General features: G+C 70.2%; 46 protein-coding genes and 2 pseudogenes (1 of these 48 running past the window's edge). 27 read left to right on the top strand and 21 right to left on the bottom strand.

The genetic code is table 11. The features are described from left to right. Both ABZ910_RS22625 and ABZ910_RS22620 read left to right on the top strand, forming a co-directional pair. Nucleotides 1–619 carry the 3' portion of a GntR family transcriptional regulator gene (locus ABZ910_RS22625; RefSeq protein ID WP_361367897.1) on the top strand. 128 nt of this gene lie to the left of the window's left edge, so the window shows 619 of its 747 coding nt (coding positions 129–747); its start codon lies beyond the left edge, outside the window; it ends in the stop codon at nucleotides 617–619. A 63-nt stretch (nucleotides 620–682) separates the two neighbouring features. Then, entirely contained in the window at nucleotides 683–1492 is an 810-nt protein-coding gene (locus tag ABZ910_RS22620; protein ID WP_361367894.1) for a hypothetical protein, read from the top strand. Between the two features lie 17 nt (nucleotides 1493–1509). On the opposite strand, the gene ABZ910_RS22615 is transcribed toward ABZ910_RS22620, so the two are convergent. Then, nucleotides 1510–2187, bottom strand: a complete 678-nt coding sequence (locus tag ABZ910_RS22615) for a hypothetical protein (protein WP_361367892.1) — start codon at nucleotides 2185–2187, stop codon at nucleotides 1510–1512. Between the two features lie 231 nt (nucleotides 2188–2418). Between ABZ910_RS22615 and ABZ910_RS22610 the strand changes: the two genes are divergently transcribed. From ABZ910_RS22610 to ABZ910_RS22600, 3 genes are all read left to right on the top strand, one after another. Then, nucleotides 2419–3078: a helix-turn-helix transcriptional regulator gene (locus tag ABZ910_RS22610; protein WP_361367889.1), complete on the top strand. Its 660-nt coding sequence runs from the start codon at nucleotides 2419–2421 to the stop codon at nucleotides 3076–3078. A 32-nt stretch (nucleotides 3079–3110) separates the two neighbouring features. Then, nucleotides 3111–3659, top strand: a complete 549-nt coding sequence (locus tag ABZ910_RS22605) for a toxin-antitoxin system, toxin component (protein WP_361368124.1) — start codon at nucleotides 3111–3113, stop codon at nucleotides 3657–3659. 216 nt (nucleotides 3660–3875) lie between these two features. Beyond that, nucleotides 3876–4103, top strand: coding sequence for a hypothetical protein (locus ABZ910_RS22600; RefSeq protein WP_361367886.1), 228 nt, complete (start codon nucleotides 3876–3878; stop codon nucleotides 4101–4103). 34 nt (nucleotides 4104–4137) lie between these two features. Here the strand turns inward: ABZ910_RS22600 and ABZ910_RS22595 are convergent, their stop codons facing one another. Beyond that, a complete protein-coding gene (locus ABZ910_RS22595) occupies nucleotides 4138–4836 on the bottom strand; it encodes a 4'-phosphopantetheinyl transferase superfamily protein (RefSeq protein WP_361367883.1) in 699 nt (232 codons plus the stop codon). Between the two features lie 380 nt (nucleotides 4837–5216). On the opposite strand from ABZ910_RS22595, the gene ABZ910_RS22590 reads away from it, so the two are divergent. After that, the gene (locus ABZ910_RS22590; RefSeq protein WP_361367880.1) at nucleotides 5217–6362 is read left to right on the top strand and encodes an ATP-grasp domain-containing protein; all 1146 of its coding nucleotides are present in this window, start codon (nucleotides 5217–5219) and stop codon (nucleotides 6360–6362) included. 141 nt (nucleotides 6363–6503) lie between these two features. Continuing rightward, nucleotides 6504–8189 carry a carbohydrate binding domain-containing protein gene (locus ABZ910_RS22585; protein WP_361367877.1) on the top strand — a complete coding sequence of 562 codons (1686 nt, stop codon included), beginning with the start codon at nucleotides 6504–6506 and terminating at the stop codon, nucleotides 8187–8189. Between the two features lie 81 nt (nucleotides 8190–8270). Here ABZ910_RS22585 and ABZ910_RS22580 read toward each other — a convergent pair whose 3' ends face one another. Continuing rightward, nucleotides 8271–9608: a 6-phospho-beta-glucosidase gene (locus tag ABZ910_RS22580; RefSeq protein ID WP_361367874.1), complete on the bottom strand. Its 1338-nt coding sequence runs from the start codon at nucleotides 9606–9608 to the stop codon at nucleotides 8271–8273. A 101-nt stretch (nucleotides 9609–9709) separates the two neighbouring features. Then, entirely contained in the window at nucleotides 9710–11020 is a 1311-nt protein-coding gene (locus ABZ910_RS22575) for a lipase family protein (protein ID WP_361367871.1), read from the bottom strand. A gap of 236 nt (nucleotides 11021–11256) precedes the next feature. Between ABZ910_RS22575 and ABZ910_RS22570 the strand changes: the two genes are divergently transcribed. Next, entirely contained in the window at nucleotides 11257–12870 is a 1614-nt protein-coding gene (locus ABZ910_RS22570; protein ID WP_361367868.1) for a phosphodiester glycosidase family protein, read from the top strand. An 87-nt stretch (nucleotides 12871–12957) separates the two neighbouring features. Here ABZ910_RS22570 and ABZ910_RS22565 read toward each other — a convergent pair whose 3' ends face one another. After that, a complete protein-coding gene (locus ABZ910_RS22565; RefSeq protein ID WP_361367865.1) occupies nucleotides 12958–14442 on the bottom strand; it encodes an FG-GAP-like repeat-containing protein in 1485 nt (494 codons plus the stop codon). Nucleotides 14443–15123: 681 nt separating this feature from the next. Here ABZ910_RS22565 and ABZ910_RS22560 point away from each other — a divergent pair. Beyond that, nucleotides 15124–16329: a DNRLRE domain-containing protein gene (locus tag ABZ910_RS22560; protein ID WP_361367862.1), complete on the top strand. Its 1206-nt coding sequence runs from the start codon at nucleotides 15124–15126 to the stop codon at nucleotides 16327–16329. A gap of 459 nt (nucleotides 16330–16788) precedes the next feature. On the opposite strand, the gene ABZ910_RS22555 is transcribed toward ABZ910_RS22560, so the two are convergent. After that, entirely contained in the window at nucleotides 16789–18576 is a 1788-nt protein-coding gene (locus tag ABZ910_RS22555) for an Ig-like domain-containing protein (RefSeq protein WP_361367859.1), read from the bottom strand. Between the two features lie 361 nt (nucleotides 18577–18937). Between ABZ910_RS22555 and ABZ910_RS22550 the strand changes: the two genes are divergently transcribed. After that, nucleotides 18938–19737, top strand: a protein-coding gene (locus tag ABZ910_RS22550; protein WP_361368121.1) for an IS5 family transposase whose coding sequence is annotated in 2 segments (ribosomal slippage) — nucleotides 18938–19273 and nucleotides 19276–19737 — 798 coding nt in all. Because the reading frame shifts where the segments join, the coding sequence is not laid out codon by codon here. Between the two features lie 187 nt (nucleotides 19738–19924). Here the strand turns inward: ABZ910_RS22550 and ABZ910_RS22545 are convergent. After that, the gene (locus tag ABZ910_RS22545) at nucleotides 19925–21142 is read right to left on the bottom strand and encodes an IS701 family transposase (RefSeq protein ID WP_361368118.1); all 1218 of its coding nucleotides are present in this window, start codon (nucleotides 21140–21142) and stop codon (nucleotides 19925–19927) included. 295 nt (nucleotides 21143–21437) lie between these two features. Here ABZ910_RS22545 and ABZ910_RS22540 point away from each other — a divergent pair, with 295 nt between their 5' ends. From ABZ910_RS22540 to ABZ910_RS22525, 4 genes are all read left to right on the top strand, one after another. Beyond that, nucleotides 21438–21803, top strand: a complete 366-nt coding sequence (locus ABZ910_RS22540) for a hypothetical protein (RefSeq protein WP_361367857.1) — start codon at nucleotides 21438–21440, stop codon at nucleotides 21801–21803. A gap of 33 nt (nucleotides 21804–21836) precedes the next feature. After that, nucleotides 21837–22124, top strand: coding sequence for a hypothetical protein (locus ABZ910_RS22535; RefSeq protein WP_361367854.1), 288 nt, complete (start codon nucleotides 21837–21839; stop codon nucleotides 22122–22124). Nucleotides 22125–22441: 317 nt separating this feature from the next. Then, on the top strand, nucleotides 22442–23239 hold the full coding sequence (locus ABZ910_RS22530; protein ID WP_361368115.1) for an oxygenase MpaB family protein: 798 nt from the start codon (nucleotides 22442–22444) through the stop codon (nucleotides 23237–23239). Nucleotides 23240–23410: 171 nt separating this feature from the next. Then, nucleotides 23411–24841: a glycoside hydrolase family 16 protein gene (locus ABZ910_RS22525; RefSeq protein WP_361367851.1), complete on the top strand. Its 1431-nt coding sequence runs from the start codon at nucleotides 23411–23413 to the stop codon at nucleotides 24839–24841. A 20-nt stretch (nucleotides 24842–24861) separates the two neighbouring features. On the opposite strand, the gene ABZ910_RS22520 is transcribed toward ABZ910_RS22525, so the two are convergent. After that, nucleotides 24862–25776, bottom strand: a complete 915-nt coding sequence (locus ABZ910_RS22520; RefSeq protein WP_361367848.1) for an AraC family transcriptional regulator — start codon at nucleotides 25774–25776, stop codon at nucleotides 24862–24864. Between the two features lie 216 nt (nucleotides 25777–25992). On the opposite strand from ABZ910_RS22520, the gene tkt reads away from it, so the two are divergent. Genes tkt through ABZ910_RS22485 form a run of 7 tightly spaced genes read left to right on the top strand, consistent with a single transcriptional unit; the run spans nucleotide 25993 to nucleotide 35004 of the window. Beyond that, nucleotides 25993–28068 (top strand): transketolase, encoded by a 2076-nt coding sequence (gene tkt, locus ABZ910_RS22515; protein ID WP_361367845.1) that lies wholly within the window; start codon nucleotides 25993–25995, stop codon nucleotides 28066–28068. A gap of 19 nt (nucleotides 28069–28087) precedes the next feature. Next, nucleotides 28088–29236, top strand: coding sequence for a transaldolase (gene tal / locus ABZ910_RS22510; RefSeq protein WP_361367842.1), 1149 nt, complete (start codon nucleotides 28088–28090; stop codon nucleotides 29234–29236). Next, nucleotides 29233–30918: a glucose-6-phosphate dehydrogenase gene (zwf, locus tag ABZ910_RS22505; RefSeq protein WP_361367839.1), complete on the top strand. Its 1686-nt coding sequence runs from the start codon at nucleotides 29233–29235 to the stop codon at nucleotides 30916–30918. Before tal ends, zwf begins: the two co-directional genes overlap by 4 nt. Continuing rightward, a complete protein-coding gene (gene opcA, locus ABZ910_RS22500) occupies nucleotides 30915–31850 on the top strand; it encodes a glucose-6-phosphate dehydrogenase assembly protein OpcA (protein ID WP_361367836.1) in 936 nt (311 codons plus the stop codon). The genes zwf and opcA overlap by 4 nt, the downstream gene beginning before the upstream one ends. Then, on the top strand, nucleotides 31843–33498 hold the full coding sequence (pgi, locus tag ABZ910_RS22495) for a glucose-6-phosphate isomerase (protein WP_361367833.1): 1656 nt from the start codon (nucleotides 31843–31845) through the stop codon (nucleotides 33496–33498). The genes opcA and pgi overlap by 8 nt, the downstream gene beginning before the upstream one ends. Nucleotides 33499–33535: 37 nt before the next feature. Further along, nucleotides 33536–34414 carry a phosphogluconate dehydrogenase (NAD(+)-dependent, decarboxylating) gene (gene gnd, locus ABZ910_RS22490; protein WP_361367830.1) on the top strand — a complete coding sequence of 293 codons (879 nt, stop codon included), beginning with the start codon at nucleotides 33536–33538 and terminating at the stop codon, nucleotides 34412–34414. 2 nt (nucleotides 34415–34416) lie between these two features. Beyond that, the gene (locus ABZ910_RS22485) at nucleotides 34417–35004 is read left to right on the top strand and encodes a histidine phosphatase family protein (RefSeq protein WP_361367827.1); all 588 of its coding nucleotides are present in this window, start codon (nucleotides 34417–34419) and stop codon (nucleotides 35002–35004) included. Nucleotides 35005–35011: 7 nt separating this feature from the next. On the opposite strand, the gene ABZ910_RS22480 is transcribed toward ABZ910_RS22485, so the two are convergent. After that, on the bottom strand, nucleotides 35012–35482 hold the full coding sequence (locus tag ABZ910_RS22480) for a PPOX class F420-dependent oxidoreductase (RefSeq protein WP_361367823.1): 471 nt from the start codon (nucleotides 35480–35482) through the stop codon (nucleotides 35012–35014). A 98-nt stretch (nucleotides 35483–35580) separates the two neighbouring features. Here ABZ910_RS22480 and ABZ910_RS22475 point away from each other — a divergent pair, with 98 nt between their 5' ends. Next, complete coding sequence (locus ABZ910_RS22475; RefSeq protein ID WP_361367820.1) at nucleotides 35581–36804, top strand: serine hydrolase domain-containing protein; 1224 nt, start codon at nucleotides 35581–35583, stop codon at nucleotides 36802–36804. A gap of 69 nt (nucleotides 36805–36873) precedes the next feature. On the opposite strand, the gene ribA is transcribed toward ABZ910_RS22475, so the two are convergent. After that, nucleotides 36874–37533, bottom strand: coding sequence for a GTP cyclohydrolase II (ribA, locus tag ABZ910_RS22470; RefSeq protein ID WP_361367817.1), 660 nt, complete (start codon nucleotides 37531–37533; stop codon nucleotides 36874–36876). 38 nt (nucleotides 37534–37571) lie between these two features. On the opposite strand from ribA, the gene ABZ910_RS22465 reads away from it, so the two are divergent. Then, nucleotides 37572–38420, top strand: a complete 849-nt coding sequence (locus tag ABZ910_RS22465) for a creatininase family protein (RefSeq protein ID WP_361367814.1) — start codon at nucleotides 37572–37574, stop codon at nucleotides 38418–38420. 224 nt (nucleotides 38421–38644) lie between these two features. On the opposite strand, the pseudogene ABZ910_RS22460 reads toward ABZ910_RS22465, so the two are convergent. The 5 genes and pseudogenes from ABZ910_RS22460 to ABZ910_RS22440 form a co-directional block, all read right to left on the bottom strand. Beyond that, nucleotides 38645–39487 (bottom strand): annotated as a pseudogene (locus ABZ910_RS22460) (lysylphosphatidylglycerol synthase transmembrane domain-containing protein); the annotation flags it as partial. A gap of 50 nt (nucleotides 39488–39537) precedes the next feature. Further along, nucleotides 39538–40467, bottom strand: coding sequence for a class I SAM-dependent methyltransferase (locus ABZ910_RS22455; RefSeq protein WP_361368112.1), 930 nt, complete (start codon nucleotides 40465–40467; stop codon nucleotides 39538–39540). Between the two features lie 74 nt (nucleotides 40468–40541). Then, nucleotides 40542–41693 (bottom strand): glycosyltransferase family 4 protein, encoded by a 1152-nt coding sequence (locus tag ABZ910_RS22450; RefSeq protein WP_361368109.1) that lies wholly within the window; start codon nucleotides 41691–41693, stop codon nucleotides 40542–40544. 74 nt (nucleotides 41694–41767) lie between these two features. Further along, complete coding sequence (locus ABZ910_RS22445; protein WP_361367811.1) at nucleotides 41768–42166, bottom strand: 6-carboxytetrahydropterin synthase; 399 nt, start codon at nucleotides 42164–42166, stop codon at nucleotides 41768–41770. A 115-nt stretch (nucleotides 42167–42281) separates the two neighbouring features. Beyond that, nucleotides 42282–43268: a dehydrogenase gene (locus ABZ910_RS22440; RefSeq protein ID WP_361367808.1), complete on the bottom strand. Its 987-nt coding sequence runs from the start codon at nucleotides 43266–43268 to the stop codon at nucleotides 42282–42284. 107 nt (nucleotides 43269–43375) lie between these two features. Here ABZ910_RS22440 and ABZ910_RS22435 point away from each other — a divergent pair, with 107 nt between their 5' ends. Then, nucleotides 43376–44179 carry a CDP-alcohol phosphatidyltransferase family protein gene (locus tag ABZ910_RS22435; RefSeq protein ID WP_361367805.1) on the top strand — a complete coding sequence of 268 codons (804 nt, stop codon included), beginning with the start codon at nucleotides 43376–43378 and terminating at the stop codon, nucleotides 44177–44179. 240 nt (nucleotides 44180–44419) lie between these two features. Here the strand turns inward: ABZ910_RS22435 and ABZ910_RS22430 are convergent, their stop codons facing one another. Next, on the bottom strand, nucleotides 44420–45022 hold the full coding sequence (locus tag ABZ910_RS22430) for a chaplin (protein WP_361368106.1): 603 nt from the start codon (nucleotides 45020–45022) through the stop codon (nucleotides 44420–44422). A gap of 941 nt (nucleotides 45023–45963) precedes the next feature. On the opposite strand from ABZ910_RS22430, the gene ABZ910_RS22425 reads away from it, so the two are divergent. Beyond that, on the top strand, nucleotides 45964–46107 hold the full coding sequence (locus ABZ910_RS22425; RefSeq protein WP_361367802.1) for a hypothetical protein: 144 nt from the start codon (nucleotides 45964–45966) through the stop codon (nucleotides 46105–46107). A 421-nt stretch (nucleotides 46108–46528) separates the two neighbouring features. Here the strand turns inward: ABZ910_RS22425 and ABZ910_RS22420 are convergent, their stop codons facing one another. Then, a complete protein-coding gene (locus ABZ910_RS22420) occupies nucleotides 46529–47503 on the bottom strand; it encodes an XRE family transcriptional regulator (RefSeq protein WP_361367799.1) in 975 nt (324 codons plus the stop codon). 71 nt (nucleotides 47504–47574) lie between these two features. On the opposite strand from ABZ910_RS22420, the pseudogene ABZ910_RS22415 reads away from it, so the two are divergent. Both ABZ910_RS22415 and ABZ910_RS22410 read left to right on the top strand, forming a co-directional pair. Beyond that, nucleotides 47575–47790, top strand: a pseudogene (locus ABZ910_RS22415) (hypothetical protein); the annotation flags it as partial. A gap of 238 nt (nucleotides 47791–48028) precedes the next feature. After that, nucleotides 48029–49321, top strand: coding sequence for an MFS transporter (locus tag ABZ910_RS22410; RefSeq protein WP_361367796.1), 1293 nt, complete (start codon nucleotides 48029–48031; stop codon nucleotides 49319–49321). Between the two features lie 38 nt (nucleotides 49322–49359). Here ABZ910_RS22410 and ABZ910_RS22405 read toward each other — a convergent pair whose 3' ends face one another. From ABZ910_RS22405 to ABZ910_RS22390, 4 genes are all read right to left on the bottom strand, one after another. Then, complete coding sequence (locus ABZ910_RS22405; protein ID WP_361367794.1) at nucleotides 49360–50004, bottom strand: maleylpyruvate isomerase N-terminal domain-containing protein; 645 nt, start codon at nucleotides 50002–50004, stop codon at nucleotides 49360–49362. Next, nucleotides 49988–51187, bottom strand: coding sequence for a glutamate-cysteine ligase family protein (locus ABZ910_RS22400; RefSeq protein ID WP_361367791.1), 1200 nt, complete (start codon nucleotides 51185–51187; stop codon nucleotides 49988–49990). The genes ABZ910_RS22405 and ABZ910_RS22400 overlap by 17 nt, the downstream gene beginning before the upstream one ends. Nucleotides 51188–51583: 396 nt before the next feature. Then, complete coding sequence (locus tag ABZ910_RS22395; RefSeq protein ID WP_361367788.1) at nucleotides 51584–54343, bottom strand: NB-ARC domain-containing protein; 2760 nt, start codon at nucleotides 54341–54343, stop codon at nucleotides 51584–51586. Nucleotides 54344–54656: 313 nt separating this feature from the next. Further along, nucleotides 54657–57083, bottom strand: coding sequence for a SpoIIE family protein phosphatase (locus ABZ910_RS22390; RefSeq protein WP_361367785.1), 2427 nt, complete (start codon nucleotides 57081–57083; stop codon nucleotides 54657–54659). Nucleotides 57084–57671 lie beyond the last annotated feature (588 nt).

Raw genomic sequence — 57671 nt, 5'->3', positions numbered from 1 at the left:
CGACAAGGAACAGCTGCCCGGCGAGAGCGAACTGGCCGCGCAGCTCGGCGTGTCCACGGTGACCCTGCGCGAGGCGCTGATGGCCCTGCGCCAGCAGGGGCTGGTGACCACCCGCCGGGGCCGGGGCGGCGGGAGCTTCGTCTCGCAGCCCCAAGTCCCTTGCGAGGAACGACTGCGGACCCGGCTGCGTGGCTGGAGCACGGAGGAGCTGCGCGACCTCGGCGACCACTGGGCCGCACTGTCGGGCGCCGCCGCCCGGCTCGCCGCACAGCGCACCGAGCCGGAAGACCTCTTCCAACTGCAGCGTACAGCTGAGGAGTTGACGACAGCCGCGAACGCGGCGGCGCGCAGCCGGGTGTACGGCCGCTTCCACGTGGAGCTGGCCGCGGCGGCGCAGTCGGCCCGGCTCACCCGTGAACAGGTCGCCCTGCAGGCCGAGGTGGGGGCGCTGCTCTGCCTCGTCCTGAAGGAGGACGAATATCGTGAAGAGGCCGCAGGCCGTCACCGCTCCGTGATCTCCGCCGTGCAAGATGGGGCCCACGTCACGGCCAGCACGCTGGCCGAGCGGTGCGTGCGGGAGTCGACGGCCCGGCTCATCGCGAACCGCCTCACGCTGTAGACCCCGTTCACCGGCTTCGGCCCTCACCCCCGGGTCACCGGTCCTCGTCCGCTGGAGAGCTCCATGCGCAGTAGCCGCCGTCTCGTCGACGCGGCGGCCCCGACGCCGGAGGCCTCCGCCGAGGAGCGGGTGGCGGCCCGGGTGGGCGAGACGCTGGAGGCGGTCTTCGACGTCGTCGCCGAGACATGCGCCGACGCGGCCGCGCTGCTGAGCCGCGTGGACGCGCGGGGCAGGCGCCCCGTCTCCCCCGACCTGGCGGCCCTGCGTCCGGGACTCCATCTGCGGCTGGAGCGGCAGGAGTTGGTCTCGGGCGTCGGTTTCGTCGCCGCGCCGGGACTGCTGGCCGACGTACCGGCGTGGCTGGAGTGGTGGCAGACCGGCGCCGACGGGGGCGTACGGCCGCTGCTGCCCGACCTCGATCCGGAGCGGTCGGCGTACTCGGACTACACGCACTGGGACTGGTTCGCGCTGCCCCGCGACACCGGGCGGCGGGCCGTGGCCGGGCCCTACGTCGACTACCTCTGCTCTGACGAGTACAGCCTCACGCTGTCCGCGCCGGTGCGGGTGGCGGGGCGGTTCGCGGGTGTGGCCGCGGCCGATGTGTACCTCCGGCACTTCGAGGCGGCCGCTCTGCCGCTGCTGCGTGAACTGCCCGGCCCCGCCCGCCTGGTGAACGCCCGCGGCCGGGTCGCCGCCTCCGCGGACCCGGCTCATCTCGCAGGCTCCCTCACGAAGGGGCCGGACTTCGCGGCCGTACTGGAGCGGGCCCGGGCGGAGTCCTTCGAGGGGACGCGGCTGGTGCCGTGCCGGGGCGTGCCCCTCGTGCTGGTGGCGTCGTGCCCAGGATCCCGCCCGGCGCCGTCGGCGACCTGAACGCCGGCGGTGTCGGGTCAGGACTCTGGAGTCGGCACGACGGTGAGGTGCGTAACGGCGCCACGGGGACGGCGGGGCCGGGGCCGGCGGGCCGCAGCGGCCGGTCGGCGGGGGTCGCGCAGGACCAGCGTGAGGCGCGTGTAGCCCATGGCATGCAGCGCCCTGGGGGTCTCGTCGACCAGGCGGCAGTCGGTGGCGCCCCAGCGCGGGTCGGGGTGCAGCAGCGGACGGACGGCGCCGTCGTGCTCCGCGGCCGCCTCGCCCATCGCGCGGATCCAGTGCGGCAGGCCCTGCCGGTAGGCGGCCTCCATGATCGGGTCCTGGGCGATGTCCCGCCGGATCGCCTGCAGTCCGGCATCGTGGGCGTACCGCTCGACGGCCGCCTTGAAGTGGGCCAGCATCGGCAGGCACCAGCGCGGCTCGTGCTCGGCGAGGACCGTGCCCGCGTCGGGGTGGAACAGGACGAAGCGCAGGAAGTTGTCGGCGGGCATGGCCGTGGGATGGGGGCCGACACCGCGGAAGAGTGACCGGAACGCGCCGTTGGCGAGCACCACGTCCCAGCGGTGGTCGACGACGAGAGAAGGAAAGGGAACGGCTTCCAGAAGCGTGGCGTAGTCCTGGAGGTATGCCTGGGCCTCGCGCCCCTCGGGGACGGGCCGTGGCGCCGGCCACTGCCCACCTGCCTGATATGCCATCGGGAGGTCACCCCTCTTGCCTCTGCGGCCTTCACGCGGCCATGTGATCCTGCTGGCCCGACAGCCGTCATGTCAACTATCGTGGCATTTCATGCCTGTTGACGGCTGAAATTGGCCACAGTTGTGGCGAGACCTGGATGTGAGTTCGAACTGGCCGGTAGTCTCCCGGAAGTTCAGGACGTCTGATCGCGAAATGCCCTGACATCTCTGAGAGACGTAGGAGTTCTGGCGGTGACGGATGGCTACGAGGATCCGGGCGCCCTGGTGACCGCCCAGCTGCCGGCCGTCGCCGCCCGCGTCACCGCGCTCGCCGACCGGCTCGGCGTCCCGCACTCCGACGTCTTCGACGTGGCACGGCTCTCCGTCGCCTGTGGCGTCCCGGAACCCGTCGTCCGCGCCCTGCTCTGCGGGCGGCCCGCGGGCGAGCCCGATGTGCAGGCCCGGTTCCTGCAGCGCCTGGACCTGCTGCGCCGCACCCGGCTGAAGCCCAACGGGCGCAGACACACCCAGCAGGAGATAGCCGACGGCGCGGGGATGTCCCGGCAGCAGGCCGGCGCCCTCATCAACGGCGACCGGCGGCCCACCATGGAGCACTGCGACGCCCTGCAGCGCTTCTTCCGGGTGCACGCCGGCTTCCTCACCGCGGAGGATCCCGAGGCACTCGCGGGCGCGCTGCAGCACGTCGAGCAGGAGCTCCTGCAGAAGCTCGCCGACCGCGAGCGGGCCGCGGCCTCGGTGGCCGCCGAGGATCCGCTGGAGCGGCTACTGCAGGACCACGGCGTCCGCGGGATCGCCTGGCGCGCGGCCCAACTGCCCACCGACCAGCACCGGGACAAGGTCGCGGAGTGGCTGGACATGCTCCTGGAGAGCGTCACACGACCCGAGTCGTGAGGGGAAGGAGGACTGTGGGCATCCGCAAGGACATGCGACGGCTCAGCGGCGAGTTGGCCGGAGAGCTGAGACTCCCCGCACCGGCCGCGCCGCGCGAACTGTACGCCGCGCTGTGCGAGGCGATGAGCAGACGTCGCGGCCGCCCCGTCCTCTTCCGGGAGGCGGTCTTCCCGCCGGGTACCGCCAGCGGACTGTGGCTCGATCTGACCGACCGTGATCTCGTCGTCGTCGAGGAACGCACCACTCCCGAGCACCAGTTGGTGATCCTCGGCCATGAGCTGTGGCACATGAAGGCCGACCACGGCGGCCACCTCGTGGACGGTGTCGCCGTCGCCGCCAGGCTGCTGGGCGACGACACGGACCGGGCGGCCCTCCAGGCGACCGTGCACAAGATCGCCGCCCGCACCGGTCTCGGTCCGCACGACGAGGGGGCGGAGCGGGAGGCCGAGGCCTTCGGCCTGCTGCTGGCCAGCAAGTGCCGTACCTGGCTGGCGGGTTCGTCCCTGCGTGGCCCGGTGCGGCGCAACCACCTGGCGGGCCGCATCGAGGCGGCCCTCGGCTATCCGGGCCCGCAGGGCTGAGGCTCGACCGAGCGGGCGAACCGGAGCGAGCGGGTCCTTGAAAGGAGTCTCGGGGTCCTCCGCTCGGGCGAACGCGGGAGCCGCGGTGGAGGGGCACTGCCGGGGTGAGCGGGCATTGTCAGTGGCGGGCGGCAAGCTGGAGTCACGCCGCTTCCGTGTGCGGCGTACGCGTCGTAGGGACGCCTGACCGCGACACCGACCGGGGAGAGCCGACCGATGCCCACCGCCGTAATGACCGACCGCGAGCGCACCGCCGTGCAGGCCTACCTCCGGCTGCTGCACACGGTGCGCGCGACCTTCGACGGTCCGCCCGGCGCCGGGCGACCAGCACTCGTGCCGCCCGGCGTGCTCGCCGAGGCGGAGCAGGCACTGGCGGAGGCGGGACTCGCGGGCAACGAGCAGGCGTTCTTCCGTCTGCTGCGCAGCTGGTGTCCCGAGCCCTGAGCACGGCGGCGGTGCCGGCCGCCGTGCCGGGCCGTCAGGAGTGCGGCACGACGACGGTCGTGGCCACGACGCCGTCCCGAACCGTCCACCGTCCCTCGAACCACTGCACCCGGCGCTCCCCCACCCAGGGGCCGGGCACGAGGAGCCGCGCCCGCAGACCGCCGTGGCCGCGCCCGCCGGGAACGAGGTCGCGGTCGGCGTCGGCGTAGACCTCGATGTCGGCCTCCGCGAAGTCCAGCCACTTCCCGGTGAGCGGGAACCACGCCTTGTAGACCGACTCCTTGGCGCTGAACAGGAGCCGGTCCCAGTGGACCGCGGGGTGTTCCTCGGCGAGCCGGCGCAGGCGCGCGCTCTCGGTGGGCAGGAAGACGTAGGAGCCGACGTCGGGCGGGAGCGGGCCGTCCGGTTCGGCGTCGATGCCGAGGGAGGCGAGGTCGGTGGCGCGGGCCAGGGCTGCGGCGCAGTAGCCGTCGCAATGGGTCATGCTGCCGACCAGGCCGGCGGGCCAGCGCGGGGCGCCGCTCTCGCCGGGCACGATGGGCTGCGGGGCCACGCCGAGCTTCTCCATGGCGCGCCGGGCACAGGCGCGCACGGCGGAGAACTCGCGGCGGCGCTTGGGCACCGCCCGGGCCATGAGCGCCTCTTCCTCGGGGTAGAGCGGGGCGTCCCGGAGGCCGTCCTCACCGTGCGTGTCCACGGCCACGACCGAGTCCGGGAGCAGCTCCTCGATCACCGATTCCGACCTCCGTTCCGATCCCGCCCACGGCCACACCCGTAGCCCCACGACAACACATGCACCGCCTCGGACGACGAGAAACCCGACGCCGGCGCGACGACCTCGGGACGGCAGGAGAGGGCTGAGCGAGCGCCGGGCCACGGGCCCACGAGGGGCACGAGGGGCACGAGGGGCACGAGGGGCACGCGCAAGCGTCGGACACCGTCGGGGAATCCGTAACCCGGGCGTTGCACGACCACACCCTTGAAAGCCGTATGATCGGCCCAACACCACCGCCCCCGAACTCCCCTTCGCACAGGGCGGTTTGGCGTACCTGAATCCCCACTCCCGGGCTCATGGCGCTCAGCCCTGCCCGAAAGCCCCGAAAGGCGGCCTGCATGATCTCTCGCGTACGCGTCTGGCTCAACCGCACGTACGCGGAGAACGTGTTCTTCATGGATCAGCTGCGGAGAAATCCCAGCGACCGGGCGGTCGAGATCCATGCGACGCACGGTGACGCCGACTCCCCCGTGCTGGCCGCCGCCGACACCGCCGAGCTGGAGCCGGAGGGCCTGTCCCCGGCCGGGTACGTCGAGTACGCCCTGGCCCAGTGCGCGCGGCGCGGCATCGACGTGTTCGTGCCGCGGCTGCACCAGGCGGCGATCGTGGCGCACCGCGCCGAGTTCGAGGCCGCCGGTACGGCGCTGCTGGCGCCGACGCCCGAGGCGGTGGCCGTTTTCGAGGACAAGGCGACGGCGTACGAGGCGGTCCAGTCGGTCGGCGTCCCGGTGCCGCCGTGGTGGCGGGTGCGCACCGCCGAGGAACTCGTCGCGGCCGTCGAGGAGTTGGAGGAGCTCGGCGACACGGCGTGCTTCAAGCCGGCGGCCGGGGCGGGAGGTGTGGGCTTCCGGGTCATCACCCGCACCCCCTTCTCGCTCGTTCACCTGAACGGCTTCCCGAGCCCGCACGTACCGCTGGACCTGGTCGTCGAGGCGATCGAGCGGGCCGACGGACCGGTGGACTGGCTGGTCATGCCGCGACTGAAGGAGCCGGAGGTGTCGGTGGACTGCCTCACCGGACCGGACAACCGGGTCCGGATGGCCGTGGGCCGCACCAAGAACGGCCGCCGCCGCGGCTTCACGCTCCACGAGCAGTGGCTGGAGCCCGCCCGGCTGATCGCGGGGGGCTTCGGGCTGCACTACCTGTCCAACATCCAGTTCCGGATGTACGGCGACCGGCCGGTGCTGATGGACGTCAACACGCGCCCCGCCGGGGGCCTGCACCAGCTGTCCCAGTGCGGGGTCAACGCCCCTTGGGCCGCCGTGAAGTTGGCGCTCGGCGAGGACCCGGGCGAGGTCCAGCCGCCGTTCCTGGGGCAGGACTACGCCGTGGTGTCGGGCCCGCGTCCGGTACGGCCGGTGTCGCTGCCGCGGCAGCGGACGGCGGAGGCCGAGCCCCTGCTGCCGGCCGTACCCGCACCGGCGGCCGAGGCGGACGCGTCCGCGGACATCGCCGACGGCGCCGCGGCCACCGCACGGGCCTGACCCAAGCCCCGATCTCCCTCCGGTATGGACCAATCATGGTGCACTCTCTTGACACCCTGATTGGTCCATACCAGCTTGGTGTGCGCACCCCTCTGCACAGCCGTGCACTCCCGAACACCCCCATTCCTTCAGGGAGATCGCGTGCGCAACCTACTCGGACGTTCCAGACGTCGCCTTCTCGCCCTCCTCGGCTCCGCGGCCCTCGCGCTCGCCGGAGCCGTCGCCCTGCCGGGCACGGCCCACGCGGCCAACGTGCTCACCAACGCCGGCTTCGAGTCGGGCAGCCTCTCGCCCTGGTCCTGCACCGGCAACCTCGGCTCGATCGTCTCCTCCCCCGTGCACGGCGGCTCCAAGGCCCTGGCCGGTGCGCCCAGTTCGAGCGACAACGCCCAGTGCACCCAGACCGTCGCGGTCCAGCCGAACACCGCGTACTCACTCACCGGCTGGGTGCGCGGCTCCTACGTCTACCTCGGCGTGAACGGCGGCCCCTCGACGTGGACGACCTCCCCGTCGGCGTACAGCCGGCTGACCGTGCCGTTCACGACCGGCGCCACCCAGACCAGCGTCACCGTGTACGTCCACGGCTGGTACGCGCAGGGCACCTACTACGCCGACGACATCAGCCTGGACGGTCCCGGCGGTGGCGGCGGCTCGGACACCCAGGCGCCGAGCGCGCCGACCGGCCTGGCCTCCACGGGGAAGACCTCCACGAGCGTGTCGCTGTCGTGGAACGCCTCGTCGGACAACGTGGGTGTGACGGCGTACGACGTCTACAGCGGGTCCAACCAGGTCCTGACCGTCTCCGGTACGAGCGCCACGGTCGGCGGCCTGTCGCCGAGCACGGCTTACACGTTCAGCGTGAAGGCGCGGGACGCGGCCGGGAACGTCTCGGGGGCCTCGGGCTCCGTGAGCGTCACGACGAACGCGGGCACCGGCGGCGGGGGCGCCTTCAAACAGGCCGCGCCCTACCTGTACCTCGGCTGGGGCGATCCGCCGAGCGCGACCTCGGTGATGAGCGCGACCGGCGTCAAGTGGTACACGATGGCGTTCATGCTGGACTCCGGCGGCTGCAACCCCGCCTGGGACAGCAACCGTCCGCTGACCGGCGGCACCGACCAGAGTGTCATCAACCAGATCCGTTCCGCGGGCGGTGACGTCGTCCCGTCGTTCGGCGGCTGGCAGGGCAGCAAGCTCGGCGCCAACTGCTCCTCCGCGAGCGCGCTCGCCGGTGCCCTGCAGAAGGTGATCGACGCCTACTCCCTGAAGGCGATCGACATGGACATCGAGAACTCCGACGAGTTCGAGAACGAGGCCGTCCAGGCGAAGATCCTGACCGCGCTGAAGACGGTGAAGGCCAGCAATCCGGGCCTGAAGACCATCGTCACCTTCGGCACCACGACCACCGGCCCGACGTACTACGGCAACCGGCTCATCGAGCAGGCACAGCAACTCGGCGCCGGCATAGACGTGTTCACCATCATGCCGTTCGACTTCGGCGGCGGATCGGACATGTACGGCAACACGGTGAACGCGGCCGAAGGCCTCAAGGCCAAGCTCAAGTCCACGTTCGGCTGGGACGACGCGACGGCCTACTCCCACATCGGCGTATCCGGCATGAACGGCCTGTCCGACCAGCAGGAGACCACCACCCCGGCGATCTGGACCCAGATCCGCGACTGGGCCAACACCCACCACATCGCCCGGCTCGCCTTCTGGTCGGTCAACCGCGACCGACCGTGTCCCGGCGGCGGCGTGGTGAGCAACTGCTCCGGCATCAGCCAGAACACCTGGCAGTTCACCTCGATCACGGCGGGGTTCACGGGCTGAGGTCCGCGCCTTCCCGAGGGGCCTGGTGCGAGCCAGGCCCCTTGCGGACCTGTTTCGGAACGGCCATGGTTCAGAGCGGTCCTACTTCAGGTACGCCAGCCCCGGATGGACCTCGGTGTAGCGCTCGACCAGTCTGCGGGCCACGTCGACCGAGTCCACCAGCGGGTGCAGGGCGAAGGCCTTCGCGGCGGCCGTACGGGATCCGGACTCGGCCGCGGACAGCACCTCGCGTTCGACCGCCTTGACCGCGCAGACCAGCCCCGTGGCGTGGCCGGGCAGCGGGTCGACGGCGACCGGGTGGGCCCCGTTGGCATCGACCAGGCACGGGACCTCGATGACCGCCTCAGGGTCGAGGGCGGAAAGCGTGCCGCGGTTGCGGACGTTGAGGATCAGGGTCGTACGCTCGTCGCGCGCGATGGCCCGCATCAGGGCCAGGGCCACCTTCTCGTAGCCGCCGGAGAGATCGTCGTCCTCGCGTTCGCCGGCGCCCGCCGCCTGGCGGTTCTCGGCCATGTACGTCGCCTCGCGCTCGGCACGGGTACGGTCCCAGGTGAGCAGCGCCGGGGCGGCCCGGTTCCTCATCTCCTCGTAGAAGTGGGCCTGTTGGTCACGCAGGAAGGCACCGCGGGTCTTCTCGGCCTGCTGGTAGGCCCGTACGGCTTCACGGTTGAAGTAGTAGTAGTGCAGGTACTCGTTGGGGATCGCGCCCAGCGACCGGAGCCAGTCGGCGCCGAAGAGCCGCCCTTCCTCGAACGATCCGAGCAGGGCGGGATCGGCGAGCAGGCGCGGGAGTTCGTCGCGGCCGGCGACGCGCAGTCCGCGCACCCAGCCGAGGTGGTTGAGGCCGACATAGTCGATCCAGGCCTCGCCGGGCCGTGCACCCAGCACGCGGGCGATGCGCCGGCCGAGACCGACCGGCGAGTCGCAGATGCCGATGACGCGGTCGCCGAGGTGACGGGACATGGCCTCGGTGACGAGCCCGGCCGGGTTGGTGAAGTTGATGACCCAGGCGTCCGGCGCCAGCCGGGCCACGCGCCGGGCGATGTCCACGGCGACCGGCACGGTCCGCAGCCCGTACGCGATGCCGCCCGCGCCGACCGTCTCCTGCCCGAGCACGCCCTCCGCCAGGGCCACCCGCTCGTCCTCGGCGCGCCCCTCGAGGCCGCCGACGCGGATGGCGGAGAAGACGAAATCGGCGCCGCGCAGCGCCTCGTCGAGGTCGGTGGTGGCCGTGACCTCGGGCGCGTCGGGGACGCCCGCGGCCTGCTCGGCCAGGACCCGCGTCACGGCGGACAGCCGCTCCGCGTCCAGATCGTGCAGGACGACCCGCGTGACGCGCCCCTCGCCCCGGTCCGTCAGCAGCGCTCCGTACACGAGCGGCACCCGGAATCCGCCGCCGCCCAGAATCGTCAGTCTCACGCTCGTACCCTACTGATCGCGAGTCCCCGTGCCGTGGGGCTCCGGCACGGGGACGGTCACGGGTCTCGGGTCACGAGGACCGTGGGGTCAGCAGGGTGGGATCAGCAGTTGCCCTTCGTCTCCTTGCCCTCGAAGCGGTCCCCCAGCCACGCCACCGTGTCGCCGACGGCCTGGAAGTCGCCGGTGAGGTGGTCGCCGACGTACGGCTTCCACTGGGTGGTGATCCCGGCGGCGCAGTACGCCTGGCGCACGCCGTCGGCGGTCTTCGCGGGGATCACCTCGTCGAGCACGCCGCGGTACTGCAGCACCGGGAAGCCGACCTCGTAGCGGGCTCCCGAGCCGGGGGTGCCGAGGCCGACGCCGAGCTTGTTGCCGGCGGCCACGTCGCTCCAGGTGGTGCCATCGGGCCCGTGCAGGGCGTACATCTGGTCGAGCGTCAGATGATCCTTGGTGTACTGCTCGATCCGGGCGCCCGCGAACCGCGTGACGGTGCCGATCGCGCACAGCGACTCGGCGTCCTTGACGGCCTTGTGGCCGCCGTCGTCGAGGAGGTCCTGGAACGGCATGTCGGGATGCGTGACGGACAGCCCGATGACGGCGTCGATCAGGAACCCGGCGAAGAACCCGCCGTCGAGACCGTGCGACACCTCCTTGAGGTCGGCGGGGATGCCGCCGGAGGCCACGCCGACGACGTGCAGTTCGGGGGCGTACGACCGCGCGACCTGGGCCGCCCACAGGCTCCCGGAGCCGCCCTCCGAGTAGCCCCAGAACCCGACCGGGGCGCCGGCGGCGACCCCGCTGCCGGGCATCCGCAAGGCGGCGCGGGCCATGTCGAGGGCTGCGTGACCGGCCTCGACGCCGTTGACGTACGGGTGGACCTGGCCGTCCATGTACCCGGCGCCGTCGGTCGCGGCGACGGCGTAACCGGCCTTGAGCAGCGCCGAGATGTTCGGCCCTTCGTAGGCGTCCTGGTACTGCCCCGCGAGCTGTTTGGAGAACGCGCACTGCGGACCGATGCCGAGGGTGCCGGGCACGAAGCCGACCAGCGGCCGCTCGCCCGCCCCCTTCCACGGCTCCTTCGGCACGACGACGGTGCCGACGACGCTGACGGGCCGGCTCCGCCCGTCGGTGGAGCCGTACTGCACCTTCCACGCGTCGAACGGCGTGCCGTTGCCCACCATGGGCAGCGCGTCGACACGACGGCAGGCGACGACGGCGCCCGGCGTGGCGGTCGCCCGGTCCGGAGGCCGGTAGATGTCGGCGTCCGCCGCCGAACACGCCTCCGGCGTACCGGCCATGGCGGTCACCGCCGCGGGTACGGCGAGCAGCCCTCCGAGCAGGACCGCGACGACGAACAGGGCGACTCTCTTCGGCAGCCGCTTCCTCGACCTGTCCCTCTTCCTGTCTTTCATCACCTCAGAACGTCCCTTCCGTGGGGTGACAGACGTAGTGAAGCTGAGTAGGCCGTGAGGTTACGGATGCGTAGGTAAGCGCTGATAGTTAAAGGATGACGAACCGGCGCGGCGCGACTGTGTGCCGATGACTTGTGCCCGGACGAATCACGGTGTCGGGTGAGTCCGATTGGTTGAGGGAGTTCCGTCCGTACGGGCCGTACCGGCCCTACTGGCTGTGGGAATGAGGGGGAGCCATGGATCACAAGAACACCCGGTCCGGCGCGCGAGCGCGCATGCTGCTGAGTGCCGCGACCGTGTGTGCGGTCGTCGCCGCCTCGGGCACGCTTACGGGGACGGCGCAGGGAGCGGAGCCCGGCGCGGACACGGAGGGCGTCGTATGGACGACTCAGGCAGTCGCCCCGGGCGTACAGGTGCGCAGCGCCACGATCGAGAACGCCGACTCCCGGCCTGTCTGGACGGTCACCGTCCAGGCCCCGACCACCGCTCGCCTCAGCGGCACCCCGACCTGGGCGGCGGTCGGGCCGCGGTCCTGGGCCGACGACACCGCGCAGCGGTTGCGCGACCACGGCTTCGATCCGCGGGTGGAGACGGTGCGCTGGCCCGGTTACGCCGACACCCCGCAGGGTGACATGGGTCAGCGGGTACGCGTCGGCTCGTACGCCACCCAGGCGGACGCCCAGAGCGCCGCTCAGCAGATCACCGCGGCGGGCTTCCACCCCGCCGTCACCTGGACCGGCTACGACACCGAACAGCCCGCCGACCGGGAGAACGTGCACGTCGCGGTCATCGACCCGCACACCTTCACCGGCACCGTCGAGGGCACCCATGACGGCAACGTCGCGCAGCGTGAGACCACCTCGTCGGTCGCCGCGAAGCTGGGCTCCCTCGTGGGCGTCAACGCGAGCTTCTTCGTCACCTCGGACGCCGACGGCGTCCAGGGAACACAGTCGGGTCTCAGCGCGGACCACGGCGAGCTGGAGTCCATGGCCGCCGGCTCGCGGGCCTCGCTGATCATCGGGGACGGCGGCCGGAACGTACGGGTGGCGGACCTGACGACGACCGTCACGGTGCACGCGGGCGCGGACAAGTACCAGGCCCAGGGCATCAACCGGGTGCCCGGGCTCGTACGGGACTGCGGCCGTCCGGGAGTGACCCCGAGCGAGCTGCCCTGGCAGGACGTCACGTGCCATGCGGCCGATGATCTGGTGCAGTTCACGGGTGAGTGGCGCGCGCCGCTGCCCGCCGGGACCGGCACGCAGGTCGTCCTGGACGCCAACGGCCGCGTGGTGTCGGTGGGTTCGCGCGGAGGCTCCGCCCCGGCCCACGGCTCGGTGCTCCAGGGCATCGGCTCGGCCGCCGACTGGCTGACCGCGCACGCCCGCACGGGGCATCGGATCGGTGTGGAGGACGTCATCCGCGACACGGACGGCAAGGAGGTGGAGCTCGACCGTGACGACAGCATCGTGAGTGCTGCCCCCACCCTCGTGACCGACGGCCGTAACAACATCGACGCGGCGACGGAGGGCGTCCTCGACCCGAAGGACCTTTCCTTCGGCTACGCCTGGGCGAACGTCCGCCAGCCGCGCACCATGGCCGGTGTCGACGCCAAGGGCCGGCTGATCCTCGCCACGGTGGACGGCCGCCAGACCGACGGCAGCGAGGGCTTCACCCTTGAGGAGGCCGCCGACTTCATGCGCTCGCTGGGTGCCGTGGACGCCCTCAACCTCGACGGCGGCGGCTCCACCGCCATGGCCGTGAAGGGTGCCCTCGTCACTCACCCGTCGGACGCGGCGGGCGAGCGCGCGGTGGGCGGCACGGTCCAGGTGCTGCCCGACCGCGCCGGCTGACGCGGCACGGCCGGACGTTGAAGGACTCGGCATCGCTGGGGCGGGGTGAGCCCCTGCGGTGTCGTGGTCACGGGGCTGGGCGGGCGGTCAGGGCGCCAGGACGTCGCCGATGTGGGATCCGGCGGGAACACCGAACGTGCCGACGCCGGGGCCCTGACTGGACGAGGCGGTGAAACCGGTGGCGCCAGAGTTGGCCATCATGACGATGCCGTCACCGTTGTTCTCACCGCTGGAGCCCGCGGCCATGTCGGCGTAGCCGTCGCCGGTGGCGTCCAGCAGGACGGTGGCGGTACCGAGGCGGTCCCCGGTCTCGGGGTCGCCCGTGAAGTCACCGGTGGCGTCGATGGTGGCGGAGTTGATGGAGACGGATCCGGTTCCGGTCAGGCCGGTTGCGGAGCCCTTGAGGACGATGGTGCTTCCGGCGTCGGCTTGGTTGACGGCGTTGAAGGTGAGGTCCTCGCCGGGGAGCCCGGTGAGGACGTCGGCGTAGCCGTCCTTGTTCATGTCGCCGACGGCGACGGACGCGCCCATGTCGTCGCCGGCCTCGCCGGCACCCGGTACACCGCTTGACTCCTGGTCCAGGGTCGTCTTCGAGGTGTCGGACACGCTGGCTGCAGACCCGTAGTAGGCGGTGACCCGGCCTCCGGTGACCGCGACCGGCTGCCCGACGACGACGTCCGGGTAGGTGTCCTTGTTGATGTCGCCGACGGCGACGTCGACACCGCCGTCGCCCTCCAAGTCGGTGGCCGTGTCGGTGTGCAGTCCGGTGGCGGAGCCGGGCAGGACGTACAGGGGGCTCGTCCCGTCCCACTGGGTGAAGGTCACCACGGCGTCCGGGTAGCCGTCCTTGTTGATGTCCCCGGAGGCGGCGTCGGAGTTGGCGGCCGAGGTCAGCGACATGGCGGAAGCACCCGCGGCAAGCGGATCGGGTGCGGTGTCCTGGACGGTCCGGGTGGCGCCGTCGAGGACCCACATCGCGTAGCTGCCGGGGCAGAAGGCCAGCACGTCGGCCTTGCCGTCGGCGTTGAAGTCGCCGATGGTCATGGCTTCGCCGCAGCGGTCGCCGCCGACACGGGCGGAGGAGGGGGCGAAGTACATGTTCGGGTCCGCGGTCAGGCCCGTTGCCGATCCGTACAGCAGGGTGATGCCGCCGGCGTCGGTGTGCCCGGAGGTGTCGTCCTCACCGGGAGCGGCGACGGCCAGATCGGCGTAGCCGTCCCCGTTGATGTCGCCCCAGGCGGTCGTGGCGCCGAAATTGTCGTCGGTCTCGGAGCTGCCGGGCAGGGCGACGCCGCCCGCCACGCTGTTCTGGGTGAGCGTGATCTTGGCCGCGCCGTTGGAGCCGGTGGCGGAGCCCGGCGCGACGGAGACGGCGCCGGCGCCGGTGATGGTGGTGTCGGCGGCCTGGGGGATACCGACGGCGAGATCGGCCTTGCCGTCCTTGTTGAAGTCGGCGGTCGCGGGTGCGGCAACGGCGTAGGCGGTATGCGGCAGCGCGAACACAACCGCACCTGCGGCTGCGGCGACACCGACGGCTATACGTGAAAACGGGCGGGCGGGCACAAGCGCCATAACAGGCTCCTCAAGGAGATGAACAGGCGTGGAAATGCCGCCGTGGGCGGTGGGGATAGACCGGTACGACACACCCGGCCCGCACACGAGCCCGGCGGTTATACCCCACGACACGACTCCGCTGCCAACGGCCGGATAGACCGGGCCAATTCACCCAGACCCTCATCAGGCCTGCATGCCTGTCGGCCACCCATGAACATTCCCCTTGAATCAGCCGATCAGAACCGGCCACTTGGAAATCAGCCGCTCGGAATTCGCATGCGTGCGCCGGGATTTCCGGAGCCGGGTTCTTATACAGGACGGACGGGGTGCGCTACTGCCGGGACAAACCGGGCGCCGTTTTCGGGTGATGAATGAACTGTCGTGATCTGTGTGGTCACTTGACGGGCCGACAGCGGGGTGATTAGAACCGCGGCGCCGTTCCGTGTGCCCTGCTTTTCGTGGGGGCGGGTGAGCGGTTTTGGGTCGATGTTTATGACGGCAGAGCCGAGGAAAGGGTTGCAGTGAAACCCAGATTGGGCAGGCTTATTGCGTGCCTTGTGGTGTCCGCGGTCGCGAGTACCGCGTTGCCACAGGCCGCTTATGCGATACCCGCATCCGGTGACCATGGCGGTTCCGGTGGCGGCAAGGGGATTGTCGACACCGTCAAGGGCTGGTTCGGCGACGGCGCGGTTCTGGCAGATGTCGGACGGCCGGGTGCAGGCGGAGTTGTCGGCGGTGCCGACCTCCTACCGGGACGCCGGGTCGAAGGCGTGGAAGCCGATCGACACGGCTGTGCGGGCGTCGGATGCGAAGGGTTTCGACTTCGCCAACACGACGAACGAGGGCCGGAGTTGGTTCGGCTCGGACGCCGGCCATCTGGTGCGTTTCCGGTCACCGGACGGGCGGTCGGTCACGCTCGGTCTTCAGGGTGCGGACGGCAGGCTGAAGCCGGCGGTGAAGGGTTCGACGGTCACGTACCGGGATGCGGTGCATGGCGCGGATCTGGAGTACGGGGTCGGCCGGGGGCGGGTGAAGGAGAACGTCACCCTGGCGAAACGGCCCACCAGTCCCTTGAAGTTCGTGTTCACGTTGGACACGGCCGGCCTGACGCCGAAGGCGCGCAAGGACGGCTCGATCGCCCTGTACGGCGAGCTGCCGCATACGCCGGTGATGGTGATTCCGGCGCCGTTCATGACGGACGCGAAGAAGGCGTCCCGGTCGGTCTTCGGTGAGACCTACAGTACGAAGGTCCGCCAGACGCTGACCCGCGACGGTAAGTCGTGGAAGCTGACGGTGACGCCGGATGCGGGATGGCTGGCGTCGAAGGACCGCCAGTACCCGGTGGTGATCGACCCGACGATCACGATCGCGCCGTCGCCGACGGATTCGCAGGACACGATGGTCCTGTCGGATCAGGCGTCGACGAACTTCAACACGACGTGGAAGCTGTCGGCGGGCAAGACGGACACGGGCACCGCCCGTTCGCTGATCAAGTTCCCGCTGAGTGAGATCCCGTCGGGCACGAAGGTCGACTCGGCGCGGCTGGAGATGTACTTCGACCAGGCGCACACCACCAACGCCAACGACGTGACAATCGGCGCCTACCGGGCGACCGGGGCGTGGGACGAGGCGACGGCGACCTGGTCCAACACCAGTGGCCTGGTGGGCGAGTTGTCCGGCACCACGATGCAGGTGGACGACGGTGACGCGGGTACCGCTGCGGTGGGTGACTGGCCGCGGGTGGACACCATCGGCAGTGTCAACATCGGCAACGACTACACCTACAACAAGAACAGCCTGACGGGTGAGTCCTACACCTGGCAGCCGACCGTCAAGGACACCGGCACCTACACCGTCGAGGCGCACTTCGCGCCCCTGTCGGACGCCACGGCGCACGCGCACTGAGATGGTCACACTGGCGCAGACGACGCCAAGCCGTCGCCCGCCATTGCCACTATCAGCGTCGGCTGCACACGATCGAGGGGCGGGCCGGGAAAGAGAACACGGGCCGGCAATCAGCCCACTACACTCACCCAAACCGCCCCTGAACAGGGAAAACGTCAAAGTGATGCTGGAGTATTAGGCACGCCGCGATGAAGGCGCCGTTAGTGAGGTAGCCACCGAGCTCACCCTGCGTGTCTTCAACGATGTGTTTCAACCCGTAACTCGTCATAGCTGACTGGGACACCTTTGAGGTCCAGGCGATGGCTGTTGCGCGTCCTCGACACGAGCGGCACCCGCCTACGGATCAGAAGTTTGCAGATTCAATCCTGCCGAGTGCACAGTGCGGAGCCCCTCTGGGATCATCCCGAGGGGCTCCGGAGGGCACCTATGCTGGTCAGGATCCGTTCGAAAGAACCGACCTTACTTCTTCCGGCAGGAGCCACCAGAACCGGCACCCCGTGAGTGGTGCTTGGGGCACTCCACGACCTGAGTAAGGCGCTCCAGGGGTCCGGCGAGGTAATCACCGTCACCGGAGTAGTAAGCGGTGATGCTGTGCTGTCCTGGTTTCAGTTTCGATGTGGTGATCCTTGTCTGGCTGCAGTGTGTGCCTTTCCCAGGTGACAGCGTCCCCGCCCCGAGCACCCTGCTGTCGTCGCTGAACGTCACCGTTCCGGTGGGTGTCGTGGTGCCGGCCCGCGACCTGGCCGGACAGACAGTGTCGGTGAAGGTCACCGGGCGCTCGTAGGTGGAGGGGTTAGCCGAGGAGGAAAGTCGCGTCTCGGTAGGGCTCTTGTTGGCGGCTCTAAAGTAGATCGCGTGAATGGGCGGATTGGTGATGGAGACACCGCTCAGGTTGCCGGCGAAGACGCCGTGGAACGTGTTGCCCAGCGCCTTGAGTTGCTGATAGTCACCCAGCACACGCTGCCTCGGGTCTCCGTTGTTCGGAGGCGTCTGGAAGGTCTGGAGCACGGTGTCGCTGAACGTCGCACCATGGTCGGTGCTACGTGCGAGATGCGCCGAGACGATGGGGAAGCCGGCAGTCGTCGTTCCGTCGAAGGTGTCGTAAAGAACGCCGACGGTTCCGTCGGATAGCACCGCGACTGAGGGAAGCGCGGCGTTGGTCGAGGTCGACACGTTGGATGCCGGCCCGACGCTGAGGCCGCCTGAGCCATTCGGCGTGAGGCGCCGGATCTTGATCCGGTTGTTGCCTCCCGCGTCCTCACCGTAGACGACGTAGACGTCGCCGTTCGTCGGGTCGACGGCGGCGTGGTCGATGCCGCCGAGCAGCGCGTTGTTTCCGGCGAACTTGTACCCGGGGGCCTGGTCACTGGGGACGGTGTCGACAGTGAGGCCGTCGGCACTGTCGTTGAGTGACCAGGTGGCCCCGCCGTCGGTCGATCGGTTGAGCTTGTACGTGATGGTCTTGGGCTGAAGCAGGATGTTCCCTGCCGACTGCTCGTACAGAGCGTAGACCGTGCCGATGCGATGATCGGCCGCCAGTCGTAGGCCGGGGTTGGTCACTACTGGATTCGAGTAGCCGCCCGCCTTGTTGTCGGCGGTGATGTTGACCGGGTCAGCACCGTAGGAGACAGCGACGCGGGCCTCCGGGGTTGGAGTGCTGTTTCCTACGTCATAGGCGGCATACACGTTGTCCTGACGCCGGTTGCTCGGGGCACGGTTCACCACCAGCCAAGGCTGGTCGACATTGGTACGGTTCCCGCTGGTGAGTTGGGCGGGGTTGCCGTTCCAATGCCAGGCGGAAGCCTGAGTCGGGTCGTTGGTCGAACCCGTCACCACATGTGTTGCTGTGATACCAGCGGTCAGGAACGTTCCGTAGAGCCTGCCGTCGCGGCCGTAGTCGATGGTCTGGTCGCACGGGCATCCTGCGGTGCCTTGGACACCAGGTGGTGGCGGGATACTTGCCTCGTCTGTCCAGTTCTGCCCGCCGTTCGTCGAGTAGAGCACGCTCGCGTTGTTGTTCCAGCTACTGCCACCGAATCTGGTGATCGCGACCTGATTGGGATTGGCAGGGTTGACGGCGATGCTGGGCTCACCACCGCCGGTGCTGCTGGCCGACGAGGTTGCGTCGGCAAGGAATAGGCCCGCGGCCCTCACGGTGTTGCGCGGGGGGCTTTGGCCGTTGTAGACAGTTTTGTCGGGCGGGTAGCTGTTTACGCTGAGCGGGCCATCGATCGGTGGCGGATCCATTGTGGAGGCGGTCGCTTGCGTGGGACTCTGCGCAGCCAGTAAGCCCAGTACAGAGGCAGCTGCAAAGGTTCTCGCGTATACAGCGAGCTTCGATCTCATGATCGGCAGCCTCTACGCTCGCTGATACTGAAATGCCCAAAGACGCATGGCCGGCGGATGTATCACACCTCAGGGCGACGAGGGAGTGCTCTGTCTGGGCGTCTTGAGCGGACGGTATGAGCTGACCCCGGTTCCGCGGAGGGGTCTCCGAAGCCGTCGTCACGGGCTGGCCGTCACGGCTTGCTCTGGTCGACGACGCACGCCGACAGCGTGGCTAAGAGGTCATCTCATTTGGCTGAGTAGGCTGTCTGTCGTGGCGGAGATCGTTGAGCGGTTGGTGCCGGACGAGTTGTGGGAGCTGTTCCAGCGGGTCGTGCCGGAGGCGCCATCGCGACCTCAAGGCGGTGGCCGACGCCGACACGGCGACCGTGAGGTGCTGGCAGCGATCGTGTTCGTGGCGACGTCAGGCTGCACGTGGCAACAGTTGCCGGCCTCGCCGTTCGGGCCCTCCGGGGCCACGGCTCACCGCCGGTTCACCGAGTGGTCGAAGGCCCGCGTATGGGCCAAGCTGCACCGCCTGGGCCTCGACGAACTCGGCTCCCGCGGCGACCTGGACTGGTCCCGCTGCGCGATCGACTCCGTGAACATGCGCGCCTTGAAAAGGGGGACCTGACAGGTCCGAATCCTGTCGACCGGGGCAAGTACGGCTCGAAGGTTCACCTGATCACCGAGTGGACCGGTCTGCCCCTGTCTGTCGGAATCTCCGGTGCCAACGTCCACGACAGCCAAGCCCTGATCCCACTCGTGAAGGGCATACCTCCCGTCCGCTCCCGGCGAGGCCCTCGCCGGCGCAAGCCCGGCAAACTTCACGCCGACAAGGGATACGACTACTCCCACCTGCGGCGACGGTTATCCCAGCGAGGCATCCAACACCGCATAGCCCGCAAGGGAGTCGAGACCTCCCAGCGGCTCGGCCGGCACCGCTGGACCATCGAACGCACGATGGCCTGGCTTGCCGGATGCCGTCGCCTCCATCGTCGCTACGAACGAAAGCCGGAGCGCTTCCCCGCCTTTGCGAGCCTCGCCTGCACCCTCATCTGCTACCGCAGACTCACCAAATGAGATGACCTCTTAATACTCCAGCAGCACTTTGACGTTTTCCCTGTTCAGGGGCGGTTTGGGTGAGTGTAGTGGGCTGATTGCCGGCCCGTGTTCTCTTTCCCGGCCCGCCCCTCGATCGTGTGCAGCCGACGCTGATAGTGGCAATGGCGGGCGACGGCTTGGCGTCGTCTGCGCCAGTGTGACCATCTCAGTGCGCGTGCGCTGATGAGGGGCTGGTGAGCGGCGATGGATGAGTGGCCAGTTGCCAGGAGCCGCCGAACTTCTGCCACGGTGAGGGGCGCGAGGCAGGAACCGTTTCTGCTGCCCCTTTTGCTAGGGCGTCGGCGGCCATGACGGCCAGGAAGGCGTGCGCCAGTATGGCCAGGGTGATGTGCCGCATCCAGCCCGTGTAACGGCGGACTTCGTACTCGTCGAGGCCGCACTCGTTCTTCGCGGCCTGGAAGGCTTCTTCGATGGCCCAGCGCATCCCGGCGACGCGTACCAGGTGCTCGACCGTGGTGCCGAGCGGCGCGTAGCCGAGGTAGTAGGCGATCTCCTCGGGCTTGCTGATGCTGCGGCGTGCCAGTGCCCGCCGCTGGTGGGTGGGCATCTCGCCGTCGAAGTCCTCGATGGACGTGATCTGCAGGGCGGCCCAGTGGTAGATGCGCGGGCCCTTCGCGCCGTCACCGCACGAACGTCTCTCCCACGCTTCGTTGGGTGCCTGGGAGAAGAGGTGGTCGATGCGTCCGAAGTGCGGCACCTGCTGGGACTTGGGGACCGCGAGGACATACCCCAGGCCTGTTTCCTCCAGCATGCGGCGCAGTCGCCACTCCTGGCCGTAGGCCGAGTCTGCGGTCACCCAGGCGATTGGCAGCGGCGAGGCGATCGCCCGCAGCACCATGGCCTTGGCCAGGTCGGGCTTGGTGGCGAAGGTTCGCTCGTCAGGGATGTGGGCGGCGCGGCAGCGGTCGCGGTCGTCGGTCCAGGACTTGGGCAGATACAACTCCCGGTCCACCAGGGCGCGTCCTTGCGTGGTGGCGTAGGCGGCGAACACGCCGATCTGGCAGCTCTCGGTGCGGCCGGCGGTGCCGGAGTATTGGCGCTGCACACCGGCCGAGGTGGTGCCCTTCTTGAGGAAGCCGGTGTCGTCGAGGATGAGCACCCCGTCGGGCTCGCCGAGCCGTTCGGCTACGTAGTGCTGCAGGTCATCGCGGAGTTCATCGGCGTCCCAGCGAGCGCCGTTGAGGAGTCGTTGGAGGCGGTCGGGGGTGCGGTGTCCAGCGTATTCGGCCAGTTGCCAGCCGTTCTTTCGGCCGACCGGGCCCAGCAGTCCACGGATGTAGTCACGCATCCTGCGGCGAGGCTCGACGCGCCTGAAGCGGTGGCCGGTACGCAGGAACAGTTCCTCGAGCTCGTCGTTCCAGATCTCAACTGCATGCTCGTCGATCACGCCGGGAGGCTGCCCATATCGCTGCCACTATCAGCGTCGGCTGCACACGATCGAGGGGCGGGCCGGGAAAGAGAACACGGGCCGGCAATCAGCCCACTACACTCACCCAAACCGCCCCTGAACAGGGAAAACGTCAAAGTGCTGCTGGAGTAACTAAGCGGTGCCCAGAATCCAGGGGATCTCAGCCCGTCCGACCCCCCTTGGGGCTCCCATCCACCTCTTTCAACGACAAGTCACGGATATGAGAGATGACACTTCGGACAGCGAATTCGTGCGGCACAGCATCTGGACACTTGTTCCGGAGGCGCGCCCCTTTGTGGCCGAACTCGAAGAGGAAGAATCGGAGTTCTCGAACGGCGAGCGCTCCGATCCCGGCATGTATTCCATGCTGAGTTACGGATTCGTGCATCCGGTGTTCCGGCCCGCGCTGGGCAATTCGACGGAGGAGACCATCGTCCGCTCGGCCCGCCTGATAGAGGCGCTGCTGGGATCGGGACGCCCTCAGGTTGTCGAACTCGTCAGCATTCGCGTCACGGATCAACTGCTGGGGCACCCCGAGCTCTGGGAGCGGTTCTCGGGCTACGCGGGCCCCCATATGCGGTTCGAGGCGGATCTGCGGCGCGAGTACTACCGCTGATACTCCAGCCGAACTCCGCTCGGGTGCGTCGTCGTGTCGGCAGTCGTACCGCTGGCAGTTCTCTCGTACCTGCTCCTCGGCGTGTTCGAGGCGCAGTCCGGGGCGGAAACGCAGAGCGGGGCGCGGTGGGCGGCCGCGTCCCAGGTCGCCGTTCCCACCGCGGCCGTCGAGCTGGCGATCACCGTGGTCGTGCTGCTCTTCGCGAAGGCGGCAAGCACCGGTCCGGCCTCCCGGTCGGCGCATGTCGTCGCGGTCGAGGTGGCGGCCCTGTGCGCCAGTGTTCCCACCTCGCTCTTGGTAGGGCGTTCGCCTGGCCGGTAGTGCTACTGGCCTCCGTCGTGCCCGCGGTCCTGGCCGCCCCCGTCTTCATACAGCGCAAGGAATACCTGAGCACATAACGGACGTGCGGGTTCTCGTGGACGTCGTGGTGGTCGCGTCGGTCGCGCGGCGGGGGTGCCGCTGTGTCCGGCGCGGCCGCCAAGGCGCCCTGATCACCCGCGAGAGATAATGAAACCGTGGCCACCGCGCACGAGGCGGTCCAGGCGTGCCACGGCACGTACGGCACGGACAGAGGCAGCACGCACGCCGCACACGGCACACCCGGCGCCATCGGCCCCGCACCGCCCCCCACCGGCGGGATGCTGTGGCACCTCGCCGGGGAGATCAGGGCTGTGCTGACCCTTCCCGCGTCGCTGACCATGCAGGTCGCCCACCCTGCCGTGGGCGCCGGCGTGGACGATCACTCTGTGTTCCGCACGGACCCTTGGGGGCGTGCGCTACGCTCCGTGGCTTCCGTCCAGCTGTGGGTGTACGGCGGTGAGGCCGCCCTCGAAGAGGGCTGCCGCCTGCGGCGGCTCCACCGGCACATCAACGGCACCGACGCCCTCGACCGCCCGTACCGCGCGCTCGACCCCGCCACCTACGCCTGGGTCCACGCCACCGGCTTCCCCAGCTACCGGTACGCCCAGATCGTGATGGGCACCCGCCCGTTCACCGAGGCCGAGGAGCGACAGCTGTACGAGGAGTGGCTGTGCGTCGGTCGGGTGCTGGGGATCGCCGACCGCGACATGCCGCGGACGCTGGAGGAGTTCTGGCCGTACTACCGCGGCGTGCTGCGCACCAAGCTGGAAGCGACCGGCGTCGTACGGGAGTTGCTCGCTACGGATGTGAACGTGCCGTTGCCGCCCGGCCGAGCCACCCGGCTCCTGCGTCCCGTCTGGCCGCTGCTCGTGCCGCCCCTGCTGCGTGCGCGCCGCTTCCTGACCATCGGCCTGATGCCGCCCGACGCGCGCGACGCGATCGGGTTGGAGTGGACCGCGCGGCAGGAGCGTGCGCTGCGGCGGTTCGGGCGGGTCGTGCGGGTGGTGGTGCCGCTGCTGCCGGAGCGGTTGCGGTATCTGCCGTACGCCCGGAGGGCCCGCCGCGCGGCGCGATAAGGCCTGGCGGTGGCTTCAGCGGGTGAACTCCCCTGCGCTGATGGGACTTTCCTCGTTTTGACTCTTGACGGCCGCAGCCGCGGAGAGCACATTAACCGCACCGTGAGAGCGCTCTCAGGGACACCCGCAAGGTCACCCCCCGCACCTCACTCCGTACCCGAGAGGTCCCCCATGAACGAAACCTCCGGCATGCGCACACCCAGACCCCCATTCGCATCCACGCTCACGCCCCGCCCCCTCCGTCGCGTCCTCGTCGCCGTACTCGCCACCCTCGGCCTCGCCGCAGCTGCCGCCACCGCCGCCACCCTCCCCGCGAACGCCTCCGCGCCCACGCCCCCCTCCGGCTGGACGCAGGTCTTCCTGGACGACTTCGACGGGGCCGCCGGGTCCGGTGTCAACACCGCGAACTGGCAGTACGACACCGGGACTTCGTACCCTGGCGCCGCCGCCAACTGGGGCACCGGTGAGGTCGAGACGATGACGTCGAGCACCAGTAACGTCTCGCTCGACGGCGGCGGCAACCTGCTCATCACCCCGCGTCGCGACGGCGCGGGCAACTGGACCTCCGGTCGTATCGAGACCAACCGCACCGACTTCCAGCCACCGGCCGGTGGCAAGCTGCGCGTCCAGGCGCGGATCCAGATGCCGAACGTCACCGGCGCCGCCGCCAAGGGGTACTGGCCCGCGTTCTGGATGCTCGGCGCGCCGTTCCGTGGGAACTACTGGAACTGGCCCGGCGTCGGTGAACTGGACATCATGGAGAACGTCCAGGGGCTCAACACCGACTGGGCCACGATGCACTGCGGCACCAACCCGGGCGGCCCCTGCAACGAGACGAGTGGCATCGGCGGCAACACCCCGTGCAGCGGCTCGACTTGTCAGGCCGCCTTCCACACCTACGCCATGGAGTGGGACCGCTCCACCAGCCCCGAGGAGATCCGCTTCTACCTCGACGGCGTCAACTTCCATACCGTACGGGCCAATCAGGTCGACGCGGCCACCTGGGCCAACGCCACCAACCACGGTTTCTTCATCATCCTCAACGTGGCCATGGGCGGCGGCTTCCCGGGGGCGTTCGGGGGTGGCCCCGACGGCGGGACCGAGCCCAACCATCCGATGGCCGTGGACTATGTGCAGGTTCTCCAGTCGTCCGGCGGGGGCGGCGGCACCACTCCCCCGCCGCCCGGCAACCGCAACGCCTACAGCGCCATCCAGGCCGAGTCGTACGACAGCCAGTCCGGCGTGGCGACCGAGGCGACCTCGGACACCGGCGGCGGGCAGGACATCGGGTGGCTCGCCCATGGGGACTGGGCTCAGTACAAGGGCGTCGACTTCGGCTCCACTCCTGCCACCCAGTTCTACGCCCGGGTCGCCAGCGGTGCCGCCTCCGGTGTGAGCGGGCTGGTCGAGGTGCGGCTCGACAGTCGCACCAACTCACCCATCGGGAGTTTCGCGCTGGCCAATACCGGCGGCTGGCAGTCGTGGCGGACGGTTCCCGCCAACATCGGTTCCGTGACCGGGACGCACGACGTCTATCTGACCTTCACCAGCGGGCAGCCGGCCGACTTCGTGAACGTGAACTGGTTCGACTTCGGTCACTGAAACCGGCCGCCGAACGCCTCCTACCGCAGCTCCGCCCGGAACGCCACCGGCGTCTGCCCGGTGTGCAGCTGGAAGAACTTGGAGAAGTTCGCCGCGTCGCGGTAGCCGATGGCCGCCCCGACGCGGCCGATCGGCATGTCCGTGTGGGCCAGCAGGCGCTTGGCCTCCAGGACGACGCGTTTGTCGATGAAGCCCTTGGGGGTCTGGCCGGTGGCGGCGCGGACCGCGCGGACCAGGGTGCGCCGGGAGTAGCCGAGGGCTTCGGCGTACGCGCTGACGCTGTGGTTGGTGGCGAAGCCCTTCTCCACCGCGTCCCGGAAGAGGGTGAAGGTCGTGTCGCCCTGGTAGCGGGCCGCTTCCGCGGAGCTGGCCGCGAGGTGGGCCAGGCGGAGGAGGGATGCCGTCAGGGAGTGGCGCAGTACCGCGGTGTGCAGGCTCAGGGGGAGGGTCTCGGTGTCCTCGTACTCGCGTTGCAGCTGGGCGAGGGACGCGCGGAGGGCGTCGAGCTGGTCCGGGTCGGGGTGGAGCAGGGGCGGCTGGTCGTAGCGGTAGAGGCCGGTGGCCTCCACGGTGGCGCGCGGCAGGAAACCGGGCTGCATGGTCAGGACGGTTCCGCGGTACTCGCTGGTCCTGGAGAAGCGGTGGACCTGACCGGGGCGAATCCAGAGCAGGTCGCCGGCCGTCGCCTCGTACTCGGCGAAGTCGATCATGTGCCGTACGGGGCCGTCACTGAAGAGCATGACCACATGGAAGTCGATGCGGTGGACGCGGTGCAGCGGGACGTCCGCGTGCCAGGCATGGTCGGCACCGGCCCCCATGGGACCGATCTGCATGCCCACGCCGCCGACGCTCAGGTCGACCGGGAACGGAAAGGTCCTGATCCCTTCGCCGCCGGCTGCGCCCCCGCCCACGTGTTGTCTCGTTCTGCCCGCCATGTCCTTCTCGTACCGCCTTTGCCGCGCTCTACTGCGCTATGCGGCACTCTGCCGCGCTCGCCTGCGACCGGCCGCGCTCGCCTGCGAAACATCGCGCTGCCGGTGTCCCACTTTCACCACAGGCTGACACACCTCGACCTTCCCACTCAAAAGTCAGACTTTTACTTTTGAACGCGCTTAGCCAGTTACCCCGCTTCAATCGAGGACTTCTTGAAGATGAGCCCGCAGACAACCGACGGCTTCGAGTGGACCGACCTCGACCGGCGTGCCGTGGACACCGCCCGCCTCCTCGCGGCCGATGCCGTGCAGCAGGTCGGGAACGGGCACCCCGGCACCGCGATGAGCCTCGCGCCTGCCGCGTACACGATCTTTCAGAAGGCGATGCGCCACGATCCGGCGGACCCGGAGTGGACCGGCCGTGACCGCTTCGTCCTCTCCCCCGGCCACACCTCGCTGACCCTGTACACGCAGCTGTTCCTCGCCGGGTACGAGCTGGAGCTGGACGACCTGAAGGCCTTCCGGACCCATGGTTCGAAGACGCCCGGTCACCCCGAGTACGGCCACACGGCGGGCGTCGAGACCACCACCGGCCCGCTCGGCCAGGGCGCCGCGAACGCCGTCGGCATGGCGATGGCCGCCCGCTACGAGCGCGGCCTGTTCGACCCCGAGGCCCCCGCGGGCACGTCCCCCTTCGACCACACCATCTGGGCGATCGTCTCCGACGGCGACCTGGAGGAGGGCGTCTCCGCCGAGGCGTCGTCCATGGCCGGCCACCAGAAGCTCGGCAACCTCGTCTTCCTCTACGACGACAACCACATCTCCATCGAGGGCGACACCGCCACCGCCTTCTCCGAGGACGTGCTGAAGCGGTACGAGGCGTACGGCTGGCACACGCAGCGCATCGAGCCCGGCGAGAACGGCGACGTCGACGTCCACGCGCTGTACGCGGCGCTCAAGGCGGCGCAGGCCGAGACCGAGCGCCCCTCGATCATCGCGATGCGCACGATCATCGCCTGGCCCGCCCCGAACGCGCAGAACACCGAGGCCTCGCACGGCTCGGCGCTGGGCGGCGACGAGATCGCGGCCACCAAGCGCGTCCTCGGCTTCGACCCGGAGCAGGCCTTCCAGGTCGAGAACGAGGTCCTCGCCCACTCCCGCCGTGCCCTGGACCGGGGCGCCGAGGCCCGCGCGACCTGGAACAAGCAGATCGCCGAGTGGCGCACCGCCCAGCCCGAGCGCGCCCGGCTCTTCGACCGCGTGGTCGCCGGCAAGCTCCCCGAGGGCTGGGAGGACGCCGTCCCGGTCTTCGAGGAGGGCAAGTCCGTCGCCACCCGCGCCGCCTCCGGCAAGGTGCTGCAGGCTCTCGGCGCGGTGCTGCCCGAGCTGTGGGGCGGCTCCGCCGACCTGGCCGGCTCCAACAACACGACGATCGACAAGACGTCGTCGTTCCTGCCTAAGGGCAACCCGCTGCCGGAGGCCGACCCGTACGGCCGGACGATCCACTTCGGTATCCGCGAGTTCTCCATGGGCGCGGAGATGAACGGCATCGCCCTGCACGGCAACACCCGCGTCTACGGAGGAACCTTCCTGGTCTTCTCCGACTACATGCGCAACGCCGTCCGCATGTCCGCGCTGATGCAGCTTCCGGTGACGTACGTCTGGACGCACGACTCGGTCGGCCTCGGCGAGGACGGCCCGACCCACCAGCCGGTCGAGCACCTGGCCGCGCTGCGCGCCATCCCGGGCCTGAACATCGTGCGCCCGGCCGACGCCAACGAGACCGCGGTCGCCTGGGCCGAGATCCTGCGCCGGCACGCCGCCAAGCCCGCCCCGCACGGCTTCGCGCTCACCCGGCAGGGCGTGCCGACGTACCCGCTCAACGAGGATGCGGCGAAGGGCGGTTACGTCCTCGTCGACGCGTCCACCGAGACCCCTGACGTCGTTCTCATCGCCACCGGTTCGGAGGTCCAGCTCGCCGTCGCCGCGCGTGAGCAGCTGGAGGCCGAGGGGATCGGGACCCGGGTCGTGTCGATGCCGTCCGTAGAGTGGTTCGAGGAGCAGCCGCGCGCGTACCGCGACAGCGTCCTTCCGCCGTCCGTGCGGGCCCGCGTCGCGATCGAGGCCGGAATCGGTCTGACGTGGTACCGCTACGTAGGTGACGCGGGACGCATCGTCTCCCTCGAACACTTCGGTGCCTCCGCCGACGCCAAGACCCTGTTCGCCGAGTTCGGCTTCACCGCCGAGAACGTCGTCGCCCACGCCAAGGGCTCCCTGGCCGCCGCGCGCGGTTGATCCGATCGCCAGAAAGAGGATGAACACAGTGACCACCGAAGCCCCCGCCACCGCGGAAGCCCTCCAGCGCCTGTCCGACGCGGGCGTCTCCATCTGGCTGGACGACCTGTCGCGCAAGAGGATCAGCACCGGCAACCTGGCCGAGCTCATCGCGACGAAGAACGTCGTGGGCGTCACGACCAACCCGTCGATCTTCCAGGCCGCCATCGGTTCCGGCGAGGGGTACGAGGAGCAGCTCGCGGACCTGGCCGTGCGCGGCGTCACGGTCGACGAGGCCGTGCGCATGATGACGACCGCCGACGTCCGGGACGCGGCCGACATCCTGCGGCCTGTGTACGACGCCACCGCCGGCCGTGACGGCCGGGTGTCCATCGAGGTCGACCCGCGCCTCGCCCACGACACCCCGGCCACCATCGCCGAGGCCAAGCAGCTGGCCTGGCTGGTCGACCGCCCCAACGTCATGATCAAGATCCCGGCCACCAAAGCGGGTCTCCCGGCGATCACCGAGGTCATCGGCCTCGGCATCAGCGTCAACGTCACGCTGATCTTCTCGCTGGAGCGCTACCGCGAGGTCATGGACGCCTACCTCGCGGGTCTGGAGAAGGCCCGCGCCAAGGGCCTGGACCTGTCGACGATCCACTCCGTGGCCTCCTTCTTCGTCTCCCGCGTCGACAGCGAGATCGACAAGCGGCTGACCGTCCTCGGCACGGACGAGGCCCTCGCGCTGAAGGGCCGGGCGGCGCTGGCCAACGCGCGGCTCGCCTACGAGGCGTACGAGGAGGTCTTCTCCTCGGACCGCTGGCAGGCGCTGCAGACCGCGGGCGCCAACAAGCAGCGTCCGCTGTGGGCCTCGACCGGCGTGAAGGACCCGGCGTACAAGGACACCCTGTACGTCGACGAGCTGGTCGCCCCCGGCACGGTCAACACGATGCCCGAGGGCACCCTCGACGCCACCGCCGCTCGCGGCGAGATCACCGGCGACACGGTGACCGGCCGCTACGCGCAGGCCCGTGCCGACCTCGCGGCCGTCGAGAAGCTCGGCATCTCCTACGACGAGGTCGTGCAGAAGCTCGAGGACGAGGCCGTCGCCAAGTTCCAGGTGGCGTGGCAGGACCTGCTCGGCGCCGTCTCGAAGTCCCTGGACAGCAAGGGAGTTGACGCATCGTGACCCCTGCCCCCCGCCAGAAGGCGAAGGGCGCCGCCGAGCAGGTGGCGCTGGAGAGCGCGCCCGCGCCGGAGGCGAAGGCCCCCGCGCCGAAGGCGAAAGCCGCCGTCGACGACCGGAAGACGGCACCGGCCGAGGTGCGGGTGCCCGTCGTCCCGGCCGAGGACTGGGCGAACCCCCTGCGTGACGCGCGCGACCGCCGTCTGCCGCAGATCGCCGGCCCGTCCGGGCTGGTCATCTTCGGTGTGACCGGCGACCTGTCCCGCAAGAAGCTCATGCCCGCCGTGTACGACCTGGCCAACCGCGGCCTGCTGCCGCCGGGCTTCTCCCTGGTCGGCTTCGCCCGCCGCGAGTGGGAGAACCAGGACTTCGCCCAGCAGGTGAAGGACGCGGTGCGCGAGCACTCGCGTACGCCGTTCCGCGAGGAGGTCTGGCAGCAGCTCGCCGAGGGCATGCGCTTCATCCCCGGCGACTTCGACGACGACACGGCGTTCAAGCAGCTGCGTGACGCGGTCGAGGAGCTGGACGCCTCCCGGGGCACCGGCGCCAACTTCGCGTTCTACCTCTCCGTACCGCCGAAGTTCTTCCCGAAGGTCGTGCAGCAGCTGAAGAAGCACGGCCTGGCCAAGCCGCCGGCGGGTTCCTGGCGCCGGGCGGTCATCGAGAAGCCGTTCGGCCACGACCTGGCCAGCGCCCGCGAGCTGAACGAGATCGTGCACGAGGTGTTCGAGCCGGACCAGGTGTTCCGCATCGACCACTACCTCGGCAAGGAGACCGTCCAGAACCTGCTGGCGCTCCGCTTCGCCAACCAGATGTACGAGCCGATCTGGAACCGGTCGTACGTCGACCACGTGCAGATCACGATGGCCGAGGACATCGGTATCGGGGGCCGCGCCGGCTACTACGACGGCATCGGCGCCGCGCGCGACGTCATCCAGAACCATCTGCTCCAGCTGATGGCGCTGACCGCGATGGAGGAGCCCATCGCCTTCGACGCGGACGCGCTGGTCACCGAGAAGCTCAAGGTGCTCAAGTCGGTGCGGCTGCCCGAGAACCTGGGTGAGCACACGGTGCGCGCCCAGTACGCGGAGGGCTGGCAGGGCGGTGAGAAGGTCGTCGGCTACCTCCAGGAGGAGGGCATCGACCCCGAGTCGAAGACCGACACCTACTCGGCCGTCAAGCTGGAGGTCGACAACCGCCGCTGGGCGGGCGTCCCCTTCTACCTGCGCACCGGCAAGCGCCTTGGCCGCCGCGTCACCGAGATCGCGGTGGTCTTCAAGCGGGCCCCGCACTCGCCGTTCGACTCCACGGCCACCGAGGAGCTCGGCCAGAACGCGATCGTCATCCGCGTCCAGCCCGACGAGGGCATGACCGTCCGCTTCGGCTCCAAGGTGCCCGGCACGTCGATGGAGATCCGGGACGTGTCCATGGACTTCGCGTACGGCGAGTCGTTCACGGAGTCCAGCCCGGAGGCGTACGAGCGGCTCATCCTGGACGTGCTGCTCGGCGACGCCAACCTGTTCCCGCGGGTGCAGGAAGTGGAAGAGTCCTGGAAGATCCTCGACCCGATCGAGGAGTACTGGGCGGAGCACGGCAAGCCGGCGCAGTACCCCTCGGGCAGCTGGGGACCCGAGGAAGCCGACGAGATGCTCGCACGAGACGGACGGAGCTGGCGCAGGCCATGAAGATCGACCTGACCGACACCACGGCAAGCAAGATCAACAAGGCGCTGGTGGAGGGTCGCCGTGCCATCGGCACCCCGGCGGTGGGCATGGTCCTGACGATGGTCATCGTCACGGATGAGGAGAACGCCTACGACTCGATGAGGGCGGCCGAGGAGGCCTCGCACGAGCACCCCTCGCGCACCCTCGTGGTCATCAAGCGGCACGCCCGTACGCCCCGGGACCGCCAGGCGTCCCGGCTCGACGCCGAGGTCCGGGTCGGCGCCGACGCCGGTACGGGCGAGACGGTCATCCTGCGCACGTACGGCGAGGTGTCCGACCACGCCGCCTCCGTCGTGCTGCCGCTGCTGCTGCCGGACGCGCCGGTGGTCGTGTGGTGGCCGGTGGACGCGCCGGAGAACCCGGCCAAGGACGCGCTGGGCTCGCTCGCCCAGCGCCGGATCACCGACATGTACGCCGTCGAGCACCCGCTGGAGGCCCTGGAGACCCGGGTCCGCTCGTACGCGCCCGGCGACACCGACCTCGCCTGGACCCGGCTCACGCCCTGGCGCTCGATGCTGGCCGCGGCCCTGGACCAGGCCCGGGTGAAGGTGACCTCGGCCGCGGTCGAGAGCGAGTCCGAGAACCCCAGCGCCGAGCTGCTCGCCCGCTGGCTGGAGGCCCGCCTCGGCGTTCCGGTCGAGCGGATCGTCACCGCCGGGCCGGTCGTCACGGCCGTCCGACTGGGCACCGCGGGCGGCGAGATCGTCATCGACCGGCCCGAGGGCCCCCTGGCCACGCTGACCCTGCCGGGCCAGCCGTCGCGCACGCTCGCCCTGAAGGTCCGCAGCACCTCCGAGCTCATCGCCGAGGAGCTGCGCCGCCTCGACGCCGACGAGATGTACGCCGTCGCCCTGCGGGGCGAGGGCACCGAGGAGATCTCCCGTCATGCCTGACACCACGTCAGCTTCCCCCCGGCTCAACCGCCGGCCCGAGTGGACGGCGCTCGCCGACCACCGCGCCGAGTGGCACGACACCCTGCGTGAGCTGTTCGCCGCGGACCCGGCCCGAGCCGAGCGGTACACGGTCCGGGTCGGGGACCTGCTCATCGACTACAGCAAGCACCTGATCACCGACGAGACGCTGGCGCTGCTCCAGGAACTCGCCACCGCCACCGACGTGTTCGGGCTGCGGGACGCCATGTTCCGCGGCGAGAGGATCAACGTCACCGAGAAGCGGGCCGTGCTGCACACCGCGCTGCGCGCCCCGCGGGACGCGGTGATCGAGGTCGACGGCGAGAACGTCGTCCCGAGCGTGCACGCCGTGCTCGACAAGATGACCGCGTTCGCCGACCGCGTCCGCTCCGGCGAGTGGACCGGCCACACCGGCAAGCGGATCAGGAACGTCGTCAACATCGGCATCGGCGGCTCGGACCTCGGCCCGGCGATGGCGTACGAGGCGCTGCGCCCGTACACGGCACGGGACTTGACGTTCCGGTTCGTGTCCAACGTGGACGGCTCCGACCTGCACGAGGCGGTACGGGACCTGGACCCGGCGGAGACCCTGTTCATCGTCGCGTCCAAGACCTTCACCACCATCGAGACGATCACCAACGCCACTTCGGCGCGGTCGTGGCTGCTCGAAGGCCTCGACAGCGACGACAAGGCGGTGGCGAAGCACTTCGTGGCGCTGTCGACCAACGCCGAGAAGGTCACCGACTTCGGCATCGACCCGGACAACATGTTCGAGTTCTGGGACTGGGTCGGCGGCCGCTACTCGTACGACTCGGCGATCGGCCTGTCGCTGATGATCGCGATCGGCCCGGAGCGGTTCAAGGAGATGCTCGACGGCTTCCACCTCGTCGACGAGCACTTCCGCACCGCGCCCGCCGAGGCCAACGCCCCGCTGCTGCTCGGCCTGTTGGGGATCTGGTACGGCGACTTCTTCGACGCGCAGGCGCACGCCGTGCTGCCGTACAGCCACTACCTGTCCAAGTTCACCGCCTACCTGCAGCAGCTCGACATGGAGTCCAACGGCAAGTCGGTGGACCGCCAGGGCCGTCCGGTGGAGTGGCAGACCGGCCCGGTCGTCTGGGGCACCCCGGGCACGAACGGGCAGCACGCCTACTACCAGTTGATCCACCAGGGCACGAAGCTGCTGCCCGCCGACTTCCTCGGCTTCGCCCGCCCGGTCGACGAGCTGAGCAGTGAACTCAAGGCCCAGCACGACCTGTTGATGGCGAACTTCTTCGCCCAGACGCAGGCGCTCGCCTTCGGCAAGACGGCGGACGAGGTGCGCGCCGAGGGCGTGGCCGAGGAGCAGGTGCCGCACCGCACCTTCAAGGGCAACCACCCCACGACCACGATCCTGGCCCCGGAACCGACCCCGTCGGTGCTGGGTCAGCTGATCGCGCTGTACGAGCACAAGGTGTTCGTCCAGGGCGCGGTGTGGGACATCGACTCCTTCGACCAGTGGGGCGTCGAGCTGGGCAAGGTCCTCGCCAAGCGGGTCGAGCCGGCTCTGACCGAGGGCGCGCACGTCCCCGGCCTCGACCCGTCCACCACCGCCCTCGTCGCCGCGTACCGCGCGCTCAAGAACGCCTAGCACGCCCAAGATCGCTCAGAAAGCGAAGTGAACTGACATGCAGCTCGGACTCATCGGCCTCGGCAAGATGGGCGGCAACATGCGCGAGCGACTGCGCCGCGCGGGCCACGACGTCATCGGCTACGACCGCAACCCCGACGTCTCCGATGTGAAGACCCTGGCCGAACTGGTCGACAAGCTCGAAGGACCGCGCACCGTCTGGGTGATGGTCCCGGCCGGCGCCGCCACCCAGTCCGTCATCGACGAGCTGGCGGCCCTGCTGTCGCCCGGCGACGTGGTGGTCGACGGCGGCAACTCCCGCTGGACCGACGACGAGAAGCACGCCGTCGAGCTCGGCATCAAGGGCATCGGCTTCGTCGACGCGGGCGTCTCCGGCGGCGTCTGGGGCCTGGAGAACGGCTACGCGCTCATGGTCGGCGGCGACAAGGAAAACGTCGACCGGCTCCAGCCGATCTTCGACGCCCTCAAGCCGGAGGGCCCCTACGGCTTCGTCCACGCGGGCCGCGTCGGCGCCGGGCACTTCTCCAAGATGGTCCACAACGGCATCGAGTACGCGATGATGCAGGCCTACGCCGAGGGCTGGGAGCTCCTCGAGAAGGCCGACTCGGTGGAGAACGTCCGCGAGGTCTTCCGCTCCTGGCAGGAGGGCACCGTCATCCGCTCCTGGCTGCTCGACCTGGCGGTCAACGCCCTGGACGACGACGAGCACCTGGACAAGCTGAAGGGTTACGCGGAGGACTCCGGCGAGGGCCGCTGGACCGTCGAGGCCGCGATCGACCACGCGGTGCCGCTCCCGACGATCACCGCGTCGCTCTTCGCGCGGTTCGCCTCGCGCCAGGACGACTCCCCTCAGATGAAGATGATCGCGGCCCTGCGCAACCAGTTCGGCGGCCACGCCGTCGAGACCAAGGAGTAGGCGTGGGGGACCTCATTCTGGTCCGCCACGGTGAGACGGAGTGGAGCAGATCGGGGCAGCACACCAGCTGGACCGATCTGCCCCTCACCCGGGACGGCGAGGAACAGGCCAAGTCCCTCGCTCCCCTCCTGGCCGGCCGGACCTTCGCCCGTATCTTCACCAGCCCGCTCTCCCGCGCCGTACGCACGGCCGAACTCGCGGGACTGGCCGGGGCCGTACCCGACGCCGATCTGCGCGAATGGGACTACGGCGCCTACGAGGGCATCACCACCCGCGAGATCCACCGCACGCGCCCCGAGTGGTACCTGTGGACGGACGGAGTCCCGCCCGGCCCGGACGCCCATCCCGGCGAGTCACCGGACGAGGTGGGAGAGCGCGCCGACCGGGTGCTGTCCCGGGTGGCCGAGGCCCTGCCCGACGGCGACGTGGTGCTCGTGGCCCACGCCCACTCCCTGCGGGTCCTGACGGCCCGCAGGCTGGGCCTGTCGGCCCGGGAGGGACGCCTGTTCCGGCTGGAGACGGGCACGCTCAGCCGCCTGTCGACGGAGCACGGGCGCCCGGTGATCGCGGAGTGGAACACCAGGGCGTAGCGCGCTGCTACTCCGATTCGCCCTGCGGGATGCCGTACACCCGGTCGACGTGCAGACGCAGTACCAGGCGGCGGTCGCGGACCATCGCCGCCCGGTACTCGTCCCAGTCGGGGTGCTCGCCCAGGATGTCGCGGTAGAGGCGGACGAGCTCCTCGACCGTGTCGTCGTACGGATCATGGGCGACGGGCGCGAGGTCCGCCGTCCCCTCGGCCACCGTGTACGCCCACCGGTCGGGGCTGGTGACGTAGTACGACGCCCGGGGATCGCGGCGCACGTTGCGGGTCTTGGCACGGTCGTCCGTGACCGAGACGCGGATGATCCGCTCGTCGGGGTCGTACGCGTGGCTGACGTTCGACATCTGAGGGCGGCCGTCGCGCTTGAGGGTGACCAGTACCCCGCCGTGGCCGTCGGAGAGCAGCTTCAGCAGCGCGTCCTGCGTGGCCCGTGCGTTCTTCGCATCCTTCGCGTCCTGAGTCATGCCTGGTCAACGTGGTGAGGCGGGTCACACATTCCCCGCCGCGCCCGTGGGTATGCCGAACCGCACCGCACCGCGGACGACGCGACCGGAGGAGAGCGATGGCACAGCTGCGGCAGGAAGTCGACCCCGGCGAGGTCGGGCTCGACCCGGAGGCGCTGGCCCGCCTCGACCGGCACTTCGCCGGCCACGTCGACGCGGGGCGGCTGCCCGGCTACCTGGTGGCGGTGGCCCGCGGCGGCCGCGTCGCCCACCTCACCACGCACGGTCACCGCGACGTCGCGGCCGGTCTACCGGTGGAGGCGGACACGCTGTGGCGGATCTACTCCATGACCAAGCCCGTCACCGCCGTCGCCGCCCTGATCCTGATGGAGGAGGGCCGCCTGTCGCTGGACGACCCGGTCGACCGCTACCTCCCGGCCTTCGCCAACCCGCGTGTCTACGAAAGCGGTTCGGGCGAGGCGGTGAAGACACGTCCGGCCGCGAGACCGGTCCTCGTCCGGCATCTGCTCACCCACACCGCGGGCCTGACCTTCGCCTTCTACCACTCCCACCCCGTCGACGCCCTCTATCGCGCCGCCGGTCTGCAGTCGTCGGTACCGCCCGGAGCCGACCTCGCCGAGACGATCGACGTCTACGCGGGGCTGCCCCTGCAGTTCGATCCGGGAACTCAGTGGAACTACTCCGTCGCCTCTAACGTGCTGGGCCGCGTCATCGAGGTGGTCTCCGGGCAGCCACTGGACGCGTTCTTCGCCGAACGCGTCTTCCGCCCGCTGGGCATGACGGACGCCGGGTTCCACATCGTGCCCGAACAGGCCGACCGGCTTTCGGAGTTGTACGGCGAGACGGACGACGGCGGCATCAAGCCGATCGCCGGGCTCCCCCTGCGCGGCCGCCCCCGCTTCCTCTCCGGCAGCGGCGGCATGGTCGCCACGGCGTACGACTACCACCGCTTCATGGAAATGCTGCGCCGGGGCGGCGAGTTGGACGGCACCCGGCTGCTCGGCAGCGACACGGTGGCGCTGATGGCCCGCAACCACCTCCCCGGCGACGCCGACCGGCAGTCCTTCGGCGCCCCCGCCCACCAGGACCGCGGCAGCGCGGGCCTCGGCTTCGGACTCGGCGTCTCGGTGGTCGTCGACCCGAAGCGCACCGCCGCTCCGGCCGCGCTCGGCACGTACGGCTGGAGCGGCGTGGCCAGCACGACCTTCTGGGTCGACCCGGCCCACGACCTCACCGTCCAGTTCATGACCCAGGTCCGCCCGAAGACGCTGAAGGTGCTCCCGGAACTGAAGCGCCTGGTGCACGAGGCGGTCGTCGGCTGAGCGGCCGGCTCGGCGTTCGTCCCGCTCGCCGAGGACGACGTCCCGCGCGTGCCTCCTTCACCGCACGGCTCAGGACCAGTGCGCGACCGCGTCCAGATGAGGCAGATGGTGATCGAGCCGTTCGCGTTTGGTCCGCAGGTAGGTGATGTTGTTCTCGCTCGGCTCGATCAGCAGCGGAACCTGTTCGGTGACCTTGATGCCATGCCGCATCAACGCCTCGCGCTTGCGCGGGTTGTTGGACATCAGGCGTACGGAGCGCACGCCGAGGTCGTGCAGGATGGCGGCGGCCGCTCCGTAGTCGCGGGCGTCGACCGGCAGCCCGAGGGCGAGGTTCGCCTCCACGGTGTCCAGGCCCTCCGCCTGCAGGGCCATCGCCCGCAGCTTGGCGAGCAGACCGATGCCACGGCCCTCGTGCCCTCTCAAGTACACGACGACGCCGCCGCCTTCGGCGACGACCGCGCGCAGCGACGAGGCCAGCTGGTCGCCGCACTCGCAGTGCTGGGAGCCGAACGCGTCGCCGGTCAGGCACTCCGAGTGCAGCCGCGTCAGCACACCGTCGGCCGCGATGTCACCGTAGACCAGGGCCACTTGCTCGTCGCCGCGGTCGTGGTCCTGGTAGCCGATCGCCTGGAATTTCCCGTAGACGGTGGGCAACGGGGCATTCACGACCCGCTCCACGCCCGAACGCCGCGGGGAATTCTTGCCGACTACGCCAAGGTTTTCTGTCATGATCTGATTCCTAAGCAGAGACGAAAGGCCGTGAAAAGATGAGCGGTTCGGGCGAGCGCGGGACGGTTTCGGGTGAGGATCGTGCGGACGGTCCTGCGCACGGTCTGTTGCCGGCGGACACCACGGAGGACGTCCGGACGCGCGGAGCGGGCCTCTCGACACAGGTCGCCGTCCTTCCCGTAGGCAGCTTCGAACAGCACGGCCCCTACCTGCCGTTGGCGACCGACACGCTCGTCGCCTGCGCCGTCGCCCGGGAGATCGCCGCCGCGTACCCGGTGCACCTCCTTCCTCCGGTGACGGTCTCCTGCTCGCACGAGCACGGGGACTGGCCCGGGACCGTCAGCATCTCCTCCGTCACCCTTCATGCGGTAGTACGCGACATCGCCGCGTCGCTGCGCCGGTCCGGCGTCGACACACTGGTCGTGGTCAACGGCCACGGCGGCAACTACGTTCTGGGCAACGTGGTTCAGGAGTCCTCCGCGCGCGGGGAGCGGATGGCGCTGTTCCCGGCCCCGGAGGACTGGGAGGCGGCGCGGGAGCAAGCGCAGGTCGCGACCTCGCTGCTCAGCGACATGCACGCCGGGGAGATCGAGACGTCCATTCTGCTGCACGCTCACCCCGAATTCGTCCGCCCTGGTTACGAGTCCGCCGACTTCATCGCGGACGACCGTCGTCATCTACTCACCGCGGGAATGTCCGCCTACACCGAATCGGGCGTCATCGGCCGTCCTTCCCTGGGATCGGCGGAAAAGGGGAAACAACTGCTGGCGAGCCTCGTCGATTCCTTCGCAGCGTATTTCACTCTGCTCACTTCTGGGGAGGGTCCGGAGAGGGAATCCGCGAACTCGCCGCGAAGGGCAGAGGGTTCGCCGAGCGAGCGCGGGTAGGGCCGCTCGTGGGGGTGGACGCGGGATTCGAGGGATGCGAAAGATTCGGAATATTCAGGAGATTCGCGGGATTCCGGAGCCGGGTGCGGTACTGCGGGGGTGTCTGCGCGAGTGCCCGCGCGTAGTCCGCCGTACCAGCGGAGCAGGAGTACGACGGCACCCGGCAGGCTCGCGGCGAAGCTGAGGACCCCGTAGACCACGGCGACGGCCAGTCCGCCGCTCGCACCGAGGCCGGCGGCGCCGAATGCCCAGGCGGTGACGCCCTCTCGGGGCCCGAAGCCACCGATGTTCAGCGGCAGGCCCATCGCGACGAGGGCCAGGACGGCGATCGGCAGCAGGGGCACAAGGGGAGCCGCGGGGGCGGCAACCCTGGCCGCCACGACGAACATCGCGAGGTGCCCCGCCAGGACGACGACCGAAGACAGCGCCACGCCGGGCCAGTTGTCGCGGGACAGCAGTCCCTGGCGCGCCTCGTCGAGGGTCCTGCGCAGGGCGCCGCTGCGGCGGGACGGTGCGCGGTTCATCCGTACGGCGAGGACGACGGCGAGCGCGCCCGCTGCGGCGAGGGCTGCCGGCGGGGCGAGTTCACGGACGTCGGCCAGCACGGGGGACGGCAGGGTCAACAGCACGGCCGTCCCCACGACAGCCAACGCCACCTGACCGGCAACCCGTTCCAGCACGACCGCTCGAACGCCCCGACCCACGTCACCGGCGCTCTGCCCGTGGCGGACCGCCCGGTGCACGTCGCCGAGTACTCCCCCGGGCAGCGCCGCGTTCAGGAAGAGTGCCCGGTAGTAGTCGGCCACGGCAGGCCCGAGCGGCAGCCGGATGCGCAGCCCGCGGGCCACCAACTGCCAACGCCACGCGCTGAACACGGTGGTGACGACCCCGATGCCCACGGCCGACAGCAGCGTTACGGCGTCGATCCGCTTGAGCCCGTCCAGGAAGACGCCGGTGCCGAGGCGCCACAGCAGGACGGCGAGAATGGCGACTCCGGCGACGGTGCCGAAGTGGGTGCGGACGGCGCGGACGGTACGGGTGTCGGTGCGATGTGCGGGTCGCGCCATCGTCGTACGGGGCTGGCGGGGCTGACCCGGGGCCTCTATCGTCTGGGCGCTCATGACGCATCACCGTCCGTCGGCCGTACCAGCGCCAGCAGGTCCATGTGGTGGACGACGACGCCCAACTCGCCCGCCGCGCACGCGGACAGCCGGTTCTGGAGATAGCGGTCGGCGCGCTCGCGCAGTTCGGGGCGCTGCTCGACGGCGGCGCCGACCCAGCCGCGCAGCCACTGCGCCGTGAGCGACGATTCCTTCGCCTCCCGCGTCTCCTTCGTCTCCTCTGACGCCTTGTATTCCTTCAGGCCCAAGTGCCATGCGCTCGGGCGGAGTTCCACCGTCGCCCCGCGGCGCTCGAAGGCCTCGCCTGCCACCGTGACCGCGTCGGGCCCGAGGAGGCCGTTGCGGCGCTGGTGGTCGTTGAACGCCTCGGCGATCTCGGTGTCCAGCGAATCGGTCGGGGTCAGTTCGACGCGTCCGGCCACGGAGAGGGTCAGCAGGGCCGGGCATCCCGCCCTGACGCAGGCTTCGGCGAGCGTCTCGATCTCCTCTCGGGTGAGAACGTCGAGCAGCGCGGACGCCGTCACCAGCGAGGCGCCGTCCAGTGCGTCCGGGGTCAGCCGGGCCACGTCACCGCGCCGCGTCTCCACCGTGACCGGGCTGCCGTCCGCCGCCGCGCGCGGGGAGGCCACGGCGGCGAAGTGGAGGAGGTAGGGGTCGCGGTCGTGCAGGACCCAGTGCTGGGCGCCGTCGAGGCGGGGCGCGAGCCAGCGGCCCATGGAGCCGGTGCCGCAGCCGAGGTCGTGCACGACGAGCGTCTCCGTCGGCAGCCTCGGCGGATCGGCGAGACGACCGCGCAGTACTTCGAGCAGATCCAGCGACCGGGCGGACGCGTCGGCCCGCTCCCGCAACTCCAGCCACTCGGGCGCGTACCGCGGCGGCTCGTCGGCCCCGGCTTCCGGAAGCCGTACGGGCTCCTCCTCCGTCATGTGCGGCACACCTTTCTTCGGTCCCGTCATCGGCATCAGTCCCACGCGCGTGTCGTCGGCCGGCACGCTCTCCTTCATGCCGTCCTCCGGGGTTCGTCGGGGAGCCGTTGCAGGACTCCGGCCAGGCTGCGGGCCGTCGTCGCCCAGCCGTCGAGCGCGGAGCGCCGGCCGCGGGCGGCTGCCTTGAGGCGGCGGCGTACGTCCACCTCACCGAACCAGCCGCGCAGTTCGGCGGCGAGGGCGGCGGGCTCCTCCGGCGGGACGAGGATGCCGGGAACCCCGCCGTCGGGGGCGCGGCCGAGCGCCTCGGGCAGTCCGCCGACGTCCGTCGCGAGTACGGGGATGCCGCGGGCGAGGGCCTCGGTGACCGCCATGCCGTACGTCTCGACGTAGGAGGTGAGCACCATCAGGTCGGCGGCGGCGTAGCTGGCGTCGAGTGCGGCTCCGGAGCGCGGGCCCGTGAGGTGCAGGCGGTCCGTCAGGCCGTACTTCTCGATCAGGGAGCGGATGTGGGCGACGTACTCGGGGTCCTGCCCGAGCCCGCCGACGCACGAGCAGCTCCACGGCAGGTCCCGTACCGCCGCGAGGGCCTCCACCAGCCGGTGCTGTCCCTTGCGCGGTGTCACCGTGGCCACGCACAGCAGATGCGAGACGCCGTCGGTGCCCGGGGCGAAGGGCGCGATGTCGGCGCCGGGTACGGCGACATGGACCCGGCCGGGGGCGAGCCCGTGGTGGGAGACGAGGCGGCGGGCCGCCCAGTCGCTGGTGGCGACGACCGCGGACACCGCGCGCAGCACGGTGCGCTCCCTGGCGTCCAGATCCGCGGCGACGGACGGTTCCAGGCCCGTCTCGTCCCCGAGCGGGAGATGGACGAGTACGGCGAGCCGCAGGCGCTCCGCCTCGGGCGCCACGATCTCCGGAACCCCGCAGGCGACCAGCCCGTCGAGGAGGACCACGGAACCGTCCGGCAACCCCCGTAGCGTACGGGCGAGTTCGTCACGGGCGGGCGTGCCGGGCCGCGGCCACGTTCCGGCCACGGCGTACCGGGTGGGCTGCCAGCCGAAGCCGGGCAGGTCCAGGCAGACGCGGCGGTCGTAGGCGTTGCCGCCGCTGGGTGCGGCCGGGTCGTCGACGCCGCCTGGCATGACGAAGTGCACGGTACGCAGGGACATGGGGACGATCCCGAGGTTGTCGAGGGCCACGCGCTGAGCGGGCACGCGGGTCAGGGACGAGGCCCGGTCGGCCGCAAGTGGCCGACCGGCGCCGTCGGCCGGGTCGGCCCGGTCGATGGTCGTGTCGGTCACAGGTCGCGCTCGTAACTCGCCCAGGCGACATGGGACTCGTGCAGGGTGACCGTGAGACCCGCGAGTCCCTTGGCGCCCTCCCCCAGGGCCCCCTTCTCGATCCGCTCGGCGAGCCGGTCCGCGATGACCTTGGCCAGGAACTCCGTCGAGGTGTTGATGCCGGCGAAGTCGGGCTCGTCGTCGAGGTTGCGGTAGTTCAATGCGCCGACGACGGCGCCGAGTTCCTGTGTGGCCAGCCCGATGTCGACGACGATGTTGTCCTCGTCCAGCTGCTCGCGACGGAACGTGGCGTCCACGAGGAACGTGGCGCCGTGCAGCCGCTGTGCGGGCCCGAACACGTCGCCGCGGAAGCTGTGAGCGATCATGATGTGATCGCGAACGGTGATGCTGAACAACGGACGACCCTCCAGGTGCGGCGCGTCTTGTCCCCCGCGGATGCCTGCCGGGGGATGCCGTGTAGTACGGCTCTTCGCTTCCCCGCGTTCAGCGGTTTCTCACTCTTTTCTGAGGTCAGGCCGTTGCGGGTGGATAGGTGATGCGGTGGCAGAGGGCAGGGGTCTCCCCCGAGGCGAGCTTGGGCATCACCTCCGGCAGTTCCTCGAAGGCGCTCTCGCCGGTGATGAGCGCGTCCAGTGCCGGGTCGGCGAGCAGATCGAGGGCGAGGGCCAGCCGGTCGGCATAACTGCGGCTCCCGCGACGGGCCGGGGAGACGGTGCCGACCTGGCTGCTGCGAACGGTGAGGCGGCGGGAGTGGAAGGCCTCGCCGAGCGGGAGGGCGACGCGCCGGTCGCCGTACCAGCTCAGTTCGAGCACCGTGCCCTCGGCGGTGAGGAGTTCGAGGGAGCGGGCGAGGCCCTGTTCGGTGGCGCTGGCGTGGACGACCAGGTCGCAGTCGCCGAGCGCGTCCTCGGGCGCGGCGAAGTCGACGCCGAGCGCCTCGGCGGTCTTGGCGCGTGCCGGGTCGGCGTCGACGAGTTGGAGCCGTACGCCCGGGAAGCGAGCCAGCAGGGCGGCGACCGAGCAGCCGACCATACCGCCGCCGACCACCGCGATGCGGTCGCCGACGAGGGGCGCCGCGTCCCAGAGGGCGTTCACGGCGGTCTCGACGGTGCCGGCGAGAACGGCTCGCGCAGCGGGTACCCGATCAGGCACGGGGGTCACCGCGGTCTCCGGAACGACGTAAAGACTCTGATGCGGATAAAGACAGAAGACAGTACGCCCGACAAGAGCACCCGGCCCCTCCTCCACGACCCCGACACTCAAATACCCGTACTTCACCGGCCCGGGAAAGCCCCCCTCCTGGAACGGCGCGCGCATGACGGCGTGTTGGCTCTCGGGCACCCCGCCCCGGAAGACGAGCGTCTCGGTCCCCCGACTCACCCCGGAGAAGAGCGCACGCACCAGCACCTCCCCCTCCCCGGGATCCGGAACGGTGATGTCACGCAGCTCACCGTGGCCCGGAGAGCGGAGCCAGAACGCGCGCGCGGACCGGTTCATCGGCATCCTCCTGAACGATCGGGAAGTTGTTCACGTACCGAGATGTGCACAGGCCGCGCAGAGTACGCGGCGTTGATCGACTCTGTCACTCGGCCGGAGGGTGTGCGGTGGCCCTGAACAACACTTACGACGCGAGGCTGGTCCAGCAGGAACCCGCTGTGGGAGCGGGCGTCCAGATCCTGCTGCTGGCCCTGCTCGGCACGGCGATCGGGATGGGCCCGGCCGGCTGGCTGACGGGACTGGCGTTCGCGCTCGCAACCTGGGCGGTCCTCTCCCGGGCCCTCCACCGCTCCCGGCTGCGCTCCTTCGGCCCGGCCAACCGCGTCACCCTCGGCCGCGCCACGCTGGTCGGCGGAGTGACGGCCCTGGTCGCGGACTCCTTCGAGAGCTCGCCACCGGTGACCTTGCTGATAGGTCTGACGGCCGTGGCCCTGATCCTCGACGGCGTGGACGGCAAGGTGGCCCGCCGCACCGGCACGTCCACGGCCCTGGGCGCCCGCTTCGACATGGAGGTCGACGCGTTCCTGATCCTGGTGCTGAGCGTATACGTGTCCATGCAACTCGGCCCCTGGGTCCTGCTGATCGGCGGCATGCGCTACGCCTTCGTGGCAGCGGCCCGCGTCGCCCCCTGGCTGAACGCTCCCCTGCCCCCGTCCACGGCCCGCAAGACGGTGGCCGCACTACAGGGCATCTGCCTCCTCCTGGCAGGAGCAGAACTGGTGCCGCAGCCGGCCAACATGGCGGTGGTCCTGCTGGCACTGGGCTCGCTGGTGTGGTCGTTCGGGCGGGATGTGGTGTGGCTGTGGCGAACGTCGCAGACCACTGTTCCGGTCGCTCCCGCTGAGCGGACTGCTGAGGCGGCCGAGGGGACCGAGGGGATTGAGGAGACGCTGGAGTTGGCGGTGCGCTGAGGCACTTCGGCAAGGGTCTCCACGTCAGAGAGCGGCTCGGCGCTCGCGCCGCTTCACCATCTACACGAGGCCGGTCGCATCAAGCAGCCGCCGACGTGATGGAGAAACGAGCACGGCAACCCTGCAGATCACGAAGCGTGGAGAACTCCGTGATCACAAGGGGCCGTGCTCGCTCCGCGTCCTGGACCGATCTGGCGTCACCCGATCAAACCGGATCAACGCGACATTTCTGAGGCCCGGCTAGCCGTTGACGCAGGCACTTCCCGTCGCCGGGTTGAGCAGTCCGATGACGTTCACGGTGTTGCCGCAAGCGTTGATCGGCATGTCCACTGGTGCCTGCACGACGTTGCCGGACAACAGACCGGCCGAGCCCGTCGCGGCGCCCACGGCTGTCGTCCTTTTCTTGACGGTCAGGGTCGCGGGGTCCGGGAGATTCAGGCCCACCGTGGTAATCGCTTCAGGGCGGTTGACGTAGGTTCCCGCCTTGTCAGCGGTGACATCCACCGTGACAGTGCAGGACTTCTGCCCAGCGGCCAGGTCGCCACCGCTCAGAGCAATGGACGAGCCCCCCGCCGCTGCGGAGACGGTTCCGTCACCGCATGTCGTCGATGCCTTCGCGCTTGAGGCCACCCTCACCCCGGCGGGCATGCTGTCGGTGAAGGCGAAGTCGTTCTTCGCCGCCAGTTCACTGGTGTTCGTCACCGTCATGGTGAGCGTCGAGGTGCCACCCTGGTCGATCGTGGCAGGAGTGAACGCCTTGTCCAGTTGTGGAGTCGCGTCCAGGATCCGGATGTTGTCGAAGGCGTGGTCATTGCCGTACGAGTCTCCTTGCCCATTGAGCATCTTGATGCCCAACTGGGTGCCGTTGAACAGTACGGCTCTGTTGCCGGCGAACGACCCGGCCATGAGCCCTCTCATCCCTCCGGGGTAGGGCTTGGACTTGGGGTCGATACAGGGATTAATGGGGGTGGTGAAGGTCGGGATGTCCGAACCGCTGCCGGTCAGATAGAACTTCAGCAGCGGATTCGCAAGTGCGCAATTATCCGCAGCTACGTCCACCGCGAAGGTGATGTAGCGATTCGGCTTCGCGATCGGGATCGGCTGCTCGGTCCGGAACTCAACCCGGTCGACGCCAGGGTTTACGGTGTCGCTGTACACCGACACCGCGTGATTGGTCGGCGGATTCGTCCCGCCGACCCGCCCCAGTGCATTGGCCATGTCCTTCAGATACGGCACCCACCGGCAGTCAGGCTCATCGGCGCCGGCCTGGTTCAGGATGATGCCGTTGCACTGTCCGTGGTCAAGCCACGGCGGGTCGGCCGTGTACGTCTCGTTCAGCGGTGGAGCCCCAACGTAGTTCTCCAGGAAGGTCGGGGTGTCACCTGCGTTTTCGAAGCCCTCGGCGAACACCGTGACCGGGGCCTGCGGGACCCCCGGAGTCCCGGGTGCATGGAGGGCGTTCACACTCGCTGGCATGACCTGGGGCTGGGCGTGAGCGGCCGGAGGAGCACCCGCGATCGCAAGTGCCGCCAGGGACACCGATGCAGTGCGGGTGCACCAAGAGAGTTTCATTGCGGAAATTTCCAGTACCTCTTTTCCAATCGCCACGGCGTACAGGCAACTGCGGACATGGGAAGGCATCACACAGACATGAGGCAGCCCTGACCATTTGCCATGCACCCGGAAAGGAAACCTCCCCATACTCCAGCACATGTCCCAAAAAACGGACGCCCGACGAGCTCGACGATTGCATTTTTCACACCGCCGACCGAAGCATCAGTCACTTGGACACCACGGTCCGGCGCCGCTTGGCCTTCCTGCCCGTGGGGCCCGACCCGGATGCCGTGTCCGGCACGGTCGGCCCGCTGCATCTGGCGACGTTCTTCGAGGCCCTCAACACCCGCATCGCCCGGCACGCCTTGGAATGATCCATGTCCTCGGTATCGGCACCCAGGCCTGCCCGGAGCAAGCAGCAGCGTGGGTCCGGACTGCGCTGCCATGAAACGCACGCGGCGGGCAACTACGCGCGTCATCCCCTGAGCCGGAAGTCAGCGACGACGAATCGGGCCGCGGACTGCTGATCGTCGCCGCCCTGATACTCGATGACGACCGCGGTGTTGTCGGGGAACCAGCAGTGGCGCGTCATGGCTGGAAGACCAGGTCCCCTTCGTCCACGTCAGAACCCGAAGGCCTGTGCTCATTCGGAGTCGGTTCAGGTTCGAGGAACTCGCGCATCCTGTCCACGTCCAGGCCGGTGTACGCGGCCAACGGGCGGAGAGTGGTCTCGCCGGCGAGGTACGCCTCGTACAACAACTGGGCTGGGCGGAAAGGCAGTCGCTTGGCGTGCGATCACGTCTCGCGGGCCTCGAAGACGTCACTCTGCCCGGTCAGCCAGTGACAGGCCTGCGTCGTGAGACCGCGCAGTCTGTTCGCCGGCTCCGGGTTGATGACGCCCAACTGGACCATCCGTGCCGCGAGAGCGCTGGGGGAGACCTGGAAGCGCACCACCAGTGAGGTGAGTTGTTCATCCGTGAGGTCTCCTCCCTGCACGGCCGCAATGATCTCGCTCCGCGGCATCAGGAGGTTGGCCGCGAACACATTGGCACGCACCTCGGTCAGGTCCTTCTGGTGCCCTGGGGCCAGATGTGTCTCTGTCAGCAGATCCTGGGCGTCCCTGGCCAGGATGTGACCGAGCTCGTGGGCGAGAGTGAAGCGCTGACGCGTCGGGACGCCGGTTCGGGCGATCATGATGAGTCGGAATCCGTCCACCTGCCAGGCGGCGCCGTCGATCCCATCCGGCAGCCCGATCTTCGCCACGTCTACGCCGAAGGCACGCTCCATGGCCTGGAGGAGATCGGCGGTGTCCAATCCGCCCATGGCCGGCGAGCCCGCGGCGGCGAGTTCAGCGAGTGCGTCATCCGCGAGGGCGGCGCCCTGATCGACGTACCGCTTGAGGTCGGCGCGGACAGAGGGCAGTTCCGGCAGCTCAGGCGACAGGCCGAGGAGGTCGATCACCTCGTGTGCCGTGGTGAATCTTTCGACGAGGTCCTTCAGCCTGCCCCGGCCATGCTCGCCGCCCGTCGGCGCGCTGGTGCGAGCCGCGAAGGCAGGGCGCAGCGGTTCACGCCCGGTCAGCAGCCAATCGACCGTGGTGTTGCCGAACTCCGCGATCCGGGCGAGATCCAGAGACGTGAATCTGCGGACACCGCTCAGGGACTTCGACACCTTGTCGGGCGTCAGCCCGATGGCTTCGGCGAACGCCGCTTGGCTGACCGAGGCCGCCGTCATGACTTTGCGTGCACGGTCGGTCACAGTCTCACCCATGGCTTCACCATACGAGAGGATGCGAAAATCGCAACACGAACTGTCGAGCTGTTCCTCGTCGCACGAGTCCGGGGCTGGGGTTCCGCTGCGTGGCGGTCCTCGGGGTGACGGCGAGTGTTGTGCCGTTCGGGCGTGAGGTCACGCCCGCTTCCGTGGACGCGCTGCAGCACGCAGCGGATCTGCTGCGCGAACGGTGCCTGCTGTTCGTGGCCTGCACGCGGGCGCGGGAGGCGCTGGCCGTGTCGTGGAGCGGGGTGGCCAGTTCGTTCGTGCCGCAGAGTAACTGACGTGTGTTCCGGGCAGTTTGAAGGCCATCGGCGCGGTTCAATTCACGCGCACAGAGAATTTCCCGGCATACCGTCAGCTCACCCGGCCGACCCTTTCCGGACATTCACCGGCCGGACGCCGTCAACTCCCGCGGGACGCCCTCCCTTGCCGCGAGCAGGCTTAATGTGTGCTCCGAGCGGCTTTACCAGTCGGCTTTACAAGTTGGCTTTACGTGACGGCCTGGGGGATGGGACTCGCTTGGACACGCAAAAGGCGCGGAAGACGCCGAAAACGCCGAAGGCACGGAAGACGACGTTCGTCAGGCTGCGCCGCGTCGGCGCGCGGGGGCGCGGCAGCACGTGGGTTCCGGCTTCCGCTCTCATCCTGATCGCGGGAACCCTCTTCTCCCGCGTCGGCGACTCGCTCGCCTCCATCGGTCTGGTGCTGGACGCCGCGCACCAGGGGCTTCGCTGGGGCGTGACGGAGGTGTTCCTGGCCGAGCTCGTGCCCACGGTCGTCGCCGCGCCCGTGATCGGGGCCCTCGTGGACCGGCTCAGCGCCCGGACGGTGTGTCTGTGGGCCCTGGCTGTGCAGGCGTTGTCCCTCGGCACCGCCACGGTCGTCGACGGCTTCCATGTGCGGGTGGCGCTCATCGCCGTGTCGGGGCTGGCCGGGGTGGCCTCGGTGGCGGCCGGCTTCAAGATGCTGCCCGCTGTCGCGGGTGAGGAGCACACGGGCCGGGCCAACAGCCTTCTCACGGCCGGGCTTTCGGCGGCGGGGCTGCTGGGGCCGGCGCTGGCAGGGCTCCTGCACTCCTTGTGGGGTACGGCCGTGCTGCTCGGTGCGGACGCCGTGTCGTTCCTCGTCCTGGCCTGGTGCACCGCGCTCGCCGTTCCGCGCTCCGTGGACGTGACGATCGGCCGCAAGGCCGCCTCGAAGCTCTCGGACGGCTACCGGGCGCTGCGGCACGCGCCGGTCGTCGGCCCGTTGCTGCCCGCTCTGGCCGCGGCGATGCTGGCCACCAGCATCGAGGTGGTCGCGGGTGTGTACTACCTGCGCGGTGTCGCCCACGGCAACGACACCGTCTTCGGGCTGTTCCTGGCGACCTGGGCGCTGGGCGCCGTCCCGGGGGCGCTTCTCGCGGGTCGCGCGCGGTGGTCGTCCCGGCATGCCGCGCTCATCCTGGGCGGGGTGCTGGGGATCTCCCTGGGGCTGCTGTTCATCGGCATCGTCCCCGTGGCCGCGGTGATCTTCCCGCTGTCCCTGCTGGGGGGCTTCGGCAACGGCGTGTGCAACGTCGGGCTGCGCAACGCCGTGCACACCCGTGTGCCGGCCGAGGTGCACGGCAGTGCCTGGGCCTGTTTCCAGGCCCTCTCCCGTTGCTGCATCGGGCTGGGCTATCTGCTGGGCACCCCCAACAGCCTTGTCTCCAGCCGAGGTCAGGTCATCATCTCCGGTGCGATTCCGCTGGTTGCGGTCGTGGTGGCGATGCTGATGACGGTCCGGCGAAAGGATGCCGTCCTCGGGGAGGCATCCCAGGCCTCCACCTGACGGAAGCGGTCTCGGCCTCCTCCTTCTGCGCTCTGCCCTCAGCCCGCTCTCCGTCCCGACGCCGTCAGCACCGCCTCCCACGGGTCCGGGCCGGCGGCCAGGCTGAGGTAGGCCATTCCCGCACCGAAGGCACGGGCCAACTGCCAGGGCGAGGTGGGGCGGTGGGTCGTACCCCAGGACACGGCCAGGTCCCACGCGTGCACCTGCCATTCCACGGCCAGCACACCCACCTCGTGCCCCACGCTCCACGCCTCGCCGCGGTAGGTGTAGGCAGGCTGCTCCCACAGTCCCGGCGCGCCTTCGGCCAGCGCCAGATAGTCGTCCGCAGCCTTGATGAAGCGCGCCAAGTGCTCGCGGCCGTCCGTCGTCGGGAGCGCCGCCAGCGCCCTCTCGTTGTGAGCGGCGAGGGCCCGCTCCGACAGGACCTCGGCGGGCGGCTCGCCGGTCAGGAGGCGGGAGAGTGTCTCATAGCTCTCCTCGGCCGTGCACCGCAGATGGGCCACGAGGTCGCGGGCCCGCCACGGTGCGCACGGTGTCGTCGCCTGCCAGTCGACGGGGGCGGTGTCCGCGAGAACGCGGATGCGTTCGATGCCCTCCCGGAACAGCGCGCACTGCTGTTCTCGCGCCGGGACTGCGCGGGCGGCGGCGACGTGGAGGAGGCTTCGGTCAGATCTGGTAGGCACGTACGTACGCGTCAGGGTGCCGCAGTTCGTCGTCCCAGCGGGCCAGCAGCCGCTCGGCGGGCGTGATGCCGCTGTCGAGGATCTCCCACAGGGGCCCCAGGTACGACAGCACCTTCTCCTTCTCGAGTCCGCTGCGCACCCTGGCCGCCAGGCCCTGTTCGGCCAGTTTCAGCAGGGTCGCCGCCAGCTCCGTCACGGGGGTGTCGGCCACGGTCGCGCGCAGGCCGGACACGGCGACATCGTCGGTGGCCCGCTCCATGTCGGCCAGCGTGAACCCGGAGAGGAGTTCCCATGCCGCGTTACGTGCGTCCTTGTCGTACGTCAGTCCGGTCCACAGCGCCGGGGCGGCACCGAAGTCCGGCCACGTCAGACCGTCCCAGGCGCGTAGTTCAAGGGTCTTGCGCACGCGCACCTGCGGCCATGTCTGGCTCAGGTGCAGCAACCAGTCCTCGTCCGAGGGCATACGGCCGTCCGCGAATCCGGACTCGAGAATCCGGCGGAACGACCGCCCGCTGTCGCCCGGGCGGTACCCCTCGGCCGTCTTCCGGTAGATCACCGGCAGGTCGAGGGCCCATTCCACGACCTCGTCGGCCAGCAGCCCGTCGTTCAGCGCGAAGGGCAGCACACCGCAGCGCGCGGGGTCGATCTTCCGCCAGAACTGCATACGGCGGGAGAGCGCGCCCGTGGGCCTGCCGTTCTCCACAGGGGAGTTGACGAACAGGGCGCTGAGGACCGGGGAGACGGCCGCCTGCATTCTCAGCTTCTCGCGCAAGTCCGCTTCGGACGTGTGATCGAGGGAGGTCTGCGTGGACAGGGTGAGACCCATGACGCCGTCCGCGAGCGACCCCGCGTCGCCGAGGCCGCGGAAGAAGTCCCGCATGATCTGCACCCGTGGCTTGGGCAGCCAGGGAACCTCACTCATCGGTGTGAACGGCAGCATCGCACCCGGCAGTACGGCGACGCCCACGCGAGCGGCCGCCCGGGCCACCCGGGGCAGCTCCCGCTCCGCGTGCTCGATCGCCTCGACCACGGAACCGTGTCCGCCGGCACGCGTGGAGTACTCGACGGCACAGCCCATTTCCAGCGTGATCTCGCCACCGTCGGGCCTGCGGACACCGACCAGATGACCCCCTTCGGTGATCTCCTCGCCGCCGCCGTCCTCGAGCAGCGTCTCGAGAACCATCCGGGCACCAATCGGCCCCTGATACGGGACACTTAGCCCCGTCCGCGGGTCGACCAGACCGCACTCGATCTCGATTCCCACGCACTCGCCCCGACCCTCGGGGGAACGAAAGGGACGGTGAAGGTCCACCCCGGGAAAGGGTGAATCACCAGTCATTGGGCCCTCCAGATGGTGTTCGCGCCGCCGACTCGGGCTCGGCCGGGCCGGGTCTTTCGGCGCTCGGCCGACGCGATATGCCCAGAGGGTACACAAGCCCGGTGGGGCTCGCGGTACGCAACGCCAAGGCCGGGCAGGCGACTTCACCCGCCCAGGGCGGGCCCTCCGCTGGCCTGTCGGTTCCGCGATCCGGCCGCAATTCGTTCCGCTATCGAACCCACCTGTTCCGCGCGCGAAATCTCATTCGAGAACCGACCTGGCCTCGGCCCTCACCTGCTGCACGATCCGCCGCCCGCGACGGCCCCGCGCCGCCCGGGAGAAGGAACGCAGCGCCTCCGCGGCGTCCCTGCGCGCTCCCAGGTCGCCGAAGACGGTCACCGCCGTCACCAGGCTTCTTCCGGCGTCGTCCGCACTGCCCTCGGCGAGCTGCGCCCGAGCCAGTTGTGCCAGGCAGGAGGCGCGATCCCAGTCGGCCTCCATCCGGTGGAACACCGCTTCGACGTCCGTCAATCGTGCGCGCGCGGAGGCCGCCTGGCCGTCGGCAAGCTCCGCGGCTCCGAGGCACCACTGGGCCTGGGCCTTCCAGTAGTCGCTGTCGACCTGTTCGAAGACCGCGAGGGCGTTGTTCGCCTCCGACACCGCCTCCGCGTAGCGCCGCTCGGCCACGCGCAGCCAGGACAGGAGGCGCTGGACCCGGCCGACCTGCAGCTTCAGTTCCAGACCCCGGTAGGAGTGCAGCGCCTCCTGCAGACATCGCTCGGCGTCGTCGTGCTGTCCGGCGTCGAGATACACATGGCCCAGCTCGTGCAGGGCCGCCGATTCGTCGATCGGGCTGCGCAGGTCCCGGAAGAGCACCTCGGCACGGTCCGCGTAGGCTATGGCATCCGCGAACTGGCGCTCGACGCGGGCCGCGGCGGCCAGGCCGATGAGGGTCCGGCCCTCCAGGAGGCGGTCGCCCTGCTGGTGAAAGCTCACGCGGGCCTCGTTGAGACACCGGATCGCCTCGGCGCCCCGGTGCATGGAGATGTAGACGAAGCCCAGATGGCGCTGGGCGCGTGCTTCGCCGATGGCGTCCTGTGCGGCGCGGGCGGCCTCCAAGGCTTCCTTCGCGGTCTGTTCCGCCAGCGGGAACCAGCCGAAGACGCGCAGCGTGTCCGCCCGGGAGCGCAGGGCCGCGGCCTTGCCGTAGTTGTCTCCGGCCTGTTCGAAGCTCTCCACCGAGCGGTCGAGGCAGTCGGCCGTCGGGGCCATCTCGCCTGCCGCGCGGTGCAGTTCGGCGGCGCCCAGTTCTAGCTGTCCGAGACCGAGGTGGCTGTCGGCCCGGGTCGCGGCGGCGATGCCGTACTCGATCGTGGTCCACCAGCTCTCCGTGCTGGAGAAGAGGCCCGCGACGCGGGCGGCGGCGCCCGCGATCCGCCAGCACGTCTCCCACTGCCGAGCGTCGTGCTGTTGCTTCACCACGGCGGACAGGCCCGGATACTCCCAGGTGAACCAGCGCACGCCGTCCCGGCCGACCTGTTCGGCCAGGACGACGTCGGCGAGGACGTGGTCGGGGACGGCGAGGCCGCCGTACTCGGGCTGCGGTGTCAGGGCGCCGTGGTGGTCGATGGCCGCACGGGCGACGGCGGCGAGGCGGAGGTAGCCCCACACCAGCCGTTCCCATGCCGCGTCCCGGCTCTCCTGGTCGACGGTGGCCAGCAGTCGCTGTTCGGCGAACGCCCGGACGAGGTCATGCAACTCGTAGCGTACGTACGGCAGTTCCACGGCGACGCCGACCAGTTGCTTCTCGACGAGCTCGTCGAGCAGGGACTCGGCGTCCTCCACGCTCGTGCCCAGCAGGGCGGCCAGCGTCCACGAGCGGAAGGTGAACTGCACGTGCCCGTGCACCAGCAGGCCCAGCAGGCAGAAGGCCCTGGCGCTTCGCTCGCCCAGTTCGGCGTAGCTCAGCTCGATCGACGCGGCGACGTCGTCGCTGCCGCTCTTGAGCACCTTGAGCCGCTGCCGTTCGTCGTGGAGGCGCGCCGCGTGCCAGGACAGGGGCCGGTAGCTCCGGGCGCGCACCAGCCGTCCCATGATCCTGAGGGCGAGCGGCAGTCCGCCGCAGCCCTCGACGATCTTGTACGCCGACTGCGGGTCCGCCGCGATGAGTTCGTGGCCGGCCACGTCGGCCAGCAATTCGAGCGAGTCCTCGCGGTCCATGACGTCGACGGCGAGCGACGACACGGACGCGTCGCGGATCGCGGTGAACTCCTCGCGCCGGGTCACGATCACCAGACACCGCGGTGAACTCGGCAGCAGCGGGCGGATCTGCCGCTCGTCCTTCGCGTGGTCCAGGACGATGACGACGCGCCGCCTGGCCAGCAGCGTCAGATACGCGGCGATGCGCTCGGCGAGGCCGGCCGGCGGACGGGTCGCGCCGAGGTTGCGCAGCAGGAAGGCCAGGGCCGCCTCGGTGTCCTTGAGGGCGGTGCGCAGGTCGACGTAGAGCACACCGTCGGGGTAGTCGTCCTGGACGTCGTGGGCGTACCGGATGGCCAGTGCGCTCTTGCCCACTCCACCCTGGCCGTGCAGGGTCACGACGGGCAGCCTGTTGTCGTTCCTGGCCTCGTCCACCGCGGCGGAGATGGCCCGCAGCGCCTTCTCCCTGCCCACGAGCCGGGGCGACGGCGGCAGCGTGTTCGGCGCCGGCATTTCCTGGGCTCCGACCGCCGCGTTCACCCCGCCTCCAACCACCGGCGGGAGCGGTGAGGCGGCGCCGTCGGTCAGTCCGTGGGCCTCCCACGCCCATGGTCGGCGCCCCGAGCCGCCGGGCAGCACCTGGAGCACCGCCGCTCCTGCGGACAGGACCGCCACGCACAGAACGCCCAGGACGTTGGGGCTGCTTGCGCCCGCTCCGGCGATGAGCTGCACGGCGGCGGCCGCCCCCGTGGCCACGGAGACGGTGATGGGCGCGATCAGACGCCGCAGCAGCCGCCGCGGGGATCTCGATCCGTGCGTCATCGCCGTCCCCCGTCACCTGTTCATCGGGTGTTCGGTTCACCGGCGCCCGATGGAACGACCCTGCAACGATGTCCCGCCGGGTTCCTGATCAACACCCGGAATCCCGTGCGGAGTTGACGAGACAGGCGACCCAGTTCACTTACGGTCCAGTACGGTTTGTCCCCTGTCAAGGACGTAGAAGGACGCGGAAACACCGTGTGCCGGGCCGCCGTTGGACCGGGAACGGAGCCGCCGGGACGTCGGGTCCACTGACCTGCCGTATCGCCGCCGGCGCGGGCGTCGACGCCGGGACGCGGGTTCCGGGGTGGCGGCGTCAGGCCGCCGGTTCCGGGGTGGCCTGCGGGGCCGGAAGGGGCTGCTCGGCCCAGATGATCTTGCCGGTGCCGGTGTGCCGTGTGCCCCAGCGCTCGGTGAGCTGGGCGACCAGCAGCAGGCCGCGTCCGCCCTCGTCGAAGATGCGGGCCCGGCGCAGGTGCGGTGCGGTGCTGCTGGCGTCGGAGACCTCGCAGATCAGCGTGTGGTCCTTGATGAGGCGCAGCTGGATCGGCGCGGTGGCGTGGCGGATCGCGTTGGTCACGAGCTCGCTGACCACCAGTTCGGTGACGAAGGCCAGCTCGTCCAGCCCCCAGGCGTGGAGCTGCGCGGTCGTGCGCGCACGGACCTCGGCGACGACGGCCGGATCGGCGGGCAGGTCCCACTGGACGACGTGCCGGCTGTCCAGCGCGCGGGTGCGGGCGACGAGCAGCGCGACGTCGTCGGGCGGCCGCCCGTCGATCATCGCCTTGAGCACGATGTCGCAGGTGGTCTCGAGCGAGGGAACGGTGTCGGCGAGGGCCGTGCGCAGGGCGCGCAGGCCGATGTCGACGTCACGGCCGCGGCCCTCCAGCAGGCCGTCGGTGTAGAGCGTGAGGAGGCTGCCTTCGGGGAGTTCGACCTCGACGCACTCGAAGGGCAGTCCGCCGAGCCCCAGGGGCGGTCCGGTGGGCAGTTCGAGGAAGTCCACCGCGCCGTCGGGGGTCACCAGAGCCGGCCAGGGGTGGCCGGCGCTGGCGAGCGAGCACTTGCGGGAGACCGGGTCGTAGACCGCGTACAGGCAGGTCGCTCCGAAGCCGGCGGTCGGCGGCGCGGCCCCGGTCTCCAGCCCGGTGCTGACGCGGACGACCAGGTCGTCGAGGTGCGCGAGCAGTTCGTCCGGCGGCAGATCGACGTCGGCGAGGGTGCGTACGGCCGTCCGCAGCCGTCCCATGGCGGCGGAGGCGTGCAGTCCGTGGCCGACGACGTCGCCGACGACGAGGGCGACGCGGGCGCCGGAGAGCGGAATGACGTCGAACCAGTCGCCCCCGACACCGGCCTGTGAGCCCGCGGGCAGATAGCGTCCTGCGACCTCTACGGCGGCCTGCTCGGGAATCCCCTGCGGCAGCAGGCTGTGCTGGAGGGCCAGGGTCGTGCTGCGCTCGCGTGTGTAGCGGCGGGCGTTGTCGATGCAGACCGCGGCGCGTACCGCCAGTTCCTCGGCGATCCGCAGGTCGTCCTCCGTGTACGGCGGGGAGGACGGGTCCGTACGCGTGAAGAGGACGATGCCGAGGTTCACGCCGCGGGCGCGCAGCGGCACCGCGAGCAGCGAGTGCGGGTGGTTGCGCCGCACCCAGTCGGCCCGGGCGGGGTCCTGGGCCAGCCAGCGCACGATCTCGGGATCGGTGACCCGGTGCATGACGGCGCGGCCGGTGGCCAGGCAGCGTTCGATCGGCGAGTGCTCCGGGTAGGCGGCCGGGGCGCCGACCGCCACGGCGGGCGGCACGGTGGAGCTGACCGCCGTGCGCCGCAGCACCAGGGAGCCGCCGACGGGGACCGGTGCGATTTCGTCGCCGTGCAGTACGGCGTCGAGCAGGTCGACCGAGACGAAGTCCCCGACGTCGGGCACGGCCACGTCGGCCAGTTCCTGGGCGGTGCGGGCCACGTCCAGGCTGCTGCCGATCCGCGTGCTGGCCTCGTTGAGCAGCGCGAGGCGTTCCCGCGCCGCGGACTGCTCCGAGAAGTCGAGCGCGGCCAGCTGCACCCCGTGCACCACTCCCGCCGCGTCCTTGAGGGGGGCCGCATGGACGAGCCAGGCGTGCGCGTGGGGCTCCCCCGGTACGCGCACGTAGTTCTCGATGCACTCCGGCACCCCGGTCGCCGCGACCCGGTCGACGGCCTCCTCGGGGCCCGCGAACCGCGGATCCGTCATGTGCTCGGTGATCCGGCGCCCGCGGATATCCGCCTCCGACGCTCCGAGCTGCCGCGCCATGGGGGCGTTGATCCGCAGGAACCGGCCCTCGGCGTCGTAGATCGCCAGGGCGAACGGGGACTGGTCGAACGACCAGCCCAGCAGTCGGCTGCCCTCCCGGCCGTCCTCCCCCTCCTGCTCCGGGACGGCCTCCAGCAGCCAGCCGGTCCCCCCGCCACCGAGGGCCAGCGGACGGCCCCGCAGCCGGCAGTCCACCTCATGCCCGTCGCGGTCGCGCAGCGCCACCGACCCGGCCCACGGCTCCTGTCCGGCCATCCTCGCGCGGGCGGCCGTGGGCAGCGGCGACGCCAGCAGATCCGCGGCCGGCCGGCCCAGGGCCTCGGCCTCGGAGTATCCGAGCAGGCGCTGCGCACCGGAACTCCAGCCCGTGAGCGTTCCGTCCGGGGCGACTACGGCCATGGCCTCGGCGGCGAAGGGGGCACCGGGTTCACGGCCGCTGGTCGCGGGTGTGTCCATGGTCGCTCATCTCCCCTTCGCATCCTCGACTCAAGAATCCCTCAGGTGGCAGGCATCGAGCATGCTGGGCGGGGAAGCCGGGGCAGGCGCTCCGGCCGCGGTGGCGGGGCAGTGAGTCGGCGGGACGGAAGTCGGGGGTTGCGCGCCAAGCGTTGCGCGGCTTGGCCCACTCGGGTGATACCCACCCGGGCCCCCGACCGACGCACTACAGGGCGAAGACGCCGTACGAGAAGCCCTCGGCCCTGATCGAGTCCGCCTCGACCGTGACACCGGAGCACTCCACGGCGCGCGCCGCTGACAGGCCCGGGCGGACGGCCGGGACCGTCGCCGGTTCCCGGCGGGGGCCGACTGATCGCGCTGCGCCGAGCGACGCCGGAACTCGGTGCCGCGGGGAGCGTCGAGGTCGTGCACGACGGCTACCCGTTCGCCTACCTGCGCGGCGGCCGCTACCTGGTCGTGGTCAACCGTTCCTAGAGACTGAGCGGGAGTGAGCCCTGCTGCCAGGACTCGTGCTCAGTCGTGTGCCCCGAACGGTGTTGGGCACGCTGGTCTCCCGCGTTCGCTCCGCGTCCGGTCCCAGCGGATCGT

Source organism: Streptomyces sp. NPDC046805, from assembly GCF_040645355.1.
Lineage (GTDB): Bacteria > Actinomycetota > Actinomycetes > Streptomycetales > Streptomycetaceae > Streptomyces.
This window is presented reverse-complemented; position numbering and strand designations above follow the sequence as displayed.

Excerpts from the sequence above, each read along its gene's own strand:
- ABZ910_RS22620 (WP_361367894.1), top strand. The coding sequence starts at position 683 with ATGCGCAGTAGCCGCCGTCTCGTCGACGCGGCGGCCCCGACGCCGGAG.
- ABZ910_RS22615 (WP_361367892.1), bottom strand. The coding sequence starts at position 2,187 with ATGGCATATCAGGCAGGTGGGCAGTGGCCGGCGCCACGGCCCGTCCCC.
- ABZ910_RS22605 (WP_361368124.1), top strand. The coding sequence starts at position 3,111 with ATGCGACGGCTCAGCGGCGAGTTGGCCGGAGAGCTGAGACTCCCCGCA.
- ABZ910_RS22600 (WP_361367886.1), top strand. The coding sequence starts at position 3,876 with ATGCCCACCGCCGTAATGACCGACCGCGAGCGCACCGCCGTGCAGGCC.
- ABZ910_RS22590 (WP_361367880.1), top strand. The coding sequence starts at position 5,217 with ATGATCTCTCGCGTACGCGTCTGGCTCAACCGCACGTACGCGGAGAAC.
- ABZ910_RS22575 (WP_361367871.1), bottom strand. The coding sequence starts at position 11,020 with ATGAAAGACAGGAAGAGGGACAGGTCGAGGAAGCGGCTGCCGAAGAGA.
- ABZ910_RS22570 (WP_361367868.1), top strand. The coding sequence starts at position 11,257 with ATGGATCACAAGAACACCCGGTCCGGCGCGCGAGCGCGCATGCTGCTG.
- ABZ910_RS22565 (WP_361367865.1), bottom strand. The coding sequence starts at position 14,442 with ATGGCGCTTGTGCCCGCCCGCCCGTTTTCACGTATAGCCGTCGGTGTC.
- ABZ910_RS22560 (WP_361367862.1), top strand. The coding sequence starts at position 15,124 with ATGTCGGACGGCCGGGTGCAGGCGGAGTTGTCGGCGGTGCCGACCTCC.
- ABZ910_RS22555 (WP_361367859.1), bottom strand. The coding sequence starts at position 18,576 with ATGGATCCGCCACCGATCGATGGCCCGCTCAGCGTAAACAGCTACCCG.
- ABZ910_RS22530 (WP_361368115.1), top strand. The coding sequence starts at position 22,442 with ATGCTGTGGCACCTCGCCGGGGAGATCAGGGCTGTGCTGACCCTTCCC.
- ABZ910_RS22525 (WP_361367851.1), top strand. The coding sequence starts at position 23,411 with ATGAACGAAACCTCCGGCATGCGCACACCCAGACCCCCATTCGCATCC.
- ABZ910_RS22520 (WP_361367848.1), bottom strand. The coding sequence starts at position 25,776 with ATGGCGGGCAGAACGAGACAACACGTGGGCGGGGGCGCAGCCGGCGGC.
- tkt (WP_361367845.1), top strand. The coding sequence starts at position 25,993 with ATGAGCCCGCAGACAACCGACGGCTTCGAGTGGACCGACCTCGACCGG.
- tal (WP_361367842.1), top strand. The coding sequence starts at position 28,088 with ATGAACACAGTGACCACCGAAGCCCCCGCCACCGCGGAAGCCCTCCAG.
- opcA (WP_361367836.1), top strand. The coding sequence starts at position 30,915 with ATGAAGATCGACCTGACCGACACCACGGCAAGCAAGATCAACAAGGCG.
- pgi (WP_361367833.1), top strand. The coding sequence starts at position 31,843 with ATGCCTGACACCACGTCAGCTTCCCCCCGGCTCAACCGCCGGCCCGAG.
- gnd (WP_361367830.1), top strand. The coding sequence starts at position 33,536 with ATGCAGCTCGGACTCATCGGCCTCGGCAAGATGGGCGGCAACATGCGC.
- ABZ910_RS22480 (WP_361367823.1), bottom strand. The coding sequence starts at position 35,482 with ATGACTCAGGACGCGAAGGATGCGAAGAACGCACGGGCCACGCAGGAC.
- ABZ910_RS22475 (WP_361367820.1), top strand. The coding sequence starts at position 35,581 with ATGGCACAGCTGCGGCAGGAAGTCGACCCCGGCGAGGTCGGGCTCGAC.
- ribA (WP_361367817.1), bottom strand. The coding sequence starts at position 37,533 with ATGACAGAAAACCTTGGCGTAGTCGGCAAGAATTCCCCGCGGCGTTCG.
- ABZ910_RS22465 (WP_361367814.1), top strand. The coding sequence starts at position 37,572 with ATGAGCGGTTCGGGCGAGCGCGGGACGGTTTCGGGTGAGGATCGTGCG.
- ABZ910_RS22455 (WP_361368112.1), bottom strand. The coding sequence starts at position 40,467 with ATGACGGAGGAGGAGCCCGTACGGCTTCCGGAAGCCGGGGCCGACGAG.
- ABZ910_RS22440 (WP_361367808.1), bottom strand. The coding sequence starts at position 43,268 with ATGAACCGGTCCGCGCGCGCGTTCTGGCTCCGCTCTCCGGGCCACGGT.
- ABZ910_RS22430 (WP_361368106.1), bottom strand. The coding sequence starts at position 45,022 with ATGCTCAATGGGCAAGGAGACTCGTACGGCAATGACCACGCCTTCGAC.
- ABZ910_RS22420 (WP_361367799.1), bottom strand. The coding sequence starts at position 47,503 with ATGGGTGAGACTGTGACCGACCGTGCACGCAAAGTCATGACGGCGGCC.
- ABZ910_RS22400 (WP_361367791.1), bottom strand. The coding sequence starts at position 51,187 with ATGGTTCTCGAGACGCTGCTCGAGGACGGCGGCGGCGAGGAGATCACC.
- ABZ910_RS22395 (WP_361367788.1), bottom strand. The coding sequence starts at position 54,343 with ATGACGCACGGATCGAGATCCCCGCGGCGGCTGCTGCGGCGTCTGATC.
- ABZ910_RS22390 (WP_361367785.1), bottom strand. The coding sequence starts at position 57,083 with ATGGACACACCCGCGACCAGCGGCCGTGAACCCGGTGCCCCCTTCGCC.